Genomic DNA, 53119 nt, shown 5'->3' with positions numbered 1-53119 from the left:
CGGCGGAGGATTCGCCGCGCAGCATGGCCAGTCCGGCGCGTATCGGCTCGTCGTCCACGCCGCGCATCAGCTTGCCCAGGTACTGGATCTGCCGGCGCCGGGCGCCGTGGGCGGTGATCTTCTGGCAGTCGCGCACCGCATCAAAAAGATTCTCCGGCAGGTTGATGCGTTTTAGCTGCCCGACCGACAACTCGACCAGTTCCGCGCCGAGGTCGCGCAATTCGTGCATCGCCTCCTTCTGCTTGGTTTTCGAGGGGCGGCCGGTGTCTTCGGTGAAATCTTCGTCTTGCATGTGAACCAATCGGAGGCGGTCTATGGCGGGCTGTTATGATAGCGATTTTACCGCTCCGACGCCGCCCCCATGTCCGAAACTGCCGCATTTTCCTACCCCTTCGCCACCCTGCAGCAACTCGCCGAGGATGTGCTCAAACACGCCAGCAGCAAGGGAGCGACGGCCTGCGAGGTCGATGTGTCGGAGGGTTTCGGCCAGTCGGTCACGGTCCGTTGCGACGAGGTCGAGACCATCGAGTTCAATCGCGACAAAGGCATCGGCATCACCGTCTACGCCGGGCAGCGCAAAGGCTACGCCAGCACGTCGGACTTTTCAGCGCAAGCCTTGCGCGAAACGGTCGAGGCGGCGCTGAACATCGCCCGCTTCACCGCCGAGGACGATTGTGCCGGCCTGGCGGACGCCGCGTTGATGGCCCGGGATTGTCCTGACCTCGATCTCTACCACCCGTGGGCTCTGAGCGTCGAGGAAGCTATCGAGACGGCGCGCCGCTGCGAACAGGCGGCCTTCGATACCAATCCGCTGGTCAGCAATTCGGAGGGCGCCTCGATCTCGACGCAGCAGGCGCATTTCGTGTCGGCCAACAGCCTGGGCTTCATGGGCGGCTATCCGACTTCACGCCATTATATTTCCTGTTCGGTGATCGCCGGCGAGCAGGATGCCATGCAGCGCGACGACTGGTACACCACGCATCGCGACGCCAGCCGTCTCGACAACCCGCAGCAGGTCGGCCGCATTGCCGCCGAGCGCGCGGTCGCCCGCCTGGGTGGGCGCAAGGTCAAGACCGGCGAATTCCCGGTCATCTTCGAAGCGCAACTGGCCGGCGGCCTGCTCGGCAGCCTGGTGCATGCCGCCAGCGGCGGGGCGCTCTACCGCAAGTCCTCCTTCCTGATCGATCATCTCGGCAAGCGGGTCATGCCGGACTTCGTGCAGATCGCCGAACGCCCGCACATTCCCTGCGGCCTGGGCAGCGCGGCCTTCGACAGCGACGGCGTGGCGACGCGCGATCGCGATATCGTCACCGACGGCATCCTGCAGGGCTATTTCCTGAGCGCCTACACCGCGCGCAAGCTGGGCATGCAGACCACGGCCAATGCCGGCGGCAGCCACAACCTGATCATCCAGCCCGGCCAGTACGACCTGGACGGCCTGCTCGCCCAGATGGGGCGCGGCCTGCTGGTGACGGAACTGCTCGGCCACGGCATCAACTACGTGACCGGCGACTATTCGCGCGGCGCGGCCGGCTACTGGGTCGAAAACGGGAAAATCGTCCATCCGGTCGAGGAGATCACCATTGCCGGCAACCTCAAGAGCATGCTGGCCGGGATCGTCGCCGTCGGCAACGATGTGCAGATACGCGGCACCAAGCAGACCGGGTCGATCCTGATCGAGCGCATGACCGTCGCCGGCGAGTGAGCGATTAGGGTTTTCCACCACTCGCAAAAGCGGCGGGATTGGTGAAAAATAGGACCAGCCAACAGGCTTGACGTGACTTACCTTCTGGAGGAGACAATATGCAACGTCGCGATTTTCTGAAAAAAGCATCCGTCGGCGCCGCCGCAGGTGCCGCAACCACCCTGGCCGCCCCGGCCATCGCCCAGTCCGCCCCGAACATCAAATGGCGTCTGACCTCTTCCTTCCCGAAGAGCCTGGACACCATCTACGGCGGCGCCGATGTGCTGGCCAACCGCCTGCGTGAAATGACCGGTGGCAAGTTCGATATCCGCGTCTTCCCGGGCGGCGAGATCGTTCCCGGCCTGCAGGCGCTGGATGCCGTGCAGCAGGGCACCGTCGAGGTTTGCCACACCTGCTCGTACTACTACGTCGGCAAGGACAAGACCTTCGGCTTCGGTACGGCCGTTCCGTTCGGCATGAACGCCCGCCAGATGAACGCCTGGATCTACTACGGCGGCGGCCAGAAGGCATTGGACGATTTCTACGCCAACTACAACGTCGTCTCCTTCGCCGGCGGCAACACCGGTACCCAGATGGGCGGCTGGTGGCGCAAGGAAGTGAAGACCCTGGCTGACCTCAAGGGCGTCAAGATGCGTATCGCCGGCCTGGGCGGCACCGTCTTCAACGAACTCGGCGTGGTCCCGCAGCAGATCGCCGGTGGCGATATCTACCCGGCGCTGGAAAAGGGCACCATCGATGCTGCTGAGTGGGTCGGTCCGTACGACGACGAAAAGCTCGGCTTCTACAAGGTTGCCAAGAACTACTACTACCCGGGTTTCTGGGAATCCGGCCCGGTTATCCACTTCTTCGTCAACAAGAAGGAATGGGACAAGCTGCCGAAGGAATACCAGGCTGCCTTCCAGGCCGCCGCGTACGAAGCCAACGTCACGATGATGGCCGAATACGACCACAAGAACCCGATCGCCCTGTCCAAGCTGCTGCAGAGCGGCGTCAAGCTGAGCTCCTTCTCCGACGAAATCCTCGAGGCCGCCTACAAGGCAGCCCAGCAGATCTACGCCGACGAGGCCGGCAAGAACCCGGCCTTCAAGAAGATCTACACCGAGTGGGAGAAGTACCGCAAGACGCAGAACGCCTGGTTCAGCGTCGCCGAAATGCGCATGGACCGCTTCCTGCAATCGCACAAGTAAGCGTTTCCCAGCCAATAAAAAACCCGCGGATTCCGCGGGTTTTTTGTTGCCGGTCGTTTCGCTTCAGTTTTCCAGCAGGCTGCGCAGCATCCAGGCATTCTTTTCGTGGATCTGCATGCGCTGGGTCAGCAGGTCGGCGGTCGGCTCGTCGCCGGCCTTGTCGACCAGCGGGAAGAGGCCGCGCGCCGTCTTGGTCACGGCTTCCTGGCCGGCCACCAGCTGCTTGATCATCTCTTCGGCGCTGACCTTGCCTTCGCTTTCCTTGATCACCGTCAGCTTGGCGAATTCCCGGTAGGTGCCCGGTGCCGCCACGCCCAGGGCGCGGATGCGCTCGGCGATCAGGTCGAGGGCGTTCCACAGTTCGGTGTATTGATCCATGAACATCACGTGCAGGGTGTTGAACATCGGGCCGGTCACGTTCCAGTGGAAATTGTGGGTCTTCAGGTACAGCGTGAACGAGTCGGCGAGCAGGTGCGACAGCCCCTCGGCAATTTTCTCGCGATCCTTCTTGGTGATTCCGATATCCATGGCAACCTCCTGATGTTGTGAGTTGATGGAGCCCATTGTCCGCCCATGGGGCGCTTGATGCCAATGAGCAATGCCGATGGCAATCATAGACCGATTCAATGGCGAAAAAAAAGCGGGGCCGAAGCCCCGCCGAGGTTGGTTCATTGTCGATGCGGCTTACTTGTTCTCGCTCTGCAGGTTCTTGAGCAGGTCGGCGGCCGAATCCTCGGTGGGCGCCTTGGCGCCTTCGCCATCCTGCATCAGCGAACCGAGGTCCACTTCGCCCTGATGTTCGAGGCGGGCCTTTTCCGCCGGATCGCCGTAGCTCACGATATCCGGGAAGATGATGATGATGGCCACCATGATGATCTGGATGCAGACGAACGGGATGGCGCCCCAGTAGATGTCGGTGGTCTTGACCGAGCTCGGCGCGACCGAGCGCAGGTAGAACAGCGCGAAGCCGAACGGCGGGTGCATGAACGAGGTCTGCATGTTCACCGCGAGCAGCACGCCGAACCAGACCAGGTCGATGCCCAGCTTGTCCGCCACCGGTGCGAGCAGCGGCACGATGATGAAGGACAGTTCGAAGAAGTCGAGGAAGAAGGCAAGGACGAAGACCAGGATGTTGACCACGATCAGGAAGCCGACCTGGCCGCCGGGCAGGCCGAGCAGCAGGTGTTCGACCCACAGGTCGCCGTTGACGCCGCGGAAGACCAGGCCGAATACCGTCGAGCCGACCAGGATGAAGACCACGAAGGACGACAGCTTGCCGGTGGTTTCCATGGCCTGCTTGAGCAGCTTGAAGCTGATGCGCCGACGGGCCAGGGCCAGGATCAGCGCGCCGGCCGCGCCCATGGCGCCGCCTTCGGTCGGCGTGGCGATGCCGAGGAAAATGGTGCCGAGGACCAGGAAGATCAGGACCAGCGGCGGGACCAGCGTGGTGATGACGCGCAGGAACAGCTTCGCGCCGCGCAGGGTGCGGGCTTCCGGGGGAAGCGCCGGGCAGGTTGCCGGCTTGAAGACGGCCAGGATGGCGACGTAGCCGACGTACAGGCTGGTCAGCACCAGGCCCGGGACCATGGCGCCTTCGTACATGTCGCCGACCGAGCGGCCGAGCTGGTCGGCCATGATGATCAGCACCAGCGACGGCGGGATGATCTGGGCCAGCGTGCCGGAGGCGGCGATGACGCCGGAGGCCAGGCGCTTGTCGTAGCCGTAGCGCAGCATGATGGGCAGCGAGATCAGGCCCATCGAGATCACCGAGGCGGCAACCACGCCGGTGGTGGCGGCGAGCAGGGCGCCGACGAAGATGACGGCAAAGGCCAGGCCGCCGCGCATCGGGCCGAACAGCTGGCCGATGGTGTCGAGCAGGTCTTCGGCCATGCCGGATCGTTCGAGAATCAGCCCCATGAAGGTGAAGAAGGGGATGGCCAGCAGCGTGTCGTTGGCCATGATGCCGAAGATGCGCTCGGGCAGTGCCTGGAACAGGGCCGGCGTGAGCAGGCCGAGTTCGATGCCGATGAGGCCGAAGACGATGCCGTTGGCGGCCAGCGCAAAGGCCACCGGGTAGCCGAACAGCAGGAACAGAACCAGGGCGCCGAACATCAGCGGCGCCATGTTGGCGATGATGAACTCAGCCATTATTTGGCCTCCTGTGCTTTGGTGGCGGCAATGGCGGCGGCCAGTTCTTCTTCGGCGCTCGGGCCCTTGGGCTTGCTGTTCGGGTCGTCGATCCGGCCTTGCAGGAAGGCGATGCGCTTGATCAGTTCGGAAATGCCTTGCAGGGCGAGCAGCGTGAAGCCGATCGGCAGCATGATCTTGACCGGCCAGCGGATCAGGCCGCCGGCGTTGGCCGACATTTCATTGATGTGAAAGGAGTCGGCAACCAGCGGGATCGAGAGGTAGAGCACCAGCACGACCATCGGCAGCAGGAAGAAGAGGGTGCCGATGATGTCGATCACGGCCAGGCCGCGCGGCGAGAGCTTGCCGGACAGGACGTCGATGCGCACGTGCTCGTTCTTTTGCAGCGTGTAAGGCGAGCACAGCAGAAAAACGGCGGCGAACAGGTACCATTGAATTTCCAGTAGCCCGTTGGAACTGTAGTTGAACACAAAGCGCACCACGGCATTGCCTGCACTGATCACGGTCATGAGCAGTATCAGCCAGAACGCGCCTTTGCCGACTCGCTCGCTGATCCAGTCGATCAGTTGCGAGAGCTTGAGCAGAAGGGTCACGAAAATTCCTCCTCGGTTGATAAAATTCCCGACTTCTTGAAATGGTCGGGGTTAATGGAAATCCCAGTGGGCCAAATTTACAGCGAAGGTCATAGGCGGAACATGGTGGAAATCCCTACAACCCGGCTTACCCGCATCTGCCTGGTGCGCCACGGCGAAACCGAATGGAACGCGGAGCGCCGCATTCAGGGGCAGATCGACATCGGTCTCAACGAAACGGGGCGCCGCCAGGCCGCCGCCGCCGGTCGATGGCTGAAACAGGCGGGCATCGCGGCGCTCTACAGCAGCGACCTGAAGCGGGCGTGGACCACCGCCGAGTCCATCGGCGCGGAAATCGGCCTGTCGCCCAAAGCGGCTCCCGAAATGCGCGAGCGGCGCTACGGCGTGTTCGAAGGGCTGACCTACGACGAAGCGCGGGCGCGCTATCCCGATGGCTATGGCGCCTTCGAAGGGCGCAACGCCGAGTATGCCTTCGAGAACGGCGAGAGCCTGACGGCGATGTTCGCCCGGGTGACCGGCAAGCTGGAGGAAATCGCCGCCGCCCATCCGGGCCAGAGCGTGGCGATCGTGCTGCATGGCGGCGTGCTCGATGTCATCAACCGTTTCGTGCGCGGCAACCCGCTCGAAATGCCGCGCGACTTCCTGATTCCCAATGCCGGCATCAACTGGATTTCCGTCGTTGACGGCCGCTGGCATCTCGACACCTGGGGCGAAACCGAGCATCTGGAGCCGGGCGCCCTTGACGAACTGCCTTCGTGATAAAATCTTCCCCCTTTTCTTCAATGGCTTGAGGCTATCCCCATGTTTTCCGCGAAAGACACCCTGGCAAAAGTTGACTCCGAACTCTGGAAGGCGATCGAAGCCGAGAACCAGCGTCAGGAAGAGCACATCGAACTGATCGCGTCCGAAAACTACGTCAGCAAGGCTGTCATGGAAGCCCAGGGCTCCCAGCTGACCAACAAGTACGCCGAAGGCTACCCGGGCAAGCGCTACTACGGCGGCTGCGAGCACGTCGACGTCGCCGAGCAGATCGCCATCGACCGCCTGAAGAAGCTGTTCGGCGCCGAAGCCGCCAACGTCCAGCCGAACTCCGGTTCGCAGGCCAACCAGGCCGTGCTGATGGCCTTCGCCAAGCCGGGCGACACCATCATGGGCATGAGCCTGGCCGAAGGCGGCCACCTGACCCACGGCATGGCGCTCAACATGTCCGGCAAGTGGTTCAACGTCGTTTCCTACGGCCTGAACGAGAAGGAAGAGATCGACTACGACAAGATGGAAGCGCTGGCCCGCGAGCACAAGCCGAAGATCATCGTCGCCGGCGCCTCCGCCTACGCCCTGCGCATCGACTTCGAGCGCTTCGCCAAGATCGCCAAGGAAGTCGGCGCCATCTTCTGGGTCGACATGGCCCACTACGCCGGCCTGATCGCCGCCGGCTTCTACCCGAACCCGGTGCCCTTCGCCGACGTCGTCACCTCGACCACGCACAAGACCCTGCGCGGCCCGCGCGGCGGCGTGATCCTGATGAAGGCCGAGCACGAGAAGGCCCTCAACTCCGCCATCTTCCCGGGCCTGCAAGGCGGCCCGCTGATGCACGTCATCGCCGCCAAGGCCGTGGCCTTCAAGGAAGCCGCAACCCCCGAGTTCCGCAACTACCAGGAGCAGGTGGTCAACAACGCCCGTGTCATGGCCCGCGTGCTGGGCGAGGAGCGCGGCCTGCGCATCGTGTCCGGCCGTACCGAAAGCCACGTCTTCCTGGTCGACCTGCGCGCCAAGAACATCACCGGCAAGGATGCCGAAGCCGCTCTCGGCCGTGCCCACATCACGGTCAACAAGAACGGCATCCCGAACGACCCGCAGAAGCCTTTCGTCACCTCCGGCATCCGCATCGGCTCGCCGGCCATGACCACCCGCGGCTTCACCGAGATCGAGGCCGAGCAGATCGCCCACCTGGTGGCCGACGTGCTCGACGCCCCGAACGACGAGGCCGTTGCCGCCACGGTGCGCGAGAAGGTTTCCGCCCTGTGCAAGCGCTTCCCGGTCTACGGCGCGTAATCTGGTTGTTGGTCGCTAGTCAGTTGTTGCTAGCGACTAACACCAGCAACTGACAGCTAATCATGAAATGTCCTTTCTGCGGCGCGGAAGATACGGCGGTTGCCGATACCCGTCTGAACGACGAGGGTGACGTCGTCCGCCGCCGCCGGAAGTGCAATGCCTGCGACAAGCGCTTCACCACCTACGAGCGTGCGGAAATCCAGTTGCCGCAGGTGGTCAAGAAAAATGGCCTGCGCACCGAATTCCGGCGCGAGAAGTTGCGTGCCAGCCTGGAGCTGGCGCTGCGCAAGCGCCCGGTGTCGATCGAGGCGGTCGATGCGGCCGTGGCGGATATCGAAGAGCGCCTGCTGTCGGCCGGCGAACGCGAAGTGACGACGCAGCAACTGGGCGAACTGGTCATGCGCGAACTGAAGAAACTCGACAAGGTGGCCTATATCCGCTTTGCCTCGGTCTATCGCAACTTCGAAGACGTGGATGCCTTCTCCCGCGCCATCCGCGAAGTTTCCCCCGCCGCCAAGAAAAAATGAGTTTTTCCGCCGTCGATCACGGCATGATGGCCCGCGCCCTGCAACTCGCCGAGCGCGGCCTGTGGACGACGTCGCCCAATCCGCGGGTTGGGTGCGTGCTGGTCCGTGACGGCGAAATCGTCGGCGAAGGCTGGCACGAGAAGGCCGGCGAGCCGCATGCCGAAGTCCATGCCCTGCGCGCGGCCGGCGACAAGGCACGAGGGGCGACTGCCTACGTGACGCTGGAGCCGTGCAGCCATCATGGCCGCACGCCGCCTTGCGCCGAGGCGCTGATTGCCGCCGGCGTCTCGCGCGTCGTTGCGGCGATGAGCGACCCCAATCCGCTGGTCGCCGGCAAGGGCCTGGCCCTGTTGCAGGCGGCCGGCATAGCCACGGCGAGCGGCCTGCTGGAAAACGAGGCGCGCGAACTGAATATCGGTTTCGTCTCGCGCATGACGCGCGGCCGTCCGTGGCTGCGCCTGAAGGCGGCAGCCAGCCTGGATGGCAAGACGGCGCTGAACAACGGTGTCAGCCAGTGGATCACCGGCCCGCAGGCGCGGCGCGACGGCCATGCCTGGCGGGCGCGGGCCTGTGCCATCCTGACCGGTATCGGCACAGTACGCGACGACAATCCGCAACTTAATGTCCGCGATGTCGAAACCACTCGTCAGCCCTTGCGCGTGGTGGTCGACAGTAAGCTGGAGACGCCGCTCGACGCCTGTATCCTGCAGGACGGACCGACGCTGATCGCCGGGGCGGTCGACGATGCCGTGCGAATCGAGGCCTTGCGCGCGCTTGGGGCCGAGGTACTGATCCTGCCCAATCCCTCCGGCAAGGTCGATCTGGCCGCCTTGCTCGAGGCGCTTGCCCGGCGCGGCATCAACGAGGTGCACGCCGAGGCCGGCTTCAAGCTCAACGGCTCGTTGCTGCGCGAAGGCCTGGTCGACGAACTGCTGCTTTACCTCGCCCCGTGCCTGATCGGCCACGAGGCCAGCGGCCTGTTCAACCTGCCCGAACTGGCTACGCTAGACGGCAAGCGCCGTCTGCAGATTCGCGATCTGCGCCAGGTTGGCGAAGATATTCGCCTGATCGCACGTTTCCGCTAGGTCCGCAGACAGTACAGCCGGCGTCCTGCTTGAAACGGACGGTGCGCCATTCCATGTCCAGCGCATCGAGCAGCAACAGCCGGCCGCTCAGCGATTCGCCGATACCGGCCGCCAGCTTGAGCGCCTCGGCGGCCTGCATGGTGCCGACGATGCCGGTCAGCGGGGCAAAGACGCCCATCACCGCGCAGCGTACCTCCTCGACGTCCTCGCCTTCCGGAAACAGGCAGTGGTAGCACGGCGAGTCGTCGCGGCGCAGGTCGTAGACGCTGATCTGGCCGTCGAAGCGGATGGCGGCGCCGGAGACCAGCGGCTTCCGGTGGTGCACGCAGGCGCGGTTGATGGCATGCCGCGTCGCGAAGTTGTCGGTGCAGTCGAGCACGATGTCGGCCGTGGCGACCAGCGCATCGAGCGCTTCGCCGGACAGGCGGCGCTGTAGCGGAACGACATCGATTTCCGGATTGATCGCCTGCAGGGCCTGTTTGCCGGATTCGGCCTTGGCCATGCCGACGCGGGCCTGGGTATGCAGGATCTGCCGCTGCAGGTTGGTGAAGTCGACGCTGTCGTCATCGACCAGCGTGATCCTGCCGATCCCGGCGGAAGCCAGGTAGAGCGCGGCCGGCGAGCCCAGGCCGCCGGCGCCGACGATCAGCGCGTGGGTGGCCAGGATGCGTTCCTGGCCTTCGATGCCCAGGGCGTCCAGCAGGATGTGGCGGCTATAGCGGAGTAGCTGGTCGTCAGTCATGTAGTCGTTAGTTGTCAGTTGTTAGTCGCTAGTCGGCAGTGTTTCTTGCTAACGACTCCCTCCTCTCGACTAACAACTACTTGTATTCGCGCCACTCCGGCGGGGTGTCGTCGTGGTCGCCGTGCGGGTGGTGCTCCCAGGCCTGGACGTAGGCTTCCTGCGAGGAGCGCTTCAGGCGGCGCTCCGGGGCGTCCATGTTGTGCAGCTGGGTGTCTTCGATGTAATAGATCAGGGCACGGGTGAGCTTGGTGAGCAGCGTGTTGTCGAGGTGGTAGCCTTTGTCGACCAGGTGATCGTCGAGCTCGCGCAGGGTGTGCAGCTGCAGGTCGTAGCTGACGCCGAGGGCGCGCTCCTCGTGCTTGCGCTGAACCTCCAGGGCCTCGAGGCGCTGCAGGTCATCTGCCGCCTCGGGGACCTGGCCGGGGGGGAACTTGGAGAACAGGATTTCCCGTTTCTTCTTGAGGTCAGTTCCTGGCATGTTCCCTCCCGATCGGTGAGTTTTACTGCGCCTTATTCTGCATGATCTGCAGGCCCTTGAGAAGATTCAGCGCCTGCTGGAATTGGTAGTCGGTCTTGGAGGCATATTCGAGGCGCGGCGGCAGATCGTCCTCGGCCTCGTCCTTGCCGCCTTTTTCCTTGTCCTTGCCCGTTTTGGCCGGTGTCTTGGCTTGCGGTTTCGGGTCGGCCTTGGGCGCTTCCTTCTCGCGGTCGTTGTTCAGGTGGCGGTCGAGATCGGCTTCGCGGATGCGCATGGCCGAAGCGGCGCCGCTGCCGTTGGCGCTCTCTTCGACGACGATGTCCGGGGTGATGCCCTTGGCCTGGATGGAGCGCCCGGACGGCGTGTAGTAACGGGCGGTGGTCAGCTTGATGGCCGTGTTGCCGGGCAGCGGCAATACCGACTGCACGGAGCCCTTGCCGAAGGTCTGGGTGCCGACGACGATGGCGCGCTTGTGATCCTGCAGGGCGCCGGCGACGATTTCCGATGCCGAGGCCGAGCCGCCGTTGACCAGCACGACCATCGGCACGTTCTTGGCTTCGACCGGCAGGAGCTTGAGCGGGTCTTCCTTGGTGCCGCGCTGGTAATCCTGGGTGCGGGCCTTGAATTCCTGCTTGGCGTCCTCGGTGCGGCCGTCAGTCGACACCACCTTGACGTCCGGCGGCAGGAAGGCGGCGGAAACGCCGATGGCGCCATGAAGCAGGCCGCCCGGGTCGTTGCGCAGGTCGAGCACGAGGCCGTTCAGCTTGGTGCCATCCTTGTACAGGCCGGCGACATGCTTGGCCAGTTCGGCGATCGTGTTTTCCTGGAACTGGGTGATGCGGACCCAGCCGTAGCCCGACTCGACGAGCTTGGATTTGACGCTTTGCACCTTGATCACTTCGCGGACCAGAGTCAGTTCGATGGGCTTGTTTTCGCCCTTGCGGATGATCGACAGCTTGATCGGCGTCTTCGGCTTGCCGCGCATCTTCTTGACGGCTTCGGACAGGGTCAGGCCCTTGACCGGCGTTTCGTCGAGCTTGAAGATCAGGTCGCCGGCCTTGACGCCGGCACGGTAGGCCGGGGTGTCCTCAATCGGGGATACGACCTTGACCAGTCCGTCCTCCATGCCGACCTCGATGCCCAGGCCACCGAACTCGCCCTGGGTGCCGACCTGCAGGTCCTTGAAGGCGTCGGCGTCGAGATAGGTCGAATGGGGGTCGAGGTTGGAGAGCATGCCGGAAATGGCATTGGTGATCATCTTCTTGTCTTCGACCGGCTCGACATAGCCCTGCTTGATGGCGCTGTACACCTCGGCGAAAGTACGCAGTTCGTCGATGGGGAGGCCCGGCTTCGCTTCCTTTTCGGCCAGTGCCGGGATGTGAAGGCTGATGAGGGCTCCGGCGACGAAGGCGCCGACGGTCAGACTGATAGTTTTCGCTTTGCTCATTTCAAACTTGCCCATTTCATCGGGTCGATCGGTTGCCCCTGGTGGCGGAGCTCAAAGTATAAACCGGATTCCGGGTTGCCCCCGCTGTTGCCCACGGTGGCCACGGTTTCTCCGCCTTTCACGTGCTGCCCGACCTGCTTGAGCAGCGATTCGTTGTTGCCGTAGATCGACAGGTAGGCGTCGCCATGGTCGACAATCAGCAGGTTGCCGAAGCCGCGCATCCATTCGGAGAAAACCACGCGCCCGCTGGCGATGGCCTTGACCTCGCCGCCGGCCCCGGCCTTGATGAACAGCCCGCGCCAGGTGCCGCCGCCGTCGCGGGGCGTGCCGAAGCGTCCCGAGACGGCGCCGCGCACCGGCAGGCGCAAGTTGCCGCGTTGCCGGGCAAAGGCGCCATCGTTGGCCACCGGTTCGTAGCGGTTCTCGGCTTCGACCGGCCGTGGGCGCGAAGGTTCGACGGCTGCGGGCGCGCGGGCGACCTCTTTTTCCTCCGCGGCGGCTGGCCGGTGCTTTTCCTTTTGCTGTTGGGCTACCGCGCGAGCCGCTTCGGCTGCCCGGGCCGCTTCGGCCGCCTTGGCGGCCTTGGCCGCTTGGGCTGCCTGCGCGGCCAGGATCTTGGACAGGCGATCGATCAGGTTGGTCAGCCGCTTTTCGTTCTGTTGCAGGTTGCCGATTTCCTTGCGCTGGGCATTCACCTTGCTGGATATCTGCGCGTACAGGTTCTTGCGTTCCTCGCGCTGCTTCTGCAATTCGGCGTGGCGCTTCTGCTGCTCGGCCTCGATCTCGGCCAGTTCCGCCGAACGTTCCTTGGCGTCGGCGGCCAGGGCTTTCTTCCTGTCCAGCGTGGCGTTGATCTCGCCCATCAGTTCGGCGCGGGTCAGCGCGATGGCCGACAGGTAGTGCAGGTCGCGGGCCATCTGGTTCGGGTCGTCGCCGTTCAGGATCAATTGCAGCGAGTCGGGCGTGCCGCGCAGATATTGCTTGTAGAGCAGCTTTTCCAGCTGGGCCTGTTGCTGGCCGAGCGTGACGCCCAGTTCCTGGGACTGCTGTTCGAGGTTCTTCAGCTTGCGCTGCGACTGGCTGCGCTGTTCGTTGAGCTCGTGCAGCTCGCGCTGCAGGCGGGATATCTGGCGTTCGGATTCGCGCAGGCGGTCAGCCGCGTCGGCCCGGCTTTCCTCGCTGCTGGAGAGTTCCTTGCGCAATCCGTCGATGCGGCTGCGCAGTTCGCCGAGATCGGCCTGCTTCTCGGCGATTTCCGGTGCGGCGGCCGGGGCCGCCTTGCGCTCCGCCGGCGGCTTGGCGCATGCCGGGCCGGTCGCGGCCAGCAGGGCGGCGAGCAACGCCGTCGTCATCCCGATGCAGCGGCGTGCAGGGAAGTGTTTGCCGAGCAGCGGTTTTCCGGAAAACATTGAGATTGATTTCGATTAAGCTAAACGGGAGTCGCTATTTTATAATGTGCCCTTCTCCGCTCACGAGGTTTTATCTTGGAAACGCCGTCCTTTAGTCTGATCGACAAGCAGGAACACATCGAGTTGGCTGCGCGCGCCTTGAAATCGATCGCCCATCCCCTGCGCCTGAAGATTCTGTGCGTGCTGGGCGAGCAGGAAGCCTGCGTGCAGGAAATCGTCGATGCGGTCGGCACCTCGCAGAGCAACATCTCCCAGCATCTCGCCATCCTGCGCGAGAAGGGGGTGCTGGTGACGCGCAAGGACGCGAACCGCGTGTTTTACCGAGTCGGCGACCAGCGTACCCTGCAACTGGTCAGCATGATGCGTGAAGTCTTTTGCGGGACGGGAAACTAAGTCATGCCGATGGAATTCATCAACCAGAACATCCTCCTCGTTTCGCTGGTCGTGGTCAGCGGTTTGTCCCTCCTCTGGCCGGCCTTCGCCCGCCAGTCCGGCAACAGCGTGTCGCCGGGCGCGGCGACCCAGCTGATCAACCGCGAGGATGCGCGGATCATCGACGTGCGGGATGCCGAGGAATTTGCCGGCGGCCATATGCCGGATGCGATCAATATCCCCGTCGCCAAGCTGGCAGAACGGCTTGCCGAGCTGGAGAAGTTCAAGGACAAGCCGCTCATCGTCTGCTGCGCTGCCGGCATGCGTTCGAGCAAGGCTTGCGGGGAACTCAAGAAACACGGCTTCGACAAGCTCTACAACCTGGCAGGCGGCGTGGATGCCTGGGTTGGCGCCGGCTACCCGATCAAGAAGGGCGGCAAGAAGAAATGAACGCGCGCGTGCTGATGTACACCACGGCGGTTTGCCCGTATTGCGTGCGCGCCAAGCAGTTGCTCAAGGCGCGCGGGGTGGGCGAGATCGACGAAGTGCGTGTCGACCTCGATCCCGGGCGGCGCGATGAAATGATGCAGAAAACCCAGCGGCGTACCGTGCCGCAAATCTTCATCGGCGATACCCATGTGGGTGGCTGTGACGATCTCTATGCGCTCGATGCGGCCGGCAACTTGAAGCCGCTGCTCGAAAGCTGAAACCCAACGATTCATTCTCGGAAAGAAAACCATGGAACAAAACGCTCAGCCCGTCTTCGGCATCGAAAAACTGTACGTCAAGGATCTGTCGCTCGAAGTGCCGAACGCGCCGGAAATCTTCCTCGAGCGCGATCAGCCGCAAATCGAGATCCAGCTGAATACCGGCGGCCGCGGCGTCGGCGAAGGTGTTTTCGAAGTGGTACTGACGGTCACCGTGACCGCCAAGATGGGCGAAAAGACCGTGTTCCTGGTCGAAGTCGGCCAGGCCGGCATCTTCCGCATCCAGAATGTCCCGGAAGAACAGCTGGAGCCGCTGATCGCCGTGGCCTGCCCGAACATCCTGTTCCCGTATGCTCGCGAAGCCGTTTCCGATGCAGTTTCCCGCGCCGGCTTCCAGCCGATCGTCCTGCAGCCGGTCAACTTCGAAAGCATGTACATGCAGCGCCTGCAGCAACAGGCAGAAACCGGCGCTCCCGCCGAAGCGCCGATCCAGTAAGGATGATGGCCATGTGGCGCCGCGCGCTTGTCGCTCTTTCGCTGGTCAGTGCAGCCGGTGCTGCACTGGCGATCGATTACCGTTCGGTCAGCGTGCCGGCCGCCATTCTCTACGATGCCCCATCCCAGGCCGGCAAGAAGCTGTACCTGATCAAGGCGCAGACGCCGGTCGAGGTGGTTGTCCGTCTTGAAGGCTGGTTCAAGGTGCGCGATGCCGAAGGCACGCTGGCCTGGATCGAAGCCAGAAACCTGGTCGACAAGCGGATGCTGGTCGTCACCGCGCCGCGCGCCGAGATCCGCCAGGCGGACAAGCCCGAGGCGGCGACCCTGGCCGAGCTGGACAAGTGGGTTGCCGTCGAATTCGTCGAGCCTGCCTCGGCGGGCTGGGCGAAGGTTCGTCACCGCGATGGCGCGACGGGCTACATTCGTTCGACGCAGGTCTGGGGCCTATGAATATCACGCTGCTCGGGGCCGGCGCCTGGGGTACCGCGCTGGCGATTGCCTTTGCCGGCAAGCATGCGGTGACCTTGTGGTCGCGTGAGGAAGATGTGGCGGCCGAGTTGTTGGCCAGTCGCGAGAATCGACGTTTCTTCCCGGGCTATCGGCTGCCCGACTCGGTTGCCGTATCGACCGATTTCGCTGCCGCCGTCGCCGGTGCGGAACTGCTGGTCATTGCCACCCCCATCGCCGGTTTGCGTCCGACCGCGGAGCGCCTCAAGGCGCTCGCTTGCGTCACGCCGGTTCTCTGGGTCTGCAAGGGCTTCGAGGCGGGGAGCGGCAAGCTGCCGCACCAGGTGGTCGGCGAGGTGTTGGGCAAGGCGGTGCGTTGCGGCGCGCTGTCCGGGCCGAGTTTTGCCGAGGAAGTGGCGGCCGGCCAGCCGACGGCCGTGGCACTCGCCGGCAACGATCCGGCCTTTGCGCGCGAAGCCGCGCGGCAGTTGCATACGACACGTCTGCGCATCTACGCCAACGACGATCTGGTCGGCGTCGAGGTCGGGGGCGCCGTCAAGAACGTGCTGGCGATTGCCACCGGTGTCTGCGATGGCCTCGGCTTGGGCCTGAATTCCCGGGCGGCGCTGATGACCCGGGGGCTGGCCGAAATCGCCCGCCTCGGCCTGGCTTTGGGTGCCGAGCGGCAGACCTTCATGGGCCTGGCCGGCATGGGCGACCTGATCCTGACCTGCACCGGCGACCTGTCGCGCAACCGGCGGGTCGGTCTGGCGCTGGCGCAGGACAAATTGCTGCCGCAGATCCTGGAGGAGCTGGGGCACGTGGCGGAAGGTGTCTATACCGCTCGCGAAGTCGACCGGCTGGCGACGACGCTCGCGGTCGACATGCCCATCAGCGCTGCCGTCGCGGCCGTTCTCGACGGTCGCCTGACGGCGGCTCAGGCGGTGGAGCAACTGATGGCGCGTGACCCGCGCGAAGAGCTGGCTTAGTCCGCCTCGGGAAAGCCGAGCTGCCGCCAGGCTTCGAAGACGCTGACGGCGGCGGCATTGGACAGGTTCAGCGAACGTTGCCCCGCCAGCATGGGCAGGCGCAGGCGGTTTTCCGGGTCGAACTCGGCCATGATTTCGGGCGGCAGGCCGCTCGTCTCCCGTCCGAATACGAAGACGTCGTTTTCCTGGAAGCTCGTTATGTAGGGGCTGGCCTTGCCCTTGGTCGTCATCGCGAACAGGCGACGGCCGGCGAGGGCCAGCTTGCACGCCGCCCAGTCGGCATGGCGCGCGACCCGGGCGTATTCGTGGTAATCGAGCCCGGCGCGGCGGCACGATTTGTCGCTGATGTCGAAGCCGAGCGGTTCGACCAGGTGCAGTTCCGCCCCGGTATTGGCGCACATGCGAATGATGTTGCCGGTATTGGGGGGGATTTCCGGCTGAAAAAGAACGACGGCGAGCACGCGACGATATTCCAGGATTGAAGGTGGCGGATTAAAGCACGAATTCAGTGCTTGAAGGCACGGGCGGCGACGAGCACGGCGACCGACCGGGCTCCATGGATTTTCAGGGTACGGGCGCATTCGTTGGCGGTCGCGCCGGTGGTCATCACGTCGTCGACCAGCAACAGCCGCTGGCCGCTGAAATCGCTTCTGCATTCGAAGGCGCCTCGGACATTGCGCCGTCGTTCCTTGTCCGTCAGGTCGGCCTGGGGCGGCGTGGCGCGCGTGCGCAGCAAGACGTCGAGATCAACCGGGAGGCCGAGCGCCGCGCCCAGCGTCCTGGCGATTTCGCCGGCCTGGTTGAATCCCCGCTCGCGCAGTCGATCACGATGCAGCGGCAGGGGAACTATCCGGTCGACATCAGGGTCTGTGAAGCGGGCCAGCATGTGTTGGCCGAACCAGGGGGCGAGCGCCAGTTGATGGCCGTATTTCAGTGCATGAATCACCCGGTCAAGCGGAAAGTCATAGCGGAAGGCGGCGATGGTTCGGTCGAAATGGGGCGCGTCTTTCAGGCAGGCGCCGCAGCGTTCGCCATGGGTCGTCTGCTCGGCGCAGACCGGGCACAACCGGGGCGGCAGCATCGGCAGGTCGGCCTGGCAAGCCGCGCAGATCACGCCGCTTTCGCTGTCGGCGCCGCAGAGCAGGCAGCTCCCGGGCAGAAGCCGGGCGCCGACTGCCTTGATCAGAGATGGGTAAGGTAAAATTGACATCCCGATGAACTGTCCTCGATAATCCATAATTACCGATGCGCTTCGCATCTGATTCTTATAGTATTTTCTCACGCAAGGCCTCTCATGCAAGCTAGCTCCCTCGCCGCTGTTTCCTGTGACACCAAGCCGCTGACGACCGTCCGCCGGTGGGCTGTCGAGGATGTTCTCGCCCTCTACGACCTGCCGTTGATGGATCTGATCTGGCGCGCCCAGGGCGTGCATCGCGAGCATTTCGATCCGAACGCCATTCAGCGTTCGACCTTGCTGTCGGTCAAGACCGGCGGTTGTTCGGAAGATTGCAGCTACTGCTCGCAGTCGGCCCGTTACGAGACCGATACCGCCCGCGAGCGCCTGATGCCGCTCGACGAGGTGGTTGCCGCGGCCAAGGCCGCCAAGGACAAGGGAGCTTCCCGCTTCTGCATGGGTGCCGCCTGGAAAGGCCCGAAGGACAACGATCTCGATCGCGTGCTCGACATGGTGCGCGAGGTCAAGGCGCTCGGCATGCAGACTTGCGTGACGCTCGGCATGTTGAAGGACGGCCAGGCCGAAAAGCTCAAGGAAGCCGGCCTCGACTACTACAACCATAACCTGGATACCGACAAGGAATTCTACGGCCAGGTCATCAAGACCCATACCCACGACGACCGCCTCGACACGCTGGATCAGGTGCGCGATGCCGGCATCAACGTCTGCTCGGGCGGCATCATCGGCATGGGCGAATCGCGCAAGAACCGCGCCGCCTTGATCGTGCAGCTGGCCAATCTGCCGAAGCCGCCGGAGTCCGTGCCGATCAACAATCTGGTCCCGATCCCGGGGACGCCGCTGGCCGACAACCCGCGTCTCGACCCGTTCGAGTTCGTGCGTACCATCGCCGCCGCCCGCATCACCATGCCGACTTCCTGGGTGCGCCTGTCGGCCGGCCGCCAGGAGATGAGCGACGAGCTGCAGGCCATGTGCTTCCTGGCCGGCGCCAACTCGATGTTCTACGGCGATTTCCTGCTGACCACCGGCAATCCGGACATCGAGCGCGACGATGCGCTGTTTGCCCGTCTGGGCATCAAGGCGGTTTGAGTGCAGGCTTCGTCGACCGGCAGCAGGTCGGTCGACGTTTCTCCCGTGTTGCGCCGTCCTACGCCCAGGCGGATTTTTTCGTCCGCGAGGTTGATAGCCGGATGCAGGAGCGTCTGGACTACGTCACGCTCGATCCGAAACGGATAGTCGATCTCGGATGCAGCCGGGGTGGCAGTTTTTCGGCCTTGATGGCGCGCTATCCCGATGCGGAGTTGATCGGCCTGGATCTTTCGCCGGCTATGCTGCTCGCCGGGCGTTCGCAGCCAAGCGGATGGCGCCGCTGGCTGGGGGGTGGGAAAAAGTCAGACCCCTGGCGCCTTGCGGCCGATGCCGCCCATCTGCCCCTGGCCGCCCGCTCGGCCGCACTGGTCTGGTCCAATCTCCTGCTGCACTGGCTTGACGATCCGATCCCGGCATTGGCCGAGGCGCATCGGATTCTGGAGGTCGGCGGCCTGTTGATGTTCTCGACGCTGGGCCCGGATACGCTCAGGGAGCTGCGTTCGGCCTTCGGCGACGGTTATGCCCACACCCAGCGCTTTGCCGACATGCACGACCTGGGCGACATGCTGGTCGGCTGCGGCTTTGCCGATCCGGTGATGGACATGGAAGTGATCACCCTGACCTACGACGACCTCGATGCCATGCTCGCCGAGTTGCGGGCGGCCGGTTCGATGTGCGCCATGAAAGATCGTCGCCACGGACTGACCGGCCGCCAGGCCTGGGCGAAGGTGCGTGCCGCCTACGAGCGGCTGCGGCGGGATGGCAAGCTTCCGGCTACCTTCGAGATCGTCTACGGGCACGCCTGGAAGGCCGCCCCGAAGCAGACGCCCGATGGCCGGGCCATCGTGCGTTTCGACCTGCCGCGCAAGGGCTGAGCGGCCCCGGCGCTTACTCCGGCTTCTGCTTGAAGAATTTGACCGGTTTGGCCGTCGCGAATCGCGGCACCGGAATGGCCTTGCGGCGGCGCTCCCGAACGCGCCAGCCGAGCAGCAGGGCGACGGCGGCCGAATAGGCCAGGGGCCACAGCAAGGCGGTGGCCTTGACCAGCCAGAAGTAATGCACGCAGGCCAGAATGCTGATCAGGTAGATGTTGCGATGCAGTTCCTGCCACTTGCGTCCGCCAAGCTTGCGGATGGCCCATTGGTTCGACGTCAGCGCCAGCGGCACCAGCAGGATAAAGGCGGCGAAGCCGACGGTGACGAAGGGGCGCTTGGCGATGTCGCGGGCGATCTCGGTGATTTCGAAGGCATGGTCGAAGCCGATGAACGACAGGAAATGCAGGCTGGCGTAGAAGAAGCAGAACAGGCCGAGCATCCGGCGCAGGCGGATCAGCCAGTGCCACTCGGTCATCGTCCGCAAGGGTGTGACGCACAGCGTGATGAGCAGCAGGTTGAAGGTCCAGGTGCCGGTCCAGCGCTGTATGAATTCGACCGGGTTGGGGCCGAAGTCGTCGGTGTAGGCAGCCCAGCCCAGGCGGGCCAGGGGCAGCAGGCAGACCAGGAAGAGCGCGGCCTTGATTTGGGCGAGCTGTCGGGAATCCGGGGTACGAGTCATGTCAGAAATATTTGCGCAGATCCATGCCAGCATACAGGCCGGCAACCTGTTCCGCATAGCCGTTGAAGGGTAGCGTCTTGCGCTTGAAGAACTCGCCCAGCCGGCGTTCGTGGCTCTGGCTCCAGCGCTTGTGCGGGACGTCGGGATTGACGTTCGAGTAGAAGCCGTATTCGTCCGGGCCGGCCTTGGTCCACGCGGTTGCCGGCTGTTTCTCGACGAAGCGGATGCGGACAATCGATTTGGCACCTTTGAAGCCGTACTTCCACGGGATGACCAGCCTGAGCGGCGCGCCATTCTGTTTGGGCATGGTCTCGCCGTACATGCCGACGGCCAGGATGGTCAGCGGGTGCCGGGCCTCGTCGAGGCGGAGAGCTTCCACGTAGGGCCAATCGAGCAAAGGAAGGCGCACGAAGGGCATCTGCTCGGGGTCGGCGAGGCTCCAGAATTCGACGAACCGGGCATTGCCGGTCGGCTCGACGCGCTTGAGGAGTTCGCTGAAGGGGAAGCCGACCCAGGGGATCACTGCGCTCCAGCCTTCGACGCAACGCATGCGGTAGATCCGTTCCTCCAGTGGCGCCCAGTTCAGGATGTCTTCGATGGCGAAGGTTTTCGCCGTCTTGACCTCGCCATCGACGGTGATGCTCCACGGGCGCGTCCGCAGGCGATGGGCGTGCCTGGCCGGGCTTTCCTTGTCGGGGCCGAACTCGTAGAAATTACCGTAGCTGGTAACCGATTTGAAAGGCGTCGCTTTGTCGTCGGTGAGCGAAAACGGGCTGCTTTGCAGTTTGCCCAGGCTAGCACCCGGCGTGGCGGCCGGCGGGTTGCCGCGGGCCACCCCCAGGGCGCCGGCGCCGCCGGCCAGCAGCAGGGTCTGGATGAACTTCCGGCGTGCTGCGTAGCGGGCAGGATCGGTGATTTCGGAGGGCGGAATGTCGAGAGGGTGGCGGATCAGCATGTCAGTTCCCGGGAACGGTGTACTGATTGGTCGGTGATCGGAGGAAATTCTTACAGTTGCCTCCGCATGGCCTTGTGACCGCGCGCGAGGCGGAGCGTTCAGCCGCCCAGCGTGGCGTACAGCGCCTCGATATCCTCTCGGGCCTCGGTCAGCAGGTCGACATAGCGTTCGCGGTCGGCGGCGCGGGAGGCTTCTTCTTCCGGTGTCAGGGCGGGGCCGGGAAGCCAGCCCATGTCGTCATCGGCCAGCAGGTTCGCGAAGTGCAGGGCGTCGCATACCGTGCACGGCGTCTCGACCCGTTGCAGGTGCTCATGGTCGCGCACCGCTTCGATGATCTGCTCGGGCATGCCCAGGATGTGCAGCAGGCTTTCGCTGATGCTTTCATGCCAGCCGGCAAGCAGTTCGAGCATGGCCTCCGGGGTGTCGCGGTATTCCGCGTATTCGGCGGCGCGGTAGAGCAGGTAGAAAATGCCGATGTTGTGGACCAGGCCGGCCAGCATGGCATCGTCCGGGCTGATTCGGCCAAGGCGGCGGGCGAGGACGCGCGCGATGGCGGCAACGTGGATGGAGTGCTCCCAGGTCGACCGCGAAATCTTGTCGTAGGCCGACAGGTTGCGCGACTTGAGCATCTGCTCCAGCGCAACGGCCAGGGAGGTCGTGCGCACCACCTCGAAGCCCAGGCGCGACACGGCCATGTGCAGGTCGGTGATCGTCGTGCCCGACGGGTTGTAGGCGACGGAGTTGGAGAGCCGCAGCAGCTTGCTTGAAATCAGCGGCTCGGCGCTGATCGCGCGAACGACCAGCGGGATGCCGACCATCGGGTCGCGCAGCGTGTCGCGGACCATCATGGCGGCATCCATGCATGTCGGGAAGTTCACGTCGCCCGACAGGTCGCGGGCGATGTCTTCCAGAATGCGGAAATGAGAAAAACCGCTCGTCATCTCAGCCGGCGATGTAGCGTTCCAGCTGGTCGATCAGGAATTTCTGGTCGCTGATCGTTTCCTTGACCAGGTCGCCGATCGAGATCATGCCGACCACGCTGCCGTCTTCGACAAGGACGGGCAGGTGACGGAAGCGCTTTTCGGTCATCAGCGCCATGCATTCGTCCATGGTCGTGGCGGGGGTGACGTAGGCGACGCGGTCGCTCATGATTTCCCGAACGAGGGTTTCCTTCGATGTCTTGCCCTGCAGGATGATCTTGCGTGCGTAATCGCGTTCGGAAAAGATGCCGACCAGTTGCTCGCCATCGAGCACGAGGAGTGCGCCGACATCGTGCCGGGCCATGACCGTCAGTGCGTGATAGACCGTGTCCTGAGGCGAAACGACCGCCAACGGGCGGGTGTGGCTGGCAAGGAGTTGCTTGAGCGTTTTCATTGGTTTTCTCTCCTGATCCGAGGTGGGATGGAGCGCTCAGTCTATGCCGCCCGGCGTGGCATGCCAAGCGCCGGAAAACAAAAAAGGCAGCCGAAGCTGCCTTTTCCTGGGGCGTGGCCGGATCAGCGCAGGCCGGCGGCGTACTCGGATACGGCCTTGATCTCGACGTCGGAAAGCTTGGCGGCAATCATGCGCATCATCTTTTCAGGATCGTTGGCGCGCTCTTCGGTGCGGAAGGACTTCAGCTGGGCTTCGGTGTATTCCGGGAACTGGCCAGCCAGGCGCGGGTATTGCGCCGGCAGGCCGGCACCGGCCGGGCCGTGGCAGCCGGCACAGGCCGGAACGCCCTTCTTGAAGTCGCCCTGGCGCCAGATTTTCTGGCCCAGCGCGATCTGCTTCTCATCCTTGGCGGCAACCGGCTTCATCTTCTGGCTGGCGAACCAGGCGGCGACGTTCTTCATGTCGTCGTCGGAGAGTGCGGCAACCATGCCGCCCATGATCGGGTTGTTGCGGGCAGCCGGCTTGCCGTCGGCGGCCTTGAAGTTCTTGAGCTGCTTGTAGATGTATTCTTCGACTTGCCCGGCCAGGTTCGGGTTGGCCGAGACGGCGCTGTTGCCGTCGGCGCCATGGCAGGCGACACAGACGGTTTCGGCGATGACCTTGCCTTTGGCGGGGTCAGCCTTGGCTTTGGCTTCTTCGGAAGCGTGGGTGAGGAAACTGGTGGCAAGAAGAATTGCCATTGCCGCGGTACGAATCATTTTCGAACTCCTAATGCGCGTTTACGGGCGCTTTGGCCGGAACGGAAGTTACAAACCTGTTATTCTATATCAGTTCCCCCTCTCCTAGGCGGGTCTTCCGAGTTTTTTATGCCCTTGTTCCAGAACGCGGTCTTTTTGACGACCGTCGCCAATCTTCGTGATTTACCCCAGGATGCGCTGCGCGAAGTCGCCTTCGCCGGCCGCTCCAATGCCGGAAAATCCTCCGCCATCAACACCCTGGCCGGGCGTGTCCGGCTGGCCTATGTCAGCAAGACGCCGGGCCGTACGCAACACTTGAACTATTTCACCCTGGCCGAAGGCAAGTATTTCGTCGACCTGCCCGGCTACGGCTTCGCCAAGGCGCCGGAGGCGATCCGCTCGCAGTGGGAAGGGCTGATCGGGCCTTATCTGAGCAAGCGCGACCAGCTCGTCGGACTGGTGGTGATCATGGATTCGCGCCGGCCGTTCACCGATCTCGACGTCCGCCTGATCGACTGGTTCCGGCCGACCGGCCGGCCGATCCACATCATGCTGTCGAAGGCCGACAAGCTGAGCCGCCAGGAGCAGACCAAGGTGTTGCGCTCGGTGAAGGCGGAGATCGCGACCTGGGGCGATGCCGAGCTGTATTCGGTGCAGCTGTTCTCCAGCCTGAAGAAGACCGGCGTCGAAGAGGCCGAGCGGGTATTGGCCGGCTGGCTTGAAATCGAAATCAAGACCAGGGAAAACAAAGGGCCCCCGGATAAGGGGGGTCCGGGGGCCAAAATGCCCTAACGTAGTCAAGGCACCCGCTCAGGGAGGTGAAGCGGGAGATAGCGCGTGCCATCTGCGTACTCTGACGCGGGTCAAAGCGATAAGTTCCTCGGTGTCCGAAAATTTTGTTGTCTGAATTTCTAGAGGTTGCAATATGGCAGTAGTGACAGGCGGTTTCCCCGGAACCCGGATGCGCCGGATGCGGCGCGATGATTTTTCGCGTCGGCTGATGCGCGAATCGGTGCTGACGGCGAATGACTTCATTTACCCGGTTTTCGTGCTTGAAGGCGAAGGGCGGGTCGAGAAGGTGGCCTCGATGCCCGGCGTCGAGCGCCAGTCGCTGGACGTCTTGCTGAAAACGGCCGAGCGGGCTGTCAAGCTGGGGATTCCGGCGTTGGCGCTATTCCCGGTGGTCGATGCTTCCCTGAAATCGCTCGGCGCGGAAGAGGCCTACAATCCGCACGGCCTGGTGCCGCGCGTGGTCCAGGCGCTGAAGCGCGAGTTTCCCGATCTGGGCGTGATCACCGACGTGGCGCTCGACCCCTATACCAGCCATGGGCAGGATGGGCTGATCGACGCAAGCGGCTATGTCCTGAATGACGAAACCCTGGAAGTTCTGGCCCGGCAGGCGCTCTGCCACGCCCAGGCCGGTACCGACGTGGTTGCGCCATCCGACATGATGGACGGCCGAATCGGGCGCATCCGCGCCGACCTGGAAGCGGCCGGCCAGATCTACACCCGCATCCTGGCCTATTCGGCCAAGTACGCTTCGAGCTTCTACGGACCCTTCCGCGATGCGGTCGGCTCGGCCGGCAATCTCGGCAAGGGCAACAAATACACCTACCAGATGGACCCGGCCAATACCGACGAGGCGCTGCGCGAAGTGGCGCTCGATCTCGAGGAGGGGGCGGACATGGTCATGGTCAAGCCCGGCATGCCGTATCTGGACGTCGTCCGGCGCGTCAAGGACGAGTTCAAGGTGCCGACCTATGCCTACCAGGTGAGCGGTGAGTACGCGATGCTCAAGGCGGCGGCGCAGAACGGCTGGCTGGACGAAAAGGCCTGCGTGCTGGAAAGCCTGCTCGCCTTCAAGCGGGCCGGTGCCGACGGCATCCTGACCTATTTCGCGCTGGATGCGGCGGAATACCTGAAGGGCTAGTTGCTAGTCATTGGTCGCTAGCGGTTAGCGAAGTTTGAGGGCGCCGCGGCGCCCTCCGTTTTTGCTGAAGACTCAATACTGCCGCCCAACAACTGCAATCAGGCGCCGGGGGCACCCGATTGCGACAGGCAGGCGAAATACAGCATCGGCCATTGTTGCGGCCACTGGGCAAGCGGTTCGCGGCTGAAGGCGCTGCGGGCATACTGTTCCCAGCGACCGACGGCGTAGCAGCGCAGCAGGTTGGCCAGGGCGCCAAAGTCGGCATCCGGCTTGAGGTTTTCCTGCGTGGCGGCGATGCGCAGGGCCTGTTTCAACGCGGCTTCGATCTTGTCGAGCAGCGCGTTGATGCGAGCTTGCAGGCGCTCGTTTTCGTTGACCAGCGCGTCGCCGATCAGGACGCGGGTCATCCCGCGGTTCCTTTGTGCGAAACGGAGCAGCAGGCCGATGATCAGCTCGACCTGCTTGAGGCCTTCGCTTTCTTCCGAGGTGATCTGGTTGATCACGCCGAACAGGCTGGCCTCGATAAACTCGATGAGGCCCTCGAACATCTGGGCCTTGCTGGCGAAGTGGCGGTAGAGGGCGGCTTCGGAGCATTCGAGCCTGGCCGCCAGGGCCGCTGTCGTGATCTTTTCCCCCTTTGGCTGCTCCAGCATTTCGGCCAGTGTCTGCAGGATTTGCAGGCGGCGTTCGCCCGGTTTTGTCGCCATGATGTCCCTCTCCTTGGTTGTGCTTTTCCCGACGATTATAGATGGGCGCAGCGCCCAGGCAAGTCGAGGACGCTGGCGATCTTGACGTCGACAAAAGGTGATTGGCGTAAGCCAGTGCTTACCCACACGGTTTTCATGCGCAGTTTCTTGGCCGTGACGAGATTGGGCAGGCTGTCTTCGACCATGATGCAGCGGCGCGGGTCGAGGCGCTCGGCGCGAAGTAGCGCCAGAAATCCGGCGCGCATCGGTTTGGGTTGGTAGCGAACGTTTTCGACGGCGTAGACGGCATCGAAGCAAGGCCGTAGCCCGGTGATGTCGAGGACGGCTTCGGCGTACCGGCGCGGCCCGTTGGAAAAGACGATCTTGCGGCCGGGTAGTCGGCGCAGGGCATGGGCCAGGGGCTTGTCGAAGACGAGCATGCGTTCGAGATCGGGGAAGCGATGGGTCTCGCGCAGAAAATGGTCCGGGTCGGTGTTGTGATGGCGTATCAGTCCGAGCAGCGTCGCCCCATAGCGAACCCAGTAGTCCTGGCGGATGCGCGTCGCCTCGCGTTCGCCGACGCCGAGATGGCGTTCGATGTATTCGCGCATCGAGCGGTTGATGTGGGGGAAGATGTGCGCCGACGCATTGTGCAGGGTGTTGTCGAGGTCAAAGATCCAGACGTTTCTTTTCATCGGGGGCGCTCGGTGTGCCATTGAAAAAGCCCGCTGGCGCGGGCTTTGGAGGCGATGCTGCGGGTCAGTGCGACTTGATCATCGTTCCGACGCCATGGTCGGTCAGAATCTCGAGCAAGAGTGCATGTTCGACGCGGCCGTCGATGATGTGCACGCCCTTGACGCCATTGCGCGCCGCATCCAGCGCCGAGCCGATCTTCGGCAGCATGCCGCCGGACAGGGTGCCGTCCTCGACCATTTCGTCGATCTGCTTGGGCGTGATGCCGGTGATCAGGTTGCCCGCCTTGTCGAGGACGCCCGGGGTATTGGTCAGGAGGACCAGTTTTTCGGCCTTGAGCACTTCGGCGATCTTGCCGGCGACGACGTCGGCATTGATGTTGTAGGTTTCGCCTTCGGCGCCGACGCCGATCGGGGCGATGACGGGAATGAAGGCGCCCCTGTCGAGGTGGTCGATCAGGGAGGGGTCGATCTGGGTGATTTCGCCGACCTGGCCGACATCGATCAGGTCGCCCGGGTTGTCCTTGTTTTCCAGCATTAGTTTCTTGGCGCGGATGCAGTTGCCATCCTTGCCGGTCAGGCCCACGGCCTTGCCACCGTGCTGGTTGATGAGGTTGACGATGTCCTTGTTCACCTGGCCGCCGAGGACCATTTCAACCACTTCCATGGTTTCGGCATCGGTGACCCGCATCCCCTGGATGAATTCTCCCTTCTTGCCGACGCGGCTGAGCAGGTTCTCGATCTGCGGGCCGCCGCCGTGAACGACGACGATGTTGAAGCCGATCAGCTCAAGCAATACCACGTCGCGGGCGAAGCAGTTTTTCAGGTGCTCGTCGGTCATGGCGTTGCCGCCGTATTTGACGACGATGGTCTTGCCGTGGAAACGCTTGATGTAGGGGAGGGCTTCGGCCAGGACGGCGGCCTTGATGCCGGGGGAGAGGTCTTCGATGCTCATGGCGGGCTCCATATGGAATCGCCGCGGATTGTACAAAGAAAAAGGCCGCAGCGGGGTCCGGCCTTGAGGCGCGACGTTTTGCCCCGACGCTTGTCAGCCCTTTGGCCGATGGCGCCCGGGGAGCATCAGGATGGCGTCGCTGTTGCTCCATGAAAAGCAGCGCTTGGCCGCTTCCTGCCACGGCAGCCACTGCCAGGCGCGGTGTTCGCTGGGACTGGTGACGATGGGGAGCGGCGCGGGCAGGCAGAGGCTGAATACGTGCTCGACGTTCGACGTGACACCGGGGGCGTAGCGGTGCCGCCATTGTTCGAAGATGTCGTAGGTGTTGCTCAACGACCAGTTGCTGTAATCGCCGATGGGGCGGGATATCCCGGTTTCCTCGGCGACCTCGCGCCGGGCTGTCGAAATCAGGCTCTCGTCGCCTTCGCGACTGCCGGTGACCGATTGCCAGAAGCCCGGGTGTGCCGCCCGTTCCAGGAGCAATACGTCAAGCTCGGGGGTGTGGATGACGACAAGAACCGAGACCGGTTGCTTCGGCGCCGTCATGCCTCGGGAAAGGGCGGAATACCGCGGGCCGGTGCGTCGAGCAGGATCCAGAACGGAGATCCGGCGGCCTTGCGTGTTTCGGCGGCAGCCTTGAAAACCTCGATCAGCGTCGAAAAATCCTCGGGGTCGGTGGCGCGCAACGCGGCCGTTCCGTTGATCATCAGTACGTGGCCCTTGGCCGGCTGCCAATCATTGTCGGTGAGGCAGTCGAAGAGCGCGTCGAAATTTCCGCCGTACCAGATCGGAAAGCCAAGATCCTTGCCCAGTTGGGCGAGGGCTTTGTCCTTGCTGGCGTGCGGCGATATTTCGGCCTTCAGCACGCGCAGCCGCTCCTTGCAGGCGGCGGCCTCGATCGCGGGCTGCCGGGCGGCGGGAAGGAAGTAGGCGCCGGAGGTGTCGCCGGACTTGAACGGATGACTGCTCATGGATGCTCGTTATTCCTTGATTCGTCTGAATGTCCGGTAGTGGTCATCCGTGTAGAAGTATTCGCCGCGCTCGCCGGCAATGATGCGGCGCGGACCGCGGTCCCGGCGCCACGGCGACTTCACCGTGTATTCCCGGTAGTAGCCGCGCGCCTGCAGCGGCAGGCGTTTTTCGAAGTTGCCGAAAACGATGCCGTCGCGGTCATAAGGGAACGGCCCGCCATCCTTGATCAAAGCCAGCGTCTGGCGGGCTTCGCGCGGCAGTTCGGCCACCGCGACGGGATCGATGGCTGCGTCGTCGCGGCTGAAAGCAAAAGCGCTTCCAACCGCCAGCCAGAGGACGAGAAGGAAGCGCAGCCAGGTCGGCATGAAGGTGTCTTAGCCCTGGGTGATTTCGACTTGGGTTTCCACCTTTTGACGCAGGCGGACGTGCAGTTCGCGCAGCTGCTTCTCGTCGACTGCCGACGGGGCGTCGGTGAGCAGGCACTGGGCGCGCTGGGTCTTGGGGAAGGCGATCACGTCGCGGATCGACTCGGCGCCGGTCATCATGGTGACGATGCGGTCGAGACCGAAGGCCAGGCCGCCGTGCGGCGGGGCGCCGTACTTCAGCGCGTCGAGCAGGAAGCCGAACTTGGCCTGCTGTTCTTCCGGACCGATGTTGAGGGCCGAGAAGACCTTTTCCTGGACATCGGCGCGGTGGATACGCACCGAGCCGCCACCCAGTTCCCAACCGTTCAGCGCCAGGTCGTAGGCCTTGGCCAGGCACTTGCCCGGATCGGTCGCCAGCAGGTCGAGGTGCTCGTCCTTCGGGCTGGTGAAGGGGTGGTGGCAGGCGGTCCAGCGCTTCGATTCGTCGTCGTATTCGAACATCGGGAAGTCGATGACCCACAGCGGCGCCCACTTGGCGCCGGTGACGAAGCCCTTTTCGTGGCCGATCTTGATGCGCAGCGCGCCGAGCGCGTCGCTGACGATCTTGGCCTTGTCGGCGCCGAAGAAGATCAGGTCGCCGGACTGGGCGCCGGTGCGTTCGAGCACGGTGCGCAGCGAGGCTTCGGAGAGGTTCTTGACGATCGGCGACTGCAGGCCGGTTTCGTTGACCTGGGTGACGTCGTTGACCTTGATGTAGGCCAGGCCCTTGGCGCCGTAGATGCCGACGAACTTGGTGTACTCGTCGATCTCGCCGCGGGTCAGCGAGGCGCCGCCCGGGATGCGCATGGCGGCGATGCGGCCGCCCTCGCTGTTGGCGATGTTGGCGAAGACCTTGAAGGCGACGTCCTTGAAGGCGTCGGCAACGTCGATCAGTTCGAGGGTGACGCGCAGGTCGGGCTTGTCCGAGCCGAAGCGGCGCATGGCTTCGGCGTAGGTCATGCGCGGGAATTCCGGCAGCTCGACGTCGATCGCTTCCTTGAAGACGCGGCGGATCAGTTGTTCCATCAGGGCGGTGATCTCGGCCTCGCTCATGAACGAGGTTTCGATATCGACCTGGGTGAATTCCGGCTGGCGGTCGGCGCGCAGGTCTTCGTCGCGGAAGCACTTGACGATCTGGTAGTAGCGGTCGTAGCCGGCGACCATCAGCAGTTGCTTGAACAGCTGCGGCGATTGCGGCAGCGCGAAGAACTGGCCGGCATGGACGCGCGACGGCACCAGGTAGTCGCGGGCGCCTTCCGGGGTGGACTTGGTGAGCATCGGCGTTTCGACGTCGATGAAGCCGTTGTCGTCGAGGAAGCGGCGGAAGGCGCGCGCCGTCTTGTAACGCAGCATCAGGTTGTTCTGCATCTGCGGACGGCGCAGGTCGATGACGCGGTGGGTCAGGCGCACGTTTTCGGAGAGGTTTTCCTCGTCGAGCTGGAACGGCGGGGTCACCGACGGGTTCAGGACCTCGATTTCATGGCACAGCACTTCGATTTCGCCGGAAGCGAGGTTGGCATTGGTGGTGCCGGCCGGGCGCGGGCGCACCTTGCCGGTGATCTTCAGGCAGAACTCGTTGCGGACGGATTCGGCGATCTTGAAGGTCTCGGCGCGGTCCGGGTCGCAGACCACCTGGGCCAGGCCTTCGCGGTCGCGCAGGTCGATGAAGATGACGCCGCCGTGGTCGCGGCGACGGTGGGCCCAGCCGCACAGGGTGACGACCTGGCCGTCGAGGGAAGCGTTGAGTTGTCCGCAGTAATGGGTACGCATGGAGATTCCGTGGGGTTGCTTAAGTATTGGTTGCGACACGCGGGTGCGGCGGCGGCGCCACGACACCCATCGAAATGATGTATTTGAGCGCTTCGTCGACGGTCATGTCGAGTTCGACGACATCCTTGGCAGGCATCATCAGAAAGAAGCCGGAGGTCGGGTTGGGCGTGGTTGGTACATAAACGCTGACATGCTCGCCCTGGAGGTGGTTGACGATGTCTCCGCCCGGAGCGCCGGTCAGGAAAGCGACTGTCCAGCTGCCTTCGCGCGGGTATTGCACGAGGAGCGCCTTGCGAAAAGCGTTGCCGTTGGGCGAGAAGAGGGTGTCGGAAACCTGCTTGACGCTGTTGTAGACCGAATTGACGACCGGAATGCGGGCGAGCAGCTTTTCCCACCAGACGACCAGCTTCTGGCCGATGAAATTGGCGGCCAGCAAACCGGTCAGCAGGATCATGACCAGCGTCAGCACCGCGCCGGCGCCCGGAATGGCGAAGCCGACCAAGGTTTGCGGGTGTACCGACGAGGGCAGCAGGCGCAGCGATTGGTCCAGGGTGCTGACGATGAGCGACAGAACCCAGCCGGTAATGACCAGCGGAACCCAGATCAGCAGGCCGGTGATGAAGTAGCGCTTGATTAGTTGGCCACGCACGACGAGCAGCTTCCTTCCCCGGTTTGGCAAGGAGGTGGTGTATCGGCCTTCTTGCTGCCGCCCTTGAAGTCGGTGGCGTACCAGCCGTTGCCCTTGAGCTGGAAGCCGGCTGCAGACAATTGCTTGCTGTAACTATCCTTGCCACACTCCGGGCAGGTGGTCAGCTGCGGGTCGCTCATCTTCTGCAGATGTTCTTTCTGGAAACCGCAGGAGTCGCAGCGATATTCGTAAATCGGCATGGGAGTCCTCCAAAACCTTGAATTATAACCGAGAGTTCAGGTCGGTTATATCAGGGCAGATGCGTCGTTTTCAAGCGATCATGCCGAGGTAGGTGCTGGTGATCCGCTGTCCCCAGAAAAGAGCGATGGCCCCGGCCGCGGCAAGATAGGGGCCGAAGGGAATGGGAATGTTCCGGCCGTGACGCGCGGCGGCGATCAGCGTGATGCCGACGGCGGCGCCGACGACGGAGGAAAGCAGGATGACGGCGGGAAGCATTTGCCAGCCGAGCCAGGCGCCCAGGGCGGCGAGCAGCTTGAAGTCGCCGTAGCCCATGCCTTCCTTGCCGGTGGCCAGCTTGAACAGCCAGAAGACGCTCCACAGCGCCAGATAGCCGGCCATTGCCCCGATGACGGCGGATGAAAGATCGCAGTAGGTGGCCCACAGATTGAACGCCAGGCCCAGCCAGAGCAGCGGCAAGGTGATCGAATCGGGAAGCAGCTGCGTGTCGAGGTCGATGCCGGACAGGGCAACCAGGGCCCAGATCAACAGGAGTGCGCCGGCCGCCTGGGCGGTGGGGCCGAAATGCCAGGCCGCATAGGCCGACAGCAAGCCGGTCAGCGCTTCGACGATGGGGTAGCGCGCCGAAATGGCCGTGCCGCAGCCGGAACATTTGCCGCGCAGGATCAGCAGGTAGCTGACGAGCGGAATGTTTTCCAGGGCGGTAATCTGGTGGCCGCAGGACGGGCAGCGGGAACGGGGTTGGGCGAGCGACAGCGTCTCCGCGGGGGCATGTTCTTCGCCACGCAATTCCGCGCACTGCGCTCGCCAGTCGTTTTCCATCATCCGCGGCAAACGATGGATGACGACGTTCAAAAAGCTGCCGACGCAAAGGCCCAGCAGGCCGGCGGCGAGCGCCAGGCCCCCCAGTGTTTCCGGAATCATCAGACGACCGATCCGAGTTTGAAGATGGGCAGGTACATGGCCACCACCATGCCGCCGATCAGGGTGCCGAGGACGACCATGATCATCGGTTCCATGAGGCTGGACATGGCTTCGACGGCGTCGTCGACTTCCTGCTCGAAGAAGTCGGCGACCTTTCCGAGCATCGAGTCCAGCGCACCGGATTCTTCACCGATGGCGACCATTTGAGTGACCATGTTGGGGAACAGGTTGGTGTTTTGCATCGATGTCGTGAGGTTCGTGCCGGTGGCAACCTCGCCTTGAATTTGTCGGGTGGCAACTTTGTAGACAAAGTTGCCGGATGCCCCGCCCACCGATTCCAGCGACTCAACCAGGGGAACCCCGGCGGCGAACATGGTCGACAGCGTGCGGGTCCACCGGGCAATGACGGATTTGCGAACGATGTCGCCAAAAACCGGCATTTTCAGCAACAGGCGGTCCATCGCCATCTGCACCTTTTCCGAGCGTCGCCAGGCTTCCAGGAAGGCGTAGAGACCGCCGCCGATCGCGCCGAAAATGGCCCACCAGTAGGCGACGAAGAAATCGGATATGGCGATGACGAACAGCGTGGGGGCGGGCAGGTCGGCGCCGAAGCTCTTGAATACGTCCTTGAAGGCCGGAATCACGAAGATCATGATCACCGCGGTGATGACGAAGGCGACCACGATAACCGAGATGGGGTAGAACAAGGCCGACTTGATCTTGCTCTTGATGGCCAGGATTTTTTCCTTGTAGGTGGCCAGGCGGTCGAGCAGGGTGTCGAGAATGCCCGCCTGCTCGCCGGCCGCGACCAGGTTGCAAAACAGGGCGTCGAAATACAGCGGATACTTGCGGAACGCCTGGGACAGCGAGCTGCCGGTCTCCACGTCGGCCTTGATGTCCAGCAGGAGCTTGCCGACGGCCGGATTGGCATGGCCGCGGCCGACGATGTCGAAGGATTGCAGGAGCGGAACACCGGATTTCATCATCGTCGCCAGCTGGCGGGTGAACAGGGTGATGTCCTTGTCGGTGATCTTGCCGCCGGTCTTGAAACGCAGCTTCTTGACCTTGGTGTTGGTGATCCCCTGGCGGCGCAAGGTCGTTTGAACGACCGATTCGCTGGCCGCACGCATTTCGCCGCGCACCGCCTTCCCGTCCTTGTTCTTGCCTTCCCACTGGAAGGTGCTTTCCTTGACTGCCGAGGCCTTCGGTCGTGCGGTAGCCATGCGTTGTCCCTTTGATTAAGCGTTAGTGGTGCTGAGAACCTCGTCGAGCGAGGTGACACCTTGTTTGACTTTCAGTAACCCGGACTCCCGGAGATCCTTGACGCCTTCGGCCTTGGCCTGAACGGCCAGGTCGAGCGCCGAGGCGCCGCTCATGATCATGCGCTGCATGGCTTCCGAGATGGGCATGACCTGATAGATGCCGACCCGCCCCTTGTACCCCGTTCCCTTGCAACGGTCGCATCCCCCGGGGCCGTAAAGTGTCCATGGGCTGTCGAGGTCGCTTTCGGCGTACCCGGCATCGAGCAGCGCTTGTCGCGGCACCTCCATCGGCTTCTTGCAGTTGCACAGGCGGCGTGCCAGGCGTTGCGCCGTGATCAGCAGCACGCTGGAGGCGATGTTGAAGGTCGGGACGCCCATGTTCATCAGCCGGGTCAGGGTCTGCGGGGCGTCGTTGGTGTGCAGCGTCGACAGAACCAGGTGGCCGGTCTGGGCAGCCTTGATCGAGATCTCGGCGGTTTCCAGGTCGCGGATTTCGCCGACCATGATGATGTCCGGATCCTGGCGCAGGAAAGCCTTGAGCGCAACGGGAAAGGTCAGGCCCGCGCGGTCGTCGACGTTGACCTGGTTGATGCCGGCAAGGTTGATTTCAGCCGGGTCCTCGGCGGTGGAAATGTTGATGCCGTCCTTGTTCAGGATGTTCAGGCAGGTGTAGAGCGAAACCGTCTTGCCGGAGCCGGTCGGCCCGGTGACCAGCACCATGCCATAGGGGCGGCTGATGGCATCCATCAGTGCCGCTTTTTGCTCCGGCTCGTAGCCCAGCGCCTCGATGCCGAGCGTGGCCGAGGTCGGGTCCAGGATACGCATCACGATCTTTTCGCCTTGCAGCGTCGGCAAGGTGCTGACCCGGAAGTCGATGGCGCGGGTCTTGGACAGGACGAGTTTCATCCGGCCATCCTGCGGGACGCGTTTTTCGGCGATGTTCAGCCGCGAGATGACCTTGATGCGCGATGCGATCTTTTCCTTGATGGCCAAAGGAGGCGTGGCGACTTCGCGCAGGATGCCGTCAACGCGGAAGCGAATTCGGTAGAACTTCTCGTAAGGTTCGAAATGGATGTCCGAGGCGCCGTCGTTGATGGCATCCAGCAGCATTTTCTGGATGAACTTGACGACCGGCGCATCGTCGATGTCCTGGCCGGCGGCATCGTCCGCCTTGGCGGCGGCCTCCTCGTCGAGAAAATCGAGATTGATATCCTCGCTGGCGAAGTTCTTCAGCGCCTCGGCGGCGGATTCGGCGTATTTGCCGACGAGCGGGGCAAGCTTGGGGTGCTCGACGACGATCGGGTCGACGGCCAGGCCGGTTTGGAAGCGGATTTCATCCAGGGCGCGCAGATTGGTCGGGTCGGCGATGGCGACGGATAGCCTGTTGCCGCGCTTGTTGAGCGGAATGACCTTGTGTGTGGCGATCAGCTTGCGGTCGATGGCGTCGGCCGGGATGTGCGCTTCGTCAAAGGCGTTCAGGTCGAGCAGCGGATAGCCGAAGGTGTCGGCAACAAAGCGGGCTACATCCAGTGCGCTGGCTTTCTGGCTGGCAATGATCTGTTCGATCAGCGATGTCTTGCTGTTGCTGGCTTGCGCCAGCAGTTGTTCGGCCTCGGCCTCCTTGAGTTGCCCGGCCTGTACAAGCGCACGCGCCAGGCCGCTGAGAGGAGGATTTTGAGGTGTTGCTGCCATCGAATGAGCTTAAATGCCGTATAGATCGGTTGATGATGCTACGCAGCAGGCGGTTTGTAAAGGTTCGCCCGCCGCTTCAGCCCGGCGCCGGGCGGAATATGCGGACGGTTACCACGCTCCGGTCTTTCGTCTGCAGGATTTCCACGGCAATGCCCGCCAGTTTGATGCTGATTCCCGACTCCGGAATGTCCTGGAAATGCTCGAGTATCAGGCCGTTGAGCGTCTTGGGGCCGTCCAGCGGAAAATCGAGGCCGAGCATGCGGTTGATGTCGCGCAGCTGGCGCGAACCTTCGACAATCGCTTCGCCCTTTTCGGACCAGCTGAGTTCCTGTCCGAGGCCCGGCATGGAGGTCGTGAAATCGCCGACAAACTCCTCGATGATGTCCTCCAGTGTTAACAAGCCCAGGATTTCGCCGTATTCGTCGACGACAAATCCGATGCGCTGCCGGTTTTCCTGGAAAAAGGCCAGTTGGGAAAATACCGGGGTGCCGGCGGGGATGTAATAGGGCTGTTGCACCTGCTGCATCAGTGCGCTCTCGTCGAACGAGTCGTCGCCGATGCTTCCCAGCAGGCGGCGGACCGGGAGAATGCCGAGCAGTTGGTCGAGCGACTCGCGGCATGCCGGCAGGCGGCTGTGGTGGCTGGTCGCCAGTTGGTTTTTGACTTCCTCCCACGGCTGGTCGAGATCGAGGATTTCGATGCTGCCGCGGGGGGTCATCACGTCTTCGACGGTGATTCGGTTCAGCTCGAACAGGCTCGACAGGATCGTCCGGTGTTTTTGCGGGATGATGTGCGATGACTCAAGGACCAGGCTGAGCAGTTCCTCCTGGGATAACTGGGGCGCCTGGTTGTTGGCTGGCGGGGTCAGGCGCAAGATGCGCAACAGCATGCTGGCGAACAGGTTGATGAACCAGACGATCGGGTAGAACAGCCGCAGCAGCGGCGTCAGGATATAGCCGAGGACCAGGGCCAGCCGGTCGGCATGGGTCGCACCGATGATTTTGGGGGTGATTTCGGCGAACACCAGGATGGCGAAGGTCACTGCCAGCGTTCCCGCGCCGAGGGCCCATTTCCCTTCGCCGAACAGTTCGATCGTGATCACGCTGACCAGCGTGGCCGCCGCCGAGTTGATCAGGTTGTTGCCGAGCAGGATGACGCCCAGCATTTTGTCGGTGGTGTTGAGGAGGGAGAGCGCCTTCTGGGCGCCGCTGTGCCCGTTTTGAGCGAGATGCCTGAGGCGGAAACGGTTGGAGGCCATCATGGCCGTTTCGCTGAGCGAGAAAAAGGCCGAAATGGCCAACAGCAGCGCGAGTGCGCCCAACTGCACCGTAAGGGGTATGTCGTCCACCGATCAAATGCGCCCGAGCACCACTTCCGCGACGAAGCGGCTGCCGACATAGGCCAGGATCAACAGGGCAAACCCGGCCAGGGTCCAGCGCAAGGCGCGCTTGCCGCGCCATCCCCAGGCGTGCCGTCCGATCAGCAGGGTGGCGAAAATGCCCCAGGATGCGAAGGCGAACAGCGTCTTGTGATCGACCGACAGCGGCTTGCCGAACAGCGCCTCGGAGAAGAAGACGCCGCTGCCGACGGTGAGTGTGAGGAGGATGAAGCCGATCAGCAGCATCTTGAATAGCAGCGATTCCATGGTCAGCAGCGGGGGCAGGCTGGCGAGGCTGCGTTTCAGCGAGCGATTGTGCAGCGAGCGCTCCGTGAAGCCCATGAAGATGGCGTGCAGGGCCGACAGGGTGAGCAGGCTGTAGGCCAGCATGGCGGCGAGGAAATGCAGCTTGAAGCCGGTGGCGCTGGCGTGGGCGACGAGGTGTACGTTCGGGAAAATGACCGGGAGTACGGCGCAGCCGGCGGCCAGCGGCAAGACCATCGGCTGCATGCCCTCCATCCGGGCCATGAAGCTTTCCAGCCAGTAGATCAGTACCGCCAGCCACATCATCAGCGACAGCGCGAAGCTGAAGGAGAAGCGCATGCCGGTTTCGGTAAACAGGGCGTCGTAGAGGCCCGCGGCGTGTATGGCGAGTGCCAGCGCAATGGCGGCGCGCTCCCAGGTTTGCATGGGGCAGGCGACGCACTGACCCTCGACTTCGCGCCACCGCGTGTTCCAGAAGTGGAAACCGAGGGCGCCATATATCAGTGCGGAGAGGATGTGCGGCAGAAGCTGAATTACAATGTCGGCCATCCTTGAATTCTACTAGAAGCCCAACTCACATGCTTGATAACCTGACTAATCGCCTTGCCCGCGTCATGAAAACGCTGAAGGGCGAGGCGCGCCTGACGGAATCCAACATTTCCGAAGCCTTGCGCGAAGTTCGCATGGCCCTGCTCGAGGCCGACGTGGCCTTGCCGGTGGTCAAGGACTTTATTGCGGCGGTGAAGGAAAAAGCGGTCGGCGAGGAGGTCATCGGTTCGTTGAGTCCGGGGCAGGCCTTGATCGGCGTCGTTCATGCCGAGCTGGCCAAGGTCATGGGCGATGCGCACGAAGGCATCAATTTCAATACCCAGCCCCCCGCGATCGTTCTGATGGCCGGTTTGCAGGGGGCCGGCAAGACGACGACGGTCGGCAAGCTGGGCAAGTTCCTCAGGGAAAACCACAAGAAAAAGGTTCTCGTGGTGTCATGCGACGTTTACCGGCCGGCCGCTATCGAACAGCTGAAGTCGGTCGCCGGTCAGGCCGGTATCGATTTCTTCCCGTCCTCCGTCGGCGAGAAGCCCGAGGCCATCGCGGTCGCGGCAATCGACTGGGCCAAGCGCCACTACCATGACGTGCTGCTCGTCGATACGGCGGGTCGCCTGGCCATCGACGAAGAAATGATGGCCGAAATCAAGCGTCTGCATGCGGCGATCAACCCGATCGAAACGCTGTTCGTCGTTGATGCCATGCTGGGCCAGGATGCCGTCAATACCGCCAAGGCCTTCAACGAGGCCCTGCCGCTGACCGGGGTGGTGCTGACCAAGCTGGACGGCGATGCCCGCGGCGGTGCCGCGCTGTCGGTTCGTCACATTACCGGCAAGCCGATCAAGTTCGCGGGTGTCGGCGAAAAATTGAGCGGCCTGGAGGCTTTCCATCCGGAGCGCATGGCGTCCCGTATCCTCGGCATGGGCGACGTCCTGTCCTTGATCGAGGAGGCGCGCAAGGGGCTGGACGAGGAGAAGGCCGTTGCCTTCGCCAAGAAGCTGAAGTCCGGCAAGGGTTTCGACCTCAACGACTTCAAGGAGCAGATCGCCCAGATGCGCAACATGGGCGGCCTGACCGCCCTGATGGACAAGATGCCGGCGCAGGTCGCCCAGGTCGCCGGGGCGTTGCCGGCGGGTGCCGAGGGCAAGATCATCGGGCGTGTCGAGGGCATCATCAATTCGATGACGCCGCAGGAGCGCGCCAAGCCGGAACTGATCAAGGCCAGCCGCAAGCGCCGTATCGCCATGGGCGCCGGCGTTCAGGTGCAGGAAGTCAATCGCCTGCTCAACCAGTTCGAGCAGACGCAGAAGATGATGAAGCAGTTTTCCAAGGGCGGCATCGGCAAGCTGATGCGCGGCATGAAGGGCATGATGCCCGGCATGGGCGGGCTGGGGCGCTGATCAGTTGCCGGCCTGCGCCAGGCGGGCCGGCTTGTCGTAGCCCCACTGGTTTTGCCAGGCGGCGCGCACCATGTTCGGGTATTCCGGTTTGCCCAGGCTGCCGTTATAGCGGCCGAGGGCGCGGAAAAGGTCGCCCTTTTCGATGTCGAGGTAATGGCGCAGGATGGTGCAGCCGTAGCGCAGGTTGGTGCGCAGGTCGAACAGCGAATCCTCGGGGCGGCCGATCAGTTTTCCCCAGAACGGCATGACCTGCATGTAGCCGCGGGCTCCGGCCGACGAAACCGCATATTTCCGGAATCCCGATTCGACCTGCATGAGCCCGAGAACGAGCTGCGGATCGAGCCCAGCGCGTGTCGCTTCGTAGTGTACGCTGCGTAGCAGGTCGATCCGATACTCGCGGTTGGGAATCCGCTTTTCCAGGCGCGGCGACATGGCGGCCAGCCAGTCGACGGCCTCCATCGGCGTCCGGAAGGAGCTGACGCTCGGTCGGGAGTCGGAAACGGCCTTGTGCAGGGCGGCCTGCGCGCTGGCCGACAGCGCTTCGTACTTCTGCGCGCCGGCGTAGGCCGCCGACGCGCCGGACAACAACAGCGCGGCGATCAGGCGGCGCACAACTTCCCTTGCAGCGTGGCGACGATATCGGCCTGGGCAAGCATCGTCGCCTCTTCGTCGCGGCGGCCCTTGTACTCGAGTTGGCCGTCCTTGAGCCCGCGTTCGCCGATGACCACGCGATGCGGAATGCCGATCAGCTCCATGTCGGCAAACATGACACCGGGGCGTTCGTTGCGGTCGTCGAGCACGACGTCGATGCCGGCCTTCTTCAGGTCGGCGTACAACTGGTCGGCGGCAGCCTTGACCGCCTCGCTCTTGTGGTAGCCCATCGGCACGATGCACACCTCGAAGGGGGCGATGGCGGCGGGCAGCACGATGCCCTTGTCGTCGTTGCCCTGTTCGATGGCGGCGCCGACGATGCGCGAAACGCCGATGCCATAGCAGCCCATTTCCATGGTCTGGCTCTTGCCGTTCTCGTCAAGATAGCTGCAGCCCAGCGCCTGGGCGTATTTCTGGCGCAACTGGAAGATATGGCCGACTTCGATGCCGCGGCAGATTTCCAGGCTGCCCTGGCCATCCGGCGACGGGTCGCCGGCAACGACGTTGCGAATGTCGAAGATTTCCGGTTCCGGCAGGTCGCGGCCGAAATTAACGCCAGTCATGTGGTAACCCGCCTCGTTGGCGCCGCAGACGAAGTCGCTCATGGCGGCGACGCTGCGGTCGGCAAACACGGCGATTTTCTGACGATCGATCTCGACCGGGCCGATGAAGCCGGGCTTGCAGTTCAGGTGGGCGATCACTTCCTCTTCGGTGGCGAAGCGGAAGGGGTTGATCGCGGCAATCTTGCTGGCCTTGATTTCGTTCAGTTCGTGGTCGCCGCGCAGCAGGAGCAGGGCGAAGGTCTGTTGGCCTTCCTCTTTTTCGCTGACGACAGCGATGGATTTCACGATCTTGTCGAGCGGCAGTTCGAGGAACTTGGCGACGTCGGCGCAAGCCATCTTGCCCGGCGTGTGCGTCTTTTCCATCGACTGGCCGGCTGCCGCGCGGGGCACGGTCGGGGCAAGCGCTTCGGCGAGTTCGACGTTGGCGGCGTAATCGGAGGCCGGGCAGAAGGCAATGTCGTCTTCGCCGGATTCGGCCAGGACGTGGAATTCATGCGAGCCGGTGCCGCCAATGGATCCGGTGTCGGCGGCGACGGCGCGGAATTTCAGGCCGAGGCGGGTGAAGATGCGGCTGTACGTGTCGTACATGTTGCCGTATTCGCGCTTCAGGTCGTCGAACGAGGTGTGAAAGGAATAGCCGTCCTTCATCAGGAATTCGCGGCCGCGCATGACGCCGAAACGGGGGCGGATTTCGTCGCGGAACTTGGTTTGCACCTGATAGAGGTGGATGGGCAGTTGGCGATAGCTCTTCACGTCGCGGCGGACGACATCCGTGATCACTTCCTCGTGCGTCGGACCGATGACGAATTCACGCTGATGGCGGTCCTTGAAGCGCAGCAATTCGGGGCCGTACTGTTCCCAGCGTCCGGACTCCTGCCACAGCTCCGCCGGTTGCACGGCCGGCATCAGCAGCTCCAGCGCGCCGGCATTGTTCATTTCCTCGCGGACGACGTTTTCGACCTTGCGCAGGACGCGCAGCCCCAGGGGCATCCAGGTATAGATGCCGGCGGCGGCGCGCTTGATGTAGCCAGCGCGCAGCATCATTTTTTGACTGATGACTTCGGCGTCCGCCGGTGCTTCCTTGAGAGTGGTGAAAAAGAACTGCGAAGTGCGCATGGGATGCTCTTGAATTCGTTGGGAAACCTTCATTTTACACGGTCCCGCTTCTTTGCATGTGAACGCCCTTTGTGAAAGAATCGGGGCAACCATTAATTTTGCAGGATTTCTATGCTCGATCGCGAAGGCTATCGCCCGAACGTCGGCATCATTCTTTGTAACGCCAAAAACGAGGTTTTCTGGGGCAAACGCATACGGGAGCATTCCTGGCAGTTTCCGCAAGGTGGCATCAAGCGCGGCGAAACGCCGGAAGAGGCCATGTATCGTGAACTGCACGAAGAGGTCGGGCTCATGCCCGAGCACGTGCGTATCCTCGGGCGAACCAAGGGCTGGTTGCGTTATGAAGTGCCGACACACTGGATTCGCCGCGAGTGGCGCGGCTCGTACAAGGGCCAGAAACAGATCTGGTTCCTGTTGAGGCTGGTCGGGCGTGATAGCGATGTCAGTTTGCGGGCAACGAACAAACCGGAGTTCGATGCCTGGCGCTGGAACGACTACTGGGTGCCTCTTGATGCGGTGATCGAATTCAAGCGCAGCGTGTATGAGCAGGCGCTGAACGAACTCGTCCGTTTTCTTGATGTTGACCGCAAGGGGCTTCGCGCAAAGCGCGAGGCGGACGCGTCTTTGCCGGAGGCGGCAATGGGTGACGAGGAAAAGTAGCCATGAGTCTGCGTGTGCTTGTCTTTTCCGTGCTCCTCCTGCTTGTGCCGTTTGCCGGCGCTACGGCAGGTGAGCCGGAGGAGGACGATTTGCCGAGGCAATGGCAGGAGCTGGATGTGCAGTTTCCGCCGCCTCCTGCCGCTGAGGCATTGATCCCGCTTTACGTGAGCGCGGCGACTGCCAACCGTTTCTACATCGACGGCTCGAGCCTGAGTGTCGGGGCTGACCTGGTGGTCCGCTACGTCCTGGTCGTCGAGACGCCCGGTGGCGTGCGTAACGTGACCTATGAGGGAATGCGCTGCGAATCCAGGTCGCGCCGCATCTACGCTTCGGGGCGCGCCGACGGTTCGTGGTCAAAGGCGCGCAACGACGAGTGGGTCCGGATTTCGGATGCCTATGCCAATCGCCAGCATGCGGCGCTGTTTCTCGAATATTTCTGTCCGTTCGGCAATTCGGTGCGGACTGCCGCGGAGGCGCGCAATGCCCTGGTTCGCGGCGGGCACCCGGATGTCCGGCGCTGAGTGAGTGTATGGCACTGGATTGTCTGATACTTGAGTTCGACCGGGCGTTGCGTACGGTCTTCGCGCCGGCTCGCACGGTTCGTGCTGTTCCCGGTGCGGATTTGCCGGAGTCGGCGTTAAGCGAAGCGGAGCGCCGGCACACCCTTGGCTTGATGCGGGTCAATCATTGTGGGGAGATCTGCGCGCAAGCCTTGTATCAGGGGCAGGCGCTGACTTCGCGCGATCCCGTGGTCAAGGAATCGCTGCGCGGTGCCGCGGACGAAGAGACGGAGCATCTGGCGTGGACCGAATGTCGCATCCGGGAGCTTGGTGGGCGTAAAAGCCTGCTGAATCCGCTGTGGTACGTCGGCTCGCTCTCGCTCGGGGTGGCCGCCGGGGTGATGGGCGACAAGTGGAACCTGGGCTTTCTGGCCGAGACCGAAAGGCAGGTCGAGGCTCATCTCAACGGGCATCTGGTTGATCTCCCGGTACAGGACGAAAAGTCGCGGGCGATTGTCGACCGTATGCGCCTTGACGAAATACAGCATGCCGAGATGGCGGTCCGCTTCGGCGCCGCCGAATTGCCCGCGTCGATCAAATTGGGCATGAAGGCAATGGCGAAGGTCATGACCCTCGCCGCCTATCGCATCTGAGCCGACCGGCTCAGGCTTCGTCGATAATCTCGAAGTCGGCGGTTATGTCGGCTGTCTTGCCGATCATGATGGATGCCGAACAGTATTTGTCCTTCGATAGTTCGATGGCGCGTGCTACGGCATCCGGTTTCAGGTTTCGTCCCTTGACGCGATAGTGGAAGTGGATGCGCGTGAATACCTTGGGGTCGGTTTCCGCGCGCTCCGCCGCGAGACTAACGTCGCAGCCACTGACTTGATGGCGTCCCTTCTTCAGGATCAGTACGACATCGAAAGCGCTGCAGCCACCGGTGCCGGCCAGCACCATTTCCATGGGGCGCAAGCCCAGGTTTCTGCCGCCGGCCTCCGGGGCGCCGTCCATGACCACCGAGTGGCCGCTGCCGGTTTCCGCCACAAATGACATGCCGGCATCACTTCCCATCCATCTTACTGTGCATTCCATTTCGATCTCCTTGCTGGGGGTGCGATTTTAGCGGAATTGCTGTGGGGCGATGGGCTTGTTCGAATTGCTGCGGCGCAGCAATGGCGGTTTTGTCATGGCTCTGTTCTCGGGTGCGTTTTGGAGTTGTTCAATGATTAATCGATAGTAGTATCGTTATATAACTTTATATAAAACATCGTATTAGAATAGATAATTTAATTCTATTTGCTAATAGAAATAATGGTTGTGCGATGCACAATAATGGCTTGCCGATGGCCTTGTGTTCGGGCAGAATGTGAAGCGTACGAACTGCAGTGACTTGTTAGCGATGAGTTCTTCAGTTCAGATTTGTCTCCTCCACCCTCCTCCTTTGGTGTGGATTTAACGCGGCTCAGCGAGCCGCGTTTTTTTTGTCTGATTTGTCAGAGTGGTTGAAAAGGATTGACAGCGATGTAATTCGTCGACTAAAATCCGCGCCTTTCTCCAATCTGCGCCCAATTTTTCAGGACGGCACACACATGAAAACGTTTTCCGCCAAGCCACATGAGGTGAAGCGCGAGTGGTTTGTGGTAGACGCCACAGACAAGGTGCTCGGCCGCCTCGCCACCGAAATCGCTCGTCGCCTTCGCGGCAAGCACAAGGCTATTTATACCCCGCACGTTGATACCGGCGACTTCATTGTTGTCACCAACGTCGAGAAGCTCACTGTTACCGGTAACAAGGCCGAAGACAAGAAGTACTTCCGCCACTCCGGTTACCCGGGCGGTATCTACGAAACCAACTTCAAGAAGATGCAGCAACGCTTCCCGGGCCGTGCCCTGGAAACCGCCGTCAAGGGCATGCTGCCGAAGGGTCCGCTGGGCTACGCCATGCTCAAGAAGCTGAAGTGCTACGCCGGCGACCAGCATCCGCACACTGCCCAGCAGCCGAAGGCTCTGGAAATCTAAGGGGGTATCATGGCTGAAGGTTATTTCTACGGTACCGGCCGTCGCAAGAGCGCCGTTGCTCGTGTTTTCATGAAGCGCGGCTCTGGCGCCATCGTTGTCAATGGCAAGCCGGTTGATCAGTTCTTCTCCCGCGAAACCGGTCGCATGATCGTTCGCCAGCCGCTGGAGCTGGTCGAGCAGCTGAATGGTTTTGATATCAAGGTCAACGTCACCGGTGGTGGCGAGTCCGGCCAGGCTGGTGCTGTTCGTCACGGCATCACCCGCGCCCTGATCGAATACGATGCAGCCCTGAAGCCCGCTCTGTCGAAGGCTGGCTTTGTTACCCGCGATGCCCGTGAAGTCGAGCGTAAGAAGGTTGGCTTCCACAAGGCGCGTCGTCGCAAGCAATTCTCGAAGCGTTAATACGCTTTTCGAAAAAAGGCCGCCCTTGGGTGGTCTTTTTTTTGCCTGCCTCGAATGCGGCGAGCGGAGCGGCGGGATGTAAAAAAGCCTCGGCATTTGCCGAGGCTTTTGCATTTCGGTGTTGCCTGTCTCAGGACAGGATGAGGTTGTCGCGGTGGATGATTTCCGGTTCGTCCACGTAGCCGAGGATGTTCTCGATATCGGCCGTCGTCTTGCGGGCGATCAGGCGTGCCTCGCCGCTGCCGTAGTTGCTCAGGCCGCGGGCGATTTCATGGCCGTCGGGGCTGATGCAGGCGACGGCGGCGCCGCGTTCGAATTCGCCTTCGGCGGCAATGACGCCGATGGGGAGGAGGCTCTTGCCGGCGCGCAGGGCGTCCACGGCGCCGGTGTCGAGAATCAGGCGGCCGGCGAGTTGCAGGTGGTCGGCCAGCCATTGCTTGCGGGCGGCAAGCGGCGGCGTGGCGGAAACCAGCAGGGTGCCGACTGCCTCGCCGGCGGCCAGGCGGATGATCGGGTCGGTTTCGTGGCCGCTGGCGATGGCGGTGTGGGCGCCGCTGCGGGCGGCGCGTTTGGCGGCAACGACCTTGGTGATCATGCCGCCGGTGCCAACCTGGCTGCCGGCGCCGCCGGCCATGGCTTCGAGCGAGGCGTCGCCGGCGATGGCTTCCTGGATCAGGGTGGCGTTCGGGTCCTTGCGCGGATCGGCCGTGTACAGGCCTTTCTGGTCAGTCAGGATGATCAGGGCGTCGGCTTCGGTCAGGTTGGCGACGAGGGCGCCGAGCGTGTCGTTGTCGCCGAACTTGATTTCGTCGGTGATGACCGTGTCGTTCTCGTTGATGATCGGCACGATGCCAAGCGCGAGCAGTGTCGTCAGGGTCGAGCGGGCATTCAGGTAGCGCTTGCGGTCGGCCAGGTCGTCGTGGGTGAGCAGGATTTGCGCGGTGTGTACCCCGTGCTTGCCGAAGGCAGCCTCATAGGCCTCGACCAGTCCGGCTTGTCCGACGGCGGCGGCGGCCTGTTTTTCATGAACCGTTTTCGGGCGGCGGCCCCAGCCCAGGCGTTGCACGCCACAGGCGACGGCGCCGGAGGAGACGAGGATGATTTCGCGCCCCTGTCCGCGCAGGCTGGCGATCTGGCGGGCCCAGTCGCCGATGGCATTCAGGTCGAGACCCGTGCCGTTGTTGGTGACGAGTGCCGAGCCGACCTTGACGACCAGGCGCTTGGCGTTGGCGAGGCGGGTCTGGCTCATGCGTTTTCCGTTGTTCCTTCGTCTTCGTCGTCCGCGACTTCGGGAATGGCCATCTGTTCGAGGGCTTCGTGGATGGCGTAAATCAGCGGCTTGGTGCCTTCGCCGTTGATGGCGGCGATGCTGAATACCGGGCCGTCGTACTTGGTCGCCTTCTTGTAGGCCTTCAGGAAGTCCTTGATGGCCTTTTCGCGGTCTTCTTCCGGAATCAGGTCGAGCTTGTTGAGGATCAGCCAGCGGGGCTTTTCGACGAGTTCCGGATCGTGCTTGGCCAGTTCGCCGACGATGGCCTTGGCATCGCGCACCGGGTCGGCATCGGGGTCGATCGGCGCGATGTCGACGAGGTGGAGCAGGATGCGGGTGCGCTGCAGGTGCTTGAGGAAGCGGATGCCGAGGCCGGCGCCGTCGGCGGCGCCTTCGATCAGGCCCGGCACGTCGGCGACGACGAAGCTCTTTTCGGCGCCGACGCGGACGACGCCGAGGTTCGGGTGCAGCGTGGTGAAGGGGTAGTCAGCCACTTTCGGGCGGGCGGCGGAAATGGCGCGGATCAGCGTGCTCTTGCCGGCGTTGGGCAGGCCGAGCAGGCCGACGTCGGCGAGGACGCGCAGTTCGAGGCCGAGCTCGTGTTCCTCGCCTTGCTCGCCCTTGGTGCATTGGCGCGGCGCGCGGTTGGTCGAGGACTTGAAGTGGATGTTGCCGAGGCCGCCCTTGCCGCCCTTGGCGATCAGGACTTTCTGGTCGTGCTCGGCAAGGTCGGCCAGGATGTCGCCGGTGTTGAGATCGGTGACGACCGTGCCGACCGGCATGCGGAGAATGATGTCTTCGCCGCCAGCCCCGTAGCAGTCGGCGCTGCCGCCGTTCTCGCCGCGCTGGCCGAGGAACTTGCGGGTGTAGCGATAATCGACGAGGGTGTTGATGTTGCGGTCGGCGATGACGTAGACGCTGCCGCCCTTGCCGCCGTCGCCGCCGTTGGGGCCGCCCATCGGAATGTATTTTTCGCGACGGAAGGTGGCGATGCCGTTGCCGCCGTCGCCGGCCTTGACGTAGATTTTGGCTTCGTCGATGAATTTCATGGTGTCTTCTTCCTGCCTTGATCGAGGCGTTGATGCCTTATTGGCGTGGGCTCTCGTTGAAAGCGCAGGCCGATAAAGCAAAAAGCCCTATCCGGCGGATAGGGCTTTCTCGGTTTCCGCCGGGCCGAATTATTCGGCAGCCGGAACGATGGAAACGGTGCGGCGCTTCTTTTCGCCTTTGACGGCGAACTGGATGACGCCGTCCTTCAGTGCGAACAGGGTGTGATCCTTGCCGCAGCCGACGTTTTCGCCCGGGTGGAATTCGGTGCCGCGCTGGCGAACGATGATGTTGCCAGCCAGGACGAATTGACCGCCGTAGCGCTTGACGCCCAGTCGTTGGGCTTGTGAGTCGCGGCCGTTACGTGAACTACCGCCTGCCTTTTTGTGTGCCATTTCTTAGCTCCTTGTCTGAACTTAGGCAGCGATCGTGTCGATGCGCAGTTCGGTGTAGTTCTGACGATGGCCTTGACGCTTCTGGTAGTGCTTGCGACGACGCATCTTGAAGATCTTGACCTTGTCGTGGCGGCCGTGGGAAACCACGGTGCACTTGACGGTGGCGCCAGCAAGGAAGGGGGCGCCGATCTTCACGGACTCGCCTTCGCCTACCATGAGGATCTGGTCGAGAGTGACTTCTGCGCCAACGTCTGCCGGTATCTGTTCTACTTTGAGTTTTTGGCCAGCGGAAACGCGATACTGCTTGCCGCCGGTTTTTATGACCGCATACATGGGTTGGACTCCGAAAATAAACCAAAGGGTGCTACAAAGAACCGCACATTATACGGAAAATATTCGAGAAGTCAAAGCCTTGTCTATACCTTGTGGTAGACTTTCGTCCTTTCGAAAAGGAGCTTTTCATGGCTGAAATCACCACGGCCTCCGGCCTGATCTACGAAGATACCGTCGAGGGCAACGGCGCCGAAGCCAAGGCTGGCCAGTTCGTCACCGTCCATTACACCGGCTGGCTGACCAATGGCAGCAAGTTCGATTCGAGCAAGGATCGCAACGACCCCTTCCAGTTTCCGCTCGGTCAGGGCCATGTCATCAAGGGCTGGGACGAGGGCGTCCAGGGCATGAAGATCGGCGGCTCCCGCAAGCTGACCATCCCGGCGCATCTCGGCTACGGCGCCCGCGGTGCCGGTGGCGTCATTCCGCCGAACGCGACGCTGGTTTTCGAGGTTGAACTGCTCGACCTGCAATGAGTGGTACTGACGATCCCTGGGGCAAGTGGCGCAAGCCCGACGCCCCGGCTGAAGTGCCGCCGGCGCCCAAGCCTGCTGCCGAGGCGGCGCCTGCGAACGATCCGGAAAAGCCGGCAAAGCGCCCGGCTGCCCGCGTTGTTGACGCACCTGAAAAGCCTGCCGGCACCCTCGGGGTGAACAAGTCCGCCATCGAGCGGGATGCTGGCGACAAAACCGCCCGCAAGCCACTGCGCGGCGGTCCGCCGCGCGTTCGGCCGACCTTGCAGGAAAAGCAGGAGGCCGATGCCAAGGCGAAGGCCAAGGCCGAGCGCGTGCAACGTAATGAACGGCCGCGCGACGGTGCTGCGCCATCCTCCGAACGCAAGCTGCGCAGCGATGCCCGTCCGCCACGGGGCGACGCCCGCAGTGCCCCCCGTTCGCCGGCGCGCAGCGAGGCCGGTGCGGAGTCGCCGTGGGCCAGAGCGCAGTCCTTGAGCAAGGCACGCCGCCCGGAGGCTGGCGGCGACGAGACGCCGCGTGCTCGCAGCGACCGCCCGGCACGTCGCGACACCGACAACGTGCGTCCGGTAACGCCGCCCGCTCGTCCGGCCGGACCGCCGCCGGAGGGCGTTCGTCTCTCCAAGGTGATGTCCGAGCGCGGCTTGTGCTCCCGTCGCGAAGCCGATCTCTGGATCGAACGCGGCTGGGTGTTCGTCAATGGCGAGCAGGTCAGCGAACTCGGGACGCGTATCGACCCGGCGGCCGCCGAGATCACGGTTTCGCAAGAAGCCAAGAAGGATCAGGCCAAGGCCGTCACCATCCTGCTTCACAAGCCGGTCGGTTACGTCTCCGGCCAGCCCGAGCCGGGCAGCGTGCCGGCCGTGACGCTGATCACCGCCGAAAGCCAGGTGCCGCAATCGGGCGGTCCGGAATTCAAGCCGTGGATGTTGCGCGGCCTGGCGCCAGCCGGGCGTCTCGACGTCGACTCCACCGGTCTGCTGGTGCTGACCAGCGACGGCCGCGTCGCCAAGCGCCTGATCGGCGAGGACAGCGACGCCGAGAAGGAATACCTGGTGCGCGTCTCGGGCGAGATGATCAAGGGCGGGCTGGATCTGTTGCGCCATGGTCTCGAACTCGATGGCAAACCCTTGAAGCAGGCGTGGGTCAAGCAATTGAACGAGGACCAGCTGCACTTCATCCTGAAGGAAGGCAAGAAACGCCAGATTCGCCGCATGTGCGAACTGGTGGGGCTCAGGGTCATCGGTCTGAAGCGCGTCCGTATCGGGCGCATCCGCCTGGGCGACCTGCCGATGGGGCAATGGCGCTTCCTGCGCGCCGACGAGGCATTCTGATCGGCTTGGGTGCCGATGGAAGCAAAAACGCCGGCTGCAAGCCGGCGTTTTTCTTTGCGGCGTTCCCGCTAGCGAATCAGACGGTACCGGTCGGCTTGGCGGCGCGAACCGGCGGCATCATCAGGCATTCGCCGTCGATGACGGTCTTGCCGCCGACGGTGCATACGGTGTCGAGAATCACGCGGTTCTTCTCGGCGTTGACTTCGCGCACGGTGACGGTGGCGGTGACGGTGTCGCCCGGCTTGACCGGGGCCTTGAACTTCAGCGTCTGCGACAGGTAGATGGTGCCGGGTCCGGGCAGCTTGTTGGCCAGGGTGGCGGAAATGAAACCGGCCGACAGCATGCCGTGCGCGATGCGGGTGCCGAACATCGTGCCCTTGCAGTATTCCTCGTCGAGGTGGGCCGGGTTGACGTCGGTCGAGATGCCGGCGAACAGGATGATGTCGGCTTCGGTGACGGTCTTCGAGGTGCTGGCGGACATGCCGGGATGCAGCTGATCGATGTGATAGGTCATGCTGAACTCCTTGCTCTTATCGGTTGGGAAAAAAGGCACTTTACCATACCGGTGCGTATGGCTGAATAGGGGTCATTCGGCTCGCAGCGCCTCGACCGGGTCGAGGCGGGCCGCGCGCCGTGCCGGCAGGACGCCGGCGGCGAGGCCGATGGCGATGGCCAGGCCTTCGGCGAGGCCGACGAAGGTCAGCGGCGTATGCACCGGTAGGGCGGGCAGCAGCAGGTGGATCAGCTGGGCCAGGCCGACTCCGATGCCCAGGCCCATCAGGCCGCCGATGGCGGAGAGCGCGATGGCTTCGCCGAGGAAGAGCAGCAGGATGGTGCGCCGGGGAGCGCCGAGGGCGACCAGCAGGCCGATTTCGCCGGTGCGTTCGCTGACCGCGATGGTCATGATGGTGACGATGCCGACGCCGCCGACCAGCAGCGAGATGCCGCCCAGCGCACCGACGGCCATGGTCAGCACGTTGAGGATATTGGACAGCGTCGCCATCATCTCTTCCTGGGTGACGATGGTGAAATCCTCGTGGCCGTGGCGGGCGATCATGCGTTCGCGCACGGCGTCGGCGACCACCCGGGAAGGGATGCCCTCCTCGGCGGCCAGGTTGATTTCGTTGAGGCCGTCGCGATTGAAGATTTCGAGCGCCCTGGCCGCCGGGATGAAGGCGGTGTCGTCGAGGTCGATGCCGAGGAACTGGCCTTTCGGCTCGAGGATGCCGATGACGCGAAACTGGTCGGGGCCGATGCGCAAGCGCGTACCGAGGGCGTTTTCGGCACCGTAAAGCTCCTCCTTGAGTTTGGGGCCGAGGACGACCAGCGCCCGTGCGTTTTCCGCGTCATCCTGCGGCAGGAACTGGCCGACGCGCATCTTGCCCTTGAAGACCTCGAGCATCTGCGGGCCGACGCCATAGACCGAGGTGCGGCGCAGCCGGCCGTTGGCGCCCACTTCGGCATTGCCCCAGATGCTGGGCGTGCTGGCGACGACGTGGGGCAGGCTGGCCAGCGCCCTGGCGTCGTCGAGCGACAGGGGGCGGGCGCTGGTCGGCAGGCCGGACGGCGCGCCGCCAGTCTTGGTCTTGCCCGGGTGGACGCCGACGACATTGGTGCCGAACTGGCTGAATTCGGCCAGCACGAAGCGATGGATGCCTTCGCCGATCGAGGTGAGCAGGATGACTGCGGCAATGCCGACGGCGATGCCGAGGAGGGTCAGGAAGCTGCGCAGGCGTTGGGCGGTGACGGCGCGCAGGGCAAGCTGGAAGGCATCGGACCAGAGCATCGGATGGGTGAGGTCGCGGACAGGGCTTGGCGGGAATGGGGTTGTTGCGTGAGACGGCGATTGAAGTTCGGCGAATGCCTCGGCCATGATATACGCTGAACCGCGTATCCGGGCGAACCAAGCGGATCGATGGCGATCTAATCACCAAGCCGTTTTCGGGACAGAAACGAGGGATCAATCGTGCGCCTGCCATTTGTCGTTGCCTCCATTGCCTTGAGCATGATGGTCTCCCTGGCGGCCCGGGGCGATACCTCGTCCTCGGCGCACGGAAAACGACGGGCCGGCGTCAGCATCCAGGTGGACAATAAAGGATGGGGGGCTGTCGATCCCCGCCAGATCGAAGTGGTGCTTCATTCCGTGGCCGATCTGTTGCTGGGCGACCAGTCCGACAGGCCGATCAAGGTCAGGGTCAGTCATACCGATACCAATCCCGTGGCGCTCTATGAGCGTGGCCCGGACGGGGAGTACCTGGTCCGCCTGCATGCCGACCGGACGCGATGGCACCTGTATGTCTACGAGTTCGCGCATGAGTTCTGCCATATCCTCTCCAACTACGACCGGGCGGGAGGCGAGGTTTCGCGGCAGAACCAGTGGTTCGAGGAAACGATCTGCGAGACGGCTTCCCTCTACGCGCTGGGCAGCCTCGCCACCGCCTGGTCGCTGGCTCCGCCGGAACCCGGACTGGCTGCTCATGCCAAGGACTTGCGGCGCTTCTTCCGCTTGCTGATCACCGAAGGCCATCGCAAGCTGCCGGAGGATATCGAGCTGCGGGAATGGTTGCGGGAGCACGAGGCGCACTTGTCCGCCGATCCCTATCGACGGGACCAGAACGATCTGGTGGCCAAGACGGTGCTGCCCCTGTTCTTTGCCGACCCGCGAGGCTGGGACGCCATCGGCTATCTCAACCTGCATCCCGACGATCCCTCGGCCAGCCTCGATGAGTTCATGCGTCACTGGCACGCCAATGCGCCGGAACGCGACCGCCCGTTCATCGCCAGGCTGTCGGCGCTGCTGTTGCGCGAGGATGTGATCTCGGCGGCGCCGGCCAAGGTGGCTTCGGTGCCATAGCGGACACGCGAGAAATATTCCGATTTACATGCAACCCTTGCGGCCTCCCCGGGGTCTACCCTATGCCCCAGAAACATGGGCATTCCCCGAGGAGATGATCATGAAAGAAACTACCATTTCTGCTCTTGGTCGCGGCATCGCTTTTACCGCGTTTGCAACCTTCGGCATGGTCAGCGTGGCTCACGCCGATTGGGCGGGTCCTTCCAGTGAAACGGGCATTTCCGGCAGCGGCTATTTCTCGAATTATGGTTCCGCAGGTCAGGGCGCCATGATCGACGAAAGCCAGTACGACAAGGTCAATCTCGGTCCGCTGAGCGCATCGCTGATGGCACCCAAGCGCGGTGCCCAAGGCCCGATGCGCGATGACGACGCGAAGAAACTGGAAATGCAGATGCGCGACATCCAAGCCCGTCTCGGCCCTATCGGTGGGCGTGACACCCCGTAATTCGCCGATATCC

The 53119-nt window shown here is 63.2% G+C and carries 64 protein-coding genes (1 of these 64 cut by a window edge); 26 read left to right on the top strand and 38 right to left on the bottom strand.

The window, feature by feature from the left end; translation table 11 throughout:
• On the bottom strand, positions 1-292 hold the 5' portion of the coding sequence (gene yjgA, locus Q0P59_RS03135) for a ribosome biogenesis factor YjgA (RefSeq protein ID WP_295003460.1). The gene continues 245 nt to the left of window position 1, outside the view; only the first 292 of its 537 coding nucleotides appear in the window; the start codon lies at positions 290-292; its stop codon lies off the left edge, out of view.
• Positions 293-361: 69 nt separating this feature from the next.
• On the opposite strand from yjgA, the gene pmbA reads away from it, so the two are divergent.
• Together pmbA and Q0P59_RS03125 are read left to right on the top strand one after the other, a co-directional pair.
• Positions 362-1705 (top strand): metalloprotease PmbA, encoded by a 1344-nt coding sequence (pmbA, locus tag Q0P59_RS03130; protein WP_295003458.1) that lies wholly within the window; start codon positions 362-364, stop codon positions 1703-1705.
• Between the two features lie 98 nt (positions 1706-1803).
• Positions 1804-2892 (top strand): TRAP transporter substrate-binding protein, encoded by a 1089-nt coding sequence (locus tag Q0P59_RS03125; RefSeq protein ID WP_295003456.1) that lies wholly within the window; start codon positions 1804-1806, stop codon positions 2890-2892.
• 63 nt (positions 2893-2955) lie between these two features.
• Here the strand turns inward: Q0P59_RS03125 and Q0P59_RS03120 are convergent, their stop codons facing one another.
• The 3 genes from Q0P59_RS03120 to Q0P59_RS03110 all read right to left on the bottom strand — a co-directional run bounded on the left by Q0P59_RS03120 (position 2956) and on the right by Q0P59_RS03110 (position 5633).
• Positions 2956-3420: a Dps family protein gene (locus Q0P59_RS03120; protein ID WP_295003454.1), complete on the bottom strand. Its 465-nt coding sequence runs from the start codon at positions 3418-3420 to the stop codon at positions 2956-2958.
• 156 nt (positions 3421-3576) lie between these two features.
• Positions 3577-5040, bottom strand: coding sequence for a TRAP transporter large permease subunit (locus Q0P59_RS03115; RefSeq protein WP_295003452.1), 1464 nt, complete (start codon positions 5038-5040; stop codon positions 3577-3579).
• A complete protein-coding gene (locus tag Q0P59_RS03110; protein WP_295003450.1) occupies positions 5040-5633 on the bottom strand; it encodes a TRAP transporter small permease subunit in 594 nt (197 codons plus the stop codon). The genes Q0P59_RS03115 and Q0P59_RS03110 overlap by 1 nt, the downstream gene beginning before the upstream one ends.
• A gap of 102 nt (positions 5634-5735) precedes the next feature.
• Here Q0P59_RS03110 and Q0P59_RS03105 point away from each other — a divergent pair, with 102 nt between their 5' ends.
• The 4 genes from Q0P59_RS03105 (at position 5736) to ribD (ending at position 9297) form a co-directional block, all read left to right on the top strand.
• Positions 5736-6392 (top strand): histidine phosphatase family protein, encoded by a 657-nt coding sequence (locus tag Q0P59_RS03105; RefSeq protein ID WP_295003448.1) that lies wholly within the window; start codon positions 5736-5738, stop codon positions 6390-6392.
• A gap of 42 nt (positions 6393-6434) precedes the next feature.
• A complete protein-coding gene (glyA, locus tag Q0P59_RS03100; RefSeq protein ID WP_150427213.1) occupies positions 6435-7685 on the top strand; it encodes a serine hydroxymethyltransferase in 1251 nt (416 codons plus the stop codon).
• A 62-nt stretch (positions 7686-7747) separates the two neighbouring features.
• The gene (nrdR, locus tag Q0P59_RS03095; protein ID WP_295003444.1) at positions 7748-8212 is read left to right on the top strand and encodes a transcriptional regulator NrdR; all 465 of its coding nucleotides are present in this window, start codon (positions 7748-7750) and stop codon (positions 8210-8212) included.
• Positions 8209-9297 (top strand): bifunctional diaminohydroxyphosphoribosylaminopyrimidine deaminase/5-amino-6-(5-phosphoribosylamino)uracil reductase RibD, encoded by a 1089-nt coding sequence (ribD, locus tag Q0P59_RS03090; protein ID WP_295003442.1) that lies wholly within the window; start codon positions 8209-8211, stop codon positions 9295-9297. The genes nrdR and ribD overlap by 4 nt, the downstream gene beginning before the upstream one ends.
• On the opposite strand, the gene Q0P59_RS03085 is transcribed toward ribD, so the two are convergent.
• The 4 genes from Q0P59_RS03085 to Q0P59_RS03070 form a co-directional block, all read right to left on the bottom strand.
• Complete coding sequence (locus Q0P59_RS03085) at positions 9212-10039, bottom strand: HesA/MoeB/ThiF family protein (protein ID WP_295003440.1); 828 nt, start codon at positions 10037-10039, stop codon at positions 9212-9214. The genes ribD and Q0P59_RS03085 overlap by 86 nt on opposite strands.
• Positions 10040-10115: 76 nt before the next feature.
• A complete protein-coding gene (locus tag Q0P59_RS03080; protein ID WP_295003437.1) occupies positions 10116-10517 on the bottom strand; it encodes a hypothetical protein in 402 nt (133 codons plus the stop codon).
• Between the two features lie 22 nt (positions 10518-10539).
• Positions 10540-11964, bottom strand: coding sequence for a S41 family peptidase (locus Q0P59_RS03075; RefSeq protein WP_295003434.1), 1425 nt, complete (start codon positions 11962-11964; stop codon positions 10540-10542).
• Complete coding sequence (locus Q0P59_RS03070; protein WP_295003431.1) at positions 11961-13373, bottom strand: peptidoglycan DD-metalloendopeptidase family protein; 1413 nt, start codon at positions 13371-13373, stop codon at positions 11961-11963. Before Q0P59_RS03070 ends, Q0P59_RS03075 begins: the two co-directional genes overlap by 4 nt.
• A gap of 75 nt (positions 13374-13448) precedes the next feature.
• Here Q0P59_RS03070 and Q0P59_RS03065 point away from each other — a divergent pair, with 75 nt between their 5' ends.
• From Q0P59_RS03065 to Q0P59_RS03040, 6 genes are read left to right on the top strand one after another with little or no spacing between them, the layout of a single operon-like run.
• Complete coding sequence (locus Q0P59_RS03065; RefSeq protein ID WP_295003429.1) at positions 13449-13766, top strand: metalloregulator ArsR/SmtB family transcription factor; 318 nt, start codon at positions 13449-13451, stop codon at positions 13764-13766.
• A gap of 3 nt (positions 13767-13769) precedes the next feature.
• On the top strand, positions 13770-14195 hold the full coding sequence (locus Q0P59_RS03060) for a rhodanese-like domain-containing protein (RefSeq protein ID WP_295003426.1): 426 nt from the start codon (positions 13770-13772) through the stop codon (positions 14193-14195).
• Entirely contained in the window at positions 14192-14452 is a 261-nt protein-coding gene (grxC, locus tag Q0P59_RS03055; RefSeq protein WP_295003424.1) for a glutaredoxin 3, read from the top strand. The genes Q0P59_RS03060 and grxC overlap by 4 nt, the downstream gene beginning before the upstream one ends.
• 31 nt (positions 14453-14483) lie before the next feature.
• Complete coding sequence (gene secB, locus Q0P59_RS03050; protein WP_295003423.1) at positions 14484-14948, top strand: protein-export chaperone SecB; 465 nt, start codon at positions 14484-14486, stop codon at positions 14946-14948.
• 11 nt (positions 14949-14959) lie between these two features.
• Positions 14960-15400 carry an SH3 domain-containing protein gene (locus Q0P59_RS03045; RefSeq protein ID WP_295003421.1) on the top strand — a complete coding sequence of 147 codons (441 nt, stop codon included), beginning with the start codon at positions 14960-14962 and terminating at the stop codon, positions 15398-15400.
• On the top strand, positions 15397-16386 hold the full coding sequence (locus tag Q0P59_RS03040) for an NAD(P)H-dependent glycerol-3-phosphate dehydrogenase (protein ID WP_295003419.1): 990 nt from the start codon (positions 15397-15399) through the stop codon (positions 16384-16386). Before Q0P59_RS03045 ends, Q0P59_RS03040 begins: the two co-directional genes overlap by 4 nt.
• Here Q0P59_RS03040 and Q0P59_RS03035 read toward each other — a convergent pair.
• Together Q0P59_RS03035 and Q0P59_RS03030 are read right to left on the bottom strand one after the other, a co-directional pair.
• Entirely contained in the window at positions 16383-16847 is a 465-nt protein-coding gene (locus Q0P59_RS03035; RefSeq protein WP_295003416.1) for a tRNA (cytidine(34)-2'-O)-methyltransferase, read from the bottom strand. The two genes, Q0P59_RS03040 and Q0P59_RS03035, sit on opposite strands and share 4 nt — an antisense overlap.
• Before the next feature lie 44 nt (positions 16848-16891).
• Positions 16892-17668 carry a ComF family protein gene (locus Q0P59_RS03030; protein ID WP_295003413.1) on the bottom strand — a complete coding sequence of 259 codons (777 nt, stop codon included), beginning with the start codon at positions 17666-17668 and terminating at the stop codon, positions 16892-16894.
• A 12-nt stretch (positions 17669-17680) separates the two neighbouring features.
• Between Q0P59_RS03030 and bioB the strand changes: the two genes are divergently transcribed.
• Both bioB and Q0P59_RS03020 read left to right on the top strand, forming a co-directional pair.
• Positions 17681-18667, top strand: a complete 987-nt coding sequence (bioB, locus tag Q0P59_RS03025; protein WP_295003411.1) for a biotin synthase BioB — start codon at positions 17681-17683, stop codon at positions 18665-18667.
• Positions 18664-19542 carry a methyltransferase domain-containing protein gene (locus Q0P59_RS03020; RefSeq protein ID WP_295003409.1) on the top strand — a complete coding sequence of 293 codons (879 nt, stop codon included), beginning with the start codon at positions 18664-18666 and terminating at the stop codon, positions 19540-19542. The genes bioB and Q0P59_RS03020 overlap by 4 nt, the downstream gene beginning before the upstream one ends.
• A 13-nt stretch (positions 19543-19555) precedes the next feature.
• Here Q0P59_RS03020 and Q0P59_RS03015 read toward each other — a convergent pair whose 3' ends face one another.
• The 5 genes from Q0P59_RS03015 to Q0P59_RS02995 form a co-directional block, all read right to left on the bottom strand.
• Complete coding sequence (locus Q0P59_RS03015) at positions 19556-20221, bottom strand: protein-methionine-sulfoxide reductase heme-binding subunit MsrQ (protein WP_295003405.1); 666 nt, start codon at positions 20219-20221, stop codon at positions 19556-19558.
• 1 nt (position 20222) lies between these two features.
• Positions 20223-21176, bottom strand: a complete 954-nt coding sequence (msrP, locus tag Q0P59_RS03010; RefSeq protein WP_295003403.1) for a protein-methionine-sulfoxide reductase catalytic subunit MsrP — start codon at positions 21174-21176, stop codon at positions 20223-20225.
• 98 nt (positions 21177-21274) lie between these two features.
• Positions 21275-22117, bottom strand: a complete 843-nt coding sequence (locus Q0P59_RS03005; protein ID WP_295003400.1) for an HDOD domain-containing protein — start codon at positions 22115-22117, stop codon at positions 21275-21277.
• A gap of 1 nt (position 22118) precedes the next feature.
• Positions 22119-22550 carry a CBS domain-containing protein gene (locus tag Q0P59_RS03000; protein WP_295003398.1) on the bottom strand — a complete coding sequence of 144 codons (432 nt, stop codon included), beginning with the start codon at positions 22548-22550 and terminating at the stop codon, positions 22119-22121.
• 122 nt (positions 22551-22672) lie between these two features.
• Positions 22673-23308 carry a c-type cytochrome gene (locus Q0P59_RS02995; RefSeq protein ID WP_295003396.1) on the bottom strand — a complete coding sequence of 212 codons (636 nt, stop codon included), beginning with the start codon at positions 23306-23308 and terminating at the stop codon, positions 22673-22675.
• A 108-nt stretch (positions 23309-23416) separates the two neighbouring features.
• Between Q0P59_RS02995 and yihA the strand changes: the two genes are divergently transcribed.
• Together yihA and hemB are read left to right on the top strand one after the other, a co-directional pair.
• On the top strand, positions 23417-24079 hold the full coding sequence (yihA, locus tag Q0P59_RS02990) for a ribosome biogenesis GTP-binding protein YihA/YsxC (RefSeq protein WP_295003394.1): 663 nt from the start codon (positions 23417-23419) through the stop codon (positions 24077-24079).
• Positions 24080-24212: 133 nt separating this feature from the next.
• Positions 24213-25217, top strand: coding sequence for a porphobilinogen synthase (hemB, locus tag Q0P59_RS02985; RefSeq protein ID WP_295003392.1), 1005 nt, complete (start codon positions 24213-24215; stop codon positions 25215-25217).
• 98 nt (positions 25218-25315) lie between these two features.
• On the opposite strand, the gene slmA is transcribed toward hemB, so the two are convergent.
• The 14 genes from slmA to ccsA form a co-directional block, all read right to left on the bottom strand.
• Entirely contained in the window at positions 25316-25924 is a 609-nt protein-coding gene (gene slmA, locus Q0P59_RS02980) for a nucleoid occlusion factor SlmA (protein ID WP_295003390.1), read from the bottom strand.
• Between the two features lie 35 nt (positions 25925-25959).
• On the bottom strand, positions 25960-26598 hold the full coding sequence (locus Q0P59_RS02975) for a pyrimidine 5'-nucleotidase (protein WP_295003388.1): 639 nt from the start codon (positions 26596-26598) through the stop codon (positions 25960-25962).
• Positions 26599-26662: 64 nt separating this feature from the next.
• Entirely contained in the window at positions 26663-27550 is an 888-nt protein-coding gene (gene argB / locus Q0P59_RS02970) for an acetylglutamate kinase (protein WP_295003385.1), read from the bottom strand.
• Between the two features lie 93 nt (positions 27551-27643).
• Positions 27644-28096 (bottom strand): dihydroneopterin triphosphate diphosphatase, encoded by a 453-nt coding sequence (gene nudB / locus Q0P59_RS02965; protein WP_295003382.1) that lies wholly within the window; start codon positions 28094-28096, stop codon positions 27644-27646.
• The gene (locus tag Q0P59_RS02960; RefSeq protein WP_295003379.1) at positions 28093-28521 is read right to left on the bottom strand and encodes a barstar family protein; all 429 of its coding nucleotides are present in this window, start codon (positions 28519-28521) and stop codon (positions 28093-28095) included. Before Q0P59_RS02960 ends, nudB begins: the two co-directional genes overlap by 4 nt.
• A 9-nt stretch (positions 28522-28530) precedes the next feature.
• Positions 28531-28887, bottom strand: a complete 357-nt coding sequence (locus Q0P59_RS02955; RefSeq protein WP_295003375.1) for a ribonuclease domain-containing protein — start codon at positions 28885-28887, stop codon at positions 28531-28533.
• Positions 28888-28896: 9 nt separating this feature from the next.
• Positions 28897-30696 carry an aspartate--tRNA ligase gene (aspS, locus tag Q0P59_RS02950; RefSeq protein WP_295003373.1) on the bottom strand — a complete coding sequence of 600 codons (1800 nt, stop codon included), beginning with the start codon at positions 30694-30696 and terminating at the stop codon, positions 28897-28899.
• Positions 30697-30715: 19 nt separating this feature from the next.
• Positions 30716-31330: a DUF502 domain-containing protein gene (locus Q0P59_RS02945; protein ID WP_295003582.1), complete on the bottom strand. Its 615-nt coding sequence runs from the start codon at positions 31328-31330 to the stop codon at positions 30716-30718.
• On the bottom strand, positions 31330-31584 hold the full coding sequence (locus Q0P59_RS02940; RefSeq protein ID WP_295003370.1) for a zinc ribbon domain-containing protein: 255 nt from the start codon (positions 31582-31584) through the stop codon (positions 31330-31332). The genes Q0P59_RS02945 and Q0P59_RS02940 overlap by 1 nt, the downstream gene beginning before the upstream one ends.
• 70 nt (positions 31585-31654) lie before the next feature.
• On the bottom strand, positions 31655-32506 hold the full coding sequence (locus Q0P59_RS02935; RefSeq protein WP_295003368.1) for an A24 family peptidase: 852 nt from the start codon (positions 32504-32506) through the stop codon (positions 31655-31657).
• Positions 32506-33729 (bottom strand): type II secretion system F family protein, encoded by a 1224-nt coding sequence (locus Q0P59_RS02930; protein WP_295003366.1) that lies wholly within the window; start codon positions 33727-33729, stop codon positions 32506-32508. The genes Q0P59_RS02935 and Q0P59_RS02930 overlap by 1 nt, the downstream gene beginning before the upstream one ends.
• A gap of 15 nt (positions 33730-33744) precedes the next feature.
• Entirely contained in the window at positions 33745-35460 is a 1716-nt protein-coding gene (pilB, locus tag Q0P59_RS02925) for a type IV-A pilus assembly ATPase PilB (RefSeq protein ID WP_295003364.1), read from the bottom strand.
• A 76-nt stretch (positions 35461-35536) separates the two neighbouring features.
• Complete coding sequence (locus Q0P59_RS02920) at positions 35537-36808, bottom strand: CNNM domain-containing protein (protein WP_295003362.1); 1272 nt, start codon at positions 36806-36808, stop codon at positions 35537-35539.
• Between the two features lie 3 nt (positions 36809-36811).
• Positions 36812-37651, bottom strand: coding sequence for a cytochrome c biogenesis protein CcsA (gene ccsA / locus Q0P59_RS02915; protein WP_295003359.1), 840 nt, complete (start codon positions 37649-37651; stop codon positions 36812-36814).
• A gap of 29 nt (positions 37652-37680) precedes the next feature.
• Here ccsA and ffh point away from each other — a divergent pair, with 29 nt between their 5' ends.
• A complete protein-coding gene (gene ffh / locus Q0P59_RS02910) occupies positions 37681-39048 on the top strand; it encodes a signal recognition particle protein (RefSeq protein WP_295003356.1) in 1368 nt (455 codons plus the stop codon).
• Here ffh and Q0P59_RS02905 read toward each other — a convergent pair whose 3' ends face one another.
• Together Q0P59_RS02905 and Q0P59_RS02900 are read right to left on the bottom strand one after the other, a co-directional pair.
• Positions 39049-39660 carry a lytic transglycosylase domain-containing protein gene (locus Q0P59_RS02905; RefSeq protein ID WP_295003354.1) on the bottom strand — a complete coding sequence of 204 codons (612 nt, stop codon included), beginning with the start codon at positions 39658-39660 and terminating at the stop codon, positions 39049-39051.
• A complete protein-coding gene (locus tag Q0P59_RS02900) occupies positions 39648-41378 on the bottom strand; it encodes a proline--tRNA ligase (RefSeq protein WP_295003352.1) in 1731 nt (576 codons plus the stop codon). The genes Q0P59_RS02905 and Q0P59_RS02900 overlap by 13 nt, the downstream gene beginning before the upstream one ends.
• A 111-nt stretch (positions 41379-41489) precedes the next feature.
• On the opposite strand from Q0P59_RS02900, the gene Q0P59_RS02895 reads away from it, so the two are divergent.
• From Q0P59_RS02895 to coq7, 3 genes are read left to right on the top strand one after another with little or no spacing between them, the layout of a single operon-like run.
• Entirely contained in the window at positions 41490-42038 is a 549-nt protein-coding gene (locus tag Q0P59_RS02895) for an RNA pyrophosphohydrolase (RefSeq protein ID WP_295003350.1), read from the top strand.
• A 2-nt stretch (positions 42039-42040) separates the two neighbouring features.
• The gene (locus tag Q0P59_RS02890) at positions 42041-42559 is read left to right on the top strand and encodes a CNP1-like family protein (protein ID WP_295003347.1); all 519 of its coding nucleotides are present in this window, start codon (positions 42041-42043) and stop codon (positions 42557-42559) included.
• 8 nt (positions 42560-42567) lie between these two features.
• Positions 42568-43191 carry a 2-polyprenyl-3-methyl-6-methoxy-1,4-benzoquinone monooxygenase gene (coq7, locus tag Q0P59_RS02885; RefSeq protein ID WP_295003345.1) on the top strand — a complete coding sequence of 208 codons (624 nt, stop codon included), beginning with the start codon at positions 42568-42570 and terminating at the stop codon, positions 43189-43191.
• Between the two features lie 10 nt (positions 43192-43201).
• Here the strand turns inward: coq7 and Q0P59_RS02880 are convergent, their stop codons facing one another.
• Positions 43202-43630: an OsmC family protein gene (locus tag Q0P59_RS02880; protein WP_295003343.1), complete on the bottom strand. Its 429-nt coding sequence runs from the start codon at positions 43628-43630 to the stop codon at positions 43202-43204.
• Positions 43631-44127: 497 nt separating this feature from the next.
• Here Q0P59_RS02880 and rplM point away from each other — a divergent pair, with 497 nt between their 5' ends.
• Together rplM and rpsI are read left to right on the top strand one after the other, a co-directional pair.
• Positions 44128-44556: a 50S ribosomal protein L13 gene (rplM, locus tag Q0P59_RS02875; protein ID WP_150427257.1), complete on the top strand. Its 429-nt coding sequence runs from the start codon at positions 44128-44130 to the stop codon at positions 44554-44556.
• A gap of 9 nt (positions 44557-44565) precedes the next feature.
• Positions 44566-44958 (top strand): 30S ribosomal protein S9, encoded by a 393-nt coding sequence (rpsI, locus tag Q0P59_RS02870; RefSeq protein WP_275711797.1) that lies wholly within the window; start codon positions 44566-44568, stop codon positions 44956-44958.
• Positions 44959-45088: 130 nt separating this feature from the next.
• Here the strand turns inward: rpsI and proB are convergent, their stop codons facing one another.
• The 4 genes from proB to rplU form a co-directional block, all read right to left on the bottom strand.
• On the bottom strand, positions 45089-46207 hold the full coding sequence (gene proB / locus Q0P59_RS02865) for a glutamate 5-kinase (protein ID WP_295003340.1): 1119 nt from the start codon (positions 46205-46207) through the stop codon (positions 45089-45091).
• Positions 46204-47277, bottom strand: coding sequence for an Obg family GTPase CgtA (gene cgtA, locus Q0P59_RS02860; RefSeq protein WP_295003338.1), 1074 nt, complete (start codon positions 47275-47277; stop codon positions 46204-46206). Before cgtA ends, proB begins: the two co-directional genes overlap by 4 nt.
• Positions 47278-47406: 129 nt before the next feature.
• Positions 47407-47670 carry a 50S ribosomal protein L27 gene (gene rpmA, locus Q0P59_RS02855; RefSeq protein WP_295003336.1) on the bottom strand — a complete coding sequence of 88 codons (264 nt, stop codon included), beginning with the start codon at positions 47668-47670 and terminating at the stop codon, positions 47407-47409.
• A gap of 21 nt (positions 47671-47691) precedes the next feature.
• The gene (gene rplU, locus Q0P59_RS02850; protein WP_011289195.1) at positions 47692-48003 is read right to left on the bottom strand and encodes a 50S ribosomal protein L21; all 312 of its coding nucleotides are present in this window, start codon (positions 48001-48003) and stop codon (positions 47692-47694) included.
• A 128-nt stretch (positions 48004-48131) separates the two neighbouring features.
• Here rplU and Q0P59_RS02845 point away from each other — a divergent pair, with 128 nt between their 5' ends.
• Complete coding sequence (locus Q0P59_RS02845) at positions 48132-48476, top strand: FKBP-type peptidyl-prolyl cis-trans isomerase (RefSeq protein WP_295003333.1); 345 nt, start codon at positions 48132-48134, stop codon at positions 48474-48476.
• Positions 48473-49807 carry a pseudouridine synthase gene (locus Q0P59_RS02840; RefSeq protein ID WP_295003331.1) on the top strand — a complete coding sequence of 445 codons (1335 nt, stop codon included), beginning with the start codon at positions 48473-48475 and terminating at the stop codon, positions 49805-49807. The genes Q0P59_RS02845 and Q0P59_RS02840 overlap by 4 nt, the downstream gene beginning before the upstream one ends.
• A 76-nt stretch (positions 49808-49883) precedes the next feature.
• On the opposite strand, the gene Q0P59_RS02835 is transcribed toward Q0P59_RS02840, so the two are convergent.
• The gene (locus Q0P59_RS02835; RefSeq protein ID WP_295003329.1) at positions 49884-50321 is read right to left on the bottom strand and encodes a MaoC family dehydratase; all 438 of its coding nucleotides are present in this window, start codon (positions 50319-50321) and stop codon (positions 49884-49886) included.
• Positions 50322-50393: 72 nt separating this feature from the next.
• Positions 50394-51593 (bottom strand): ABC transporter permease, encoded by a 1200-nt coding sequence (locus tag Q0P59_RS02830; RefSeq protein ID WP_295003327.1) that lies wholly within the window; start codon positions 51591-51593, stop codon positions 50394-50396.
• 180 nt (positions 51594-51773) lie between these two features.
• Between Q0P59_RS02830 and Q0P59_RS02825 the strand changes: the two genes are divergently transcribed.
• Both Q0P59_RS02825 and Q0P59_RS02820 read left to right on the top strand, forming a co-directional pair.
• Positions 51774-52661: a hypothetical protein gene (locus Q0P59_RS02825; RefSeq protein WP_295003325.1), complete on the top strand. Its 888-nt coding sequence runs from the start codon at positions 51774-51776 to the stop codon at positions 52659-52661.
• A gap of 100 nt (positions 52662-52761) precedes the next feature.
• Positions 52762-53106, top strand: a complete 345-nt coding sequence (locus tag Q0P59_RS02820; protein ID WP_295003322.1) for a hypothetical protein — start codon at positions 52762-52764, stop codon at positions 53104-53106.
• Positions 53107-53119 lie beyond the last annotated feature (13 nt).

The sequence above is a fragment of the uncultured Dechloromonas sp. genome (assembly GCF_945957265.1).
Taxonomy (GTDB): Bacteria; Pseudomonadota; Gammaproteobacteria; order Burkholderiales; family Rhodocyclaceae; genus Azonexus.
Note: the sequence above shows the minus strand (reverse complement) of the source record. Positions and strands in the feature narration are given on the sequence as shown.

What these genes read in the sequence shown, in the direction of transcription:
- pmbA (WP_295003458.1), top strand. Translation starts at nt 362, where the DNA reads ATGTCCGAAACTGCCGCATTTTCCTACCCCTTCGCCACCCTGCAGCAA.
- pilB (WP_295003364.1), bottom strand. Translation starts at nt 35,460, where the DNA reads ATGGCAGCAACACCTCAAAATCCTCCTCTCAGCGGCCTGGCGCGTGCG.
- rpsI (WP_275711797.1), top strand. Translation starts at nt 44,566, where the DNA reads ATGGCTGAAGGTTATTTCTACGGTACCGGCCGTCGCAAGAGCGCCGTT.
- ccsA (WP_295003359.1), bottom strand. Translation starts at nt 37,651, where the DNA reads ATGGCCGACATTGTAATTCAGCTTCTGCCGCACATCCTCTCCGCACTG.
- Q0P59_RS02895 (WP_295003350.1), top strand. Translation starts at nt 41,490, where the DNA reads ATGCTCGATCGCGAAGGCTATCGCCCGAACGTCGGCATCATTCTTTGT.
- cgtA (WP_295003338.1), bottom strand. Translation starts at nt 47,277, where the DNA reads ATGAAATTCATCGACGAAGCCAAAATCTACGTCAAGGCCGGCGACGGC.
- Q0P59_RS03085 (WP_295003440.1), bottom strand. Translation starts at nt 10,039, where the DNA reads ATGACTGACGACCAGCTACTCCGCTATAGCCGCCACATCCTGCTGGAC.
- ribD (WP_295003442.1), top strand. Translation starts at nt 8,209, where the DNA reads ATGAGTTTTTCCGCCGTCGATCACGGCATGATGGCCCGCGCCCTGCAA.
- Q0P59_RS02955 (WP_295003375.1), bottom strand. Translation starts at nt 28,887, where the DNA reads ATGCCGACCTGGCTGCGCTTCCTTCTCGTCCTCTGGCTGGCGGTTGGA.
- Q0P59_RS02940 (WP_295003370.1), bottom strand. Translation starts at nt 31,584, where the DNA reads ATGCCGATTTACGAATATCGCTGCGACTCCTGCGGTTTCCAGAAAGAA.
- Q0P59_RS02995 (WP_295003396.1), bottom strand. Translation starts at nt 23,308, where the DNA reads ATGATTCGTACCGCGGCAATGGCAATTCTTCTTGCCACCAGTTTCCTC.
- coq7 (WP_295003345.1), top strand. Translation starts at nt 42,568, where the DNA reads ATGGCACTGGATTGTCTGATACTTGAGTTCGACCGGGCGTTGCGTACG.
- rpmA (WP_295003336.1), bottom strand. Translation starts at nt 47,670, where the DNA reads ATGGCACACAAAAAGGCAGGCGGTAGTTCACGTAACGGCCGCGACTCA.
- Q0P59_RS03000 (WP_295003398.1), bottom strand. Translation starts at nt 22,550, where the DNA reads ATGAAAACGCTCAAGCAACTCCTTGCCAGCCACACCCGCCCGTTGGCG.
- slmA (WP_295003390.1), bottom strand. Translation starts at nt 25,924, where the DNA reads ATGGCGACAAAACCGGGCGAACGCCGCCTGCAAATCCTGCAGACACTG.
- rplU (WP_011289195.1), bottom strand. Translation starts at nt 48,003, where the DNA reads ATGTATGCGGTCATAAAAACCGGCGGCAAGCAGTATCGCGTTTCCGCT.
- Q0P59_RS02835 (WP_295003329.1), bottom strand. Translation starts at nt 50,321, where the DNA reads ATGACCTATCACATCGATCAGCTGCATCCCGGCATGTCCGCCAGCACC.
- Q0P59_RS03070 (WP_295003431.1), bottom strand. Translation starts at nt 13,373, where the DNA reads ATGTTTTCCGGAAAACCGCTGCTCGGCAAACACTTCCCTGCACGCCGC.
- Q0P59_RS02975 (WP_295003388.1), bottom strand. Translation starts at nt 26,598, where the DNA reads ATGAAAAGAAACGTCTGGATCTTTGACCTCGACAACACCCTGCACAAT.
- Q0P59_RS03105 (WP_295003448.1), top strand. Translation starts at nt 5,736, where the DNA reads ATGGTGGAAATCCCTACAACCCGGCTTACCCGCATCTGCCTGGTGCGC.
- Q0P59_RS03115 (WP_295003452.1), bottom strand. Translation starts at nt 5,040, where the DNA reads ATGGCTGAGTTCATCATCGCCAACATGGCGCCGCTGATGTTCGGCGCC.
- Q0P59_RS02845 (WP_295003333.1), top strand. Translation starts at nt 48,132, where the DNA reads ATGGCTGAAATCACCACGGCCTCCGGCCTGATCTACGAAGATACCGTC.
- Q0P59_RS03120 (WP_295003454.1), bottom strand. Translation starts at nt 3,420, where the DNA reads ATGGATATCGGAATCACCAAGAAGGATCGCGAGAAAATTGCCGAGGGG.
- proB (WP_295003340.1), bottom strand. Translation starts at nt 46,207, where the DNA reads ATGAGCCAGACCCGCCTCGCCAACGCCAAGCGCCTGGTCGTCAAGGTC.
- Q0P59_RS02840 (WP_295003331.1), top strand. Translation starts at nt 48,473, where the DNA reads ATGAGTGGTACTGACGATCCCTGGGGCAAGTGGCGCAAGCCCGACGCC.
- bioB (WP_295003411.1), top strand. Translation starts at nt 17,681, where the DNA reads ATGCAAGCTAGCTCCCTCGCCGCTGTTTCCTGTGACACCAAGCCGCTG.
- Q0P59_RS03060 (WP_295003426.1), top strand. Translation starts at nt 13,770, where the DNA reads ATGCCGATGGAATTCATCAACCAGAACATCCTCCTCGTTTCGCTGGTC.
- nudB (WP_295003382.1), bottom strand. Translation starts at nt 28,096, where the DNA reads ATGACGGCGCCGAAGCAACCGGTCTCGGTTCTTGTCGTCATCCACACC.
- Q0P59_RS03045 (WP_295003421.1), top strand. Translation starts at nt 14,960, where the DNA reads ATGTGGCGCCGCGCGCTTGTCGCTCTTTCGCTGGTCAGTGCAGCCGGT.
- argB (WP_295003385.1), bottom strand. Translation starts at nt 27,550, where the DNA reads ATGAGCATCGAAGACCTCTCCCCCGGCATCAAGGCCGCCGTCCTGGCC.
- rplM (WP_150427257.1), top strand. Translation starts at nt 44,128, where the DNA reads ATGAAAACGTTTTCCGCCAAGCCACATGAGGTGAAGCGCGAGTGGTTT.
- nrdR (WP_295003444.1), top strand. Translation starts at nt 7,748, where the DNA reads ATGAAATGTCCTTTCTGCGGCGCGGAAGATACGGCGGTTGCCGATACC.
- Q0P59_RS02960 (WP_295003379.1), bottom strand. Translation starts at nt 28,521, where the DNA reads ATGAGCAGTCATCCGTTCAAGTCCGGCGACACCTCCGGCGCCTACTTC.
- hemB (WP_295003392.1), top strand. Translation starts at nt 24,213, where the DNA reads ATGGCAGTAGTGACAGGCGGTTTCCCCGGAACCCGGATGCGCCGGATG.
- Q0P59_RS02830 (WP_295003327.1), bottom strand. Translation starts at nt 51,593, where the DNA reads ATGCTCTGGTCCGATGCCTTCCAGCTTGCCCTGCGCGCCGTCACCGCC.
- Q0P59_RS03040 (WP_295003419.1), top strand. Translation starts at nt 15,397, where the DNA reads ATGAATATCACGCTGCTCGGGGCCGGCGCCTGGGGTACCGCGCTGGCG.
- Q0P59_RS02820 (WP_295003322.1), top strand. Translation starts at nt 52,762, where the DNA reads ATGAAAGAAACTACCATTTCTGCTCTTGGTCGCGGCATCGCTTTTACC.
- Q0P59_RS02900 (WP_295003352.1), bottom strand. Translation starts at nt 41,378, where the DNA reads ATGCGCACTTCGCAGTTCTTTTTCACCACTCTCAAGGAAGCACCGGCG.
- glyA (WP_150427213.1), top strand. Translation starts at nt 6,435, where the DNA reads ATGTTTTCCGCGAAAGACACCCTGGCAAAAGTTGACTCCGAACTCTGG.
- grxC (WP_295003424.1), top strand. Translation starts at nt 14,192, where the DNA reads ATGAACGCGCGCGTGCTGATGTACACCACGGCGGTTTGCCCGTATTGC.
- Q0P59_RS02935 (WP_295003368.1), bottom strand. Translation starts at nt 32,506, where the DNA reads ATGATTCCGGAAACACTGGGGGGCCTGGCGCTCGCCGCCGGCCTGCTG.
- Q0P59_RS02890 (WP_295003347.1), top strand. Translation starts at nt 42,041, where the DNA reads ATGAGTCTGCGTGTGCTTGTCTTTTCCGTGCTCCTCCTGCTTGTGCCG.
- Q0P59_RS03015 (WP_295003405.1), bottom strand. Translation starts at nt 20,221, where the DNA reads ATGACTCGTACCCCGGATTCCCGACAGCTCGCCCAAATCAAGGCCGCG.
- ffh (WP_295003356.1), top strand. Translation starts at nt 37,681, where the DNA reads ATGCTTGATAACCTGACTAATCGCCTTGCCCGCGTCATGAAAACGCTG.
- Q0P59_RS03080 (WP_295003437.1), bottom strand. Translation starts at nt 10,517, where the DNA reads ATGCCAGGAACTGACCTCAAGAAGAAACGGGAAATCCTGTTCTCCAAG.
- Q0P59_RS02930 (WP_295003366.1), bottom strand. Translation starts at nt 33,729, where the DNA reads ATGGCTACCGCACGACCGAAGGCCTCGGCAGTCAAGGAAAGCACCTTC.
- Q0P59_RS03075 (WP_295003434.1), bottom strand. Translation starts at nt 11,964, where the DNA reads ATGAGCAAAGCGAAAACTATCAGTCTGACCGTCGGCGCCTTCGTCGCC.
- aspS (WP_295003373.1), bottom strand. Translation starts at nt 30,696, where the DNA reads ATGCGTACCCATTACTGCGGACAACTCAACGCTTCCCTCGACGGCCAG.
- Q0P59_RS02880 (WP_295003343.1), bottom strand. Translation starts at nt 43,630, where the DNA reads ATGGAATGCACAGTAAGATGGATGGGAAGTGATGCCGGCATGTCATTT.
- yihA (WP_295003394.1), top strand. Translation starts at nt 23,417, where the DNA reads ATGCCCTTGTTCCAGAACGCGGTCTTTTTGACGACCGTCGCCAATCTT.
- Q0P59_RS03005 (WP_295003400.1), bottom strand. Translation starts at nt 22,117, where the DNA reads ATGACGAGCGGTTTTTCTCATTTCCGCATTCTGGAAGACATCGCCCGC.
- msrP (WP_295003403.1), bottom strand. Translation starts at nt 21,176, where the DNA reads ATGCTGATCCGCCACCCTCTCGACATTCCGCCCTCCGAAATCACCGAT.
- secB (WP_295003423.1), top strand. Translation starts at nt 14,484, where the DNA reads ATGGAACAAAACGCTCAGCCCGTCTTCGGCATCGAAAAACTGTACGTC.
- Q0P59_RS03125 (WP_295003456.1), top strand. Translation starts at nt 1,804, where the DNA reads ATGCAACGTCGCGATTTTCTGAAAAAAGCATCCGTCGGCGCCGCCGCA.